Here is a 52105-nt window from a genome sequence, read left to right on the forward strand (position 1 = left end):
GAAACTGTGGGTCAACGGCGGACTGCGCGACGCGGAGGAAGCCCAGGTGTCCGTCCTGGACCACGGGCTGACGGTCGGCGACGGCGTCTTCGAAACGATCAAGGCCGTACGTGGCGAGACCTTCGCCCTCACCCTCCACCTGGAGCGCCTCACCCGCTCGGCGCGCGGCCTCGGCCTGCCTGACCCGGACCTCGACGAGGTCCGCCGCGCCTGCGCCGCGGTCCTGGAGGCCAACCCCATGGAGCTCGGCCGGCTCCGCATCACGTACACCGGAGGTCTCTCCCCGCTCGGCTCCGAGCGCGGCGACACCGGCGCCAGCCTCGTCGTGGGGCTCGGCGAGTCCGGCCGGCGCCCCGACTCCACCGCCGTGATCACGGTCCCCTGGACCCGTAACGAGCGCGGTGCGCTCACCGGCCTGAAGACCACCTCCTACGCCGAGAACGTCGTCGCCCTCGCCAGGGCGCGCGAACAGGGCGCCTCCGAGGCGCTGTTCGCCAACACGGTCGGGCAGCTGTGCGAGGGCACCGGCTCCAACGTCTTCGTCGTGCTCGACGGCCGCGTCCACACCCCTCCCGTCTCCTCCGGCTGCCTCGCCGGCATCACGCGCGCCCTCGCGGTCGAGTGGACCGGCGCGATCGAGACCGACCTGCCGCTGGACGTCCTGGAGAGCGCCCAGGAGATCTTCCTGACCTCGACCCTCCGCGACATCCAGGCCGTGCACCGGGTCGACGGCCGTGAACTGACCCCCGCCCCGGGGCCGGTCACGGCGAAGGCGATGCGGATCTTCGACGAGCACGCGGCGGCCGACAAGGACCCGCACGCGCGATAAAGGGATGACGGACGGCCGCCGGGGTGGGTAGAACACCGATGATGACCACCACCCTGCGGCCGGCCGAGCCGCTTCAGCAGACCCCCGACGGCGGACGCGCACGCGTCTACGACGTCTGTGTGAACAGCCGCCGCGTCGGCTCCGTGCGCCTATCCACCGCACCCGGCTTCGGAACCGGCGCCGGTGTGATCGAGGACCTCGGCATCGACGAGAAGGACCGCCGTCGCGGCCGGGGCACGGTCGCCGCGCTCGCCGCCGAGGAGGTGCTGCGCGGCTGGGGGTGCGGCGAGGTCCAGATCTCCGTGGCGGTGCGGGCGGAGGCCGCGCTGCGGATGGCGCAGGCCCTCGGCTACACCGAGCGCAGCCGGAACATGGTCAAGGAGCTCCCGGCGGAGCCGCCCGCGCTGCCGCCCGGCCTCGAGGTCCGCCCCATGACGGAGGCGGAGTTCGGGCCGTGGGAGGCGGACGCCCGGGAGGGCTTCGCGCAGAGCTGGATCGAGCGGGGCGTTCCCGAGGACCAGGCCCGCGCCAAGTCCGACTCCAGCCACCGCGAGCTGCTGCCGCAGGGCCTGCGCTCCCCGGGGGCGGCGATCAGCGTGGCGGTACGGGACGGAGAGACCGTCGGCCATGTCTGGACGGGCGCCCGCGAGCTGGAGCCGGGGATCCAGGGGCGGTACGTCTACGGCATCGAGGTCGCCGAGGGGCACCGGGGCCACGGCTACGGCCGCGCCCTGATGCTGCTCGCCGAGCGGGACACGCTCGGCGCCGGGGAGCGCCTGCTCGGACTCCATGTCTTCACGGGCAACACCCCGGCGATCCGGCTCTACGAGTCGCTCGGCTACCGGACGACCCACGTCAACAGCTACAAGGCGTTGCTCTAGCCGTCGCGGCGGAGGGCAGCTCAGCCGGCGAGCAGCCGGTCGGCGATCTCCTCGATGCGCGCGCGCAGACCGTCCTGGCTCTGGCCGCCGTCCAGTCGCTCGCCGCCGACGACATAGGTCGGCGTACCGGTGACCTTGATGGCCTTGCCCTCCGCCTGGTCGGCGTCGACGGTCAGCAGATGCCGTCCGTCGATCAGGGCGGTGTCGAACTCCTCGGCGTCCAGGCCCAGTTCGCGCGCCACGTCCAGGAGGACCGGCTCGCCGCGCTCGCCCAGCTCCCCGGTCCTGGCCAGCAGCGCCTCCACGTACGGCCAGCCCTTGCCCTGCTCGATCGCCTCCTCCGCGGCCTGCGCGGCGGCGTAGGCGTGCTTGTGCTTCTCCAGCGGGAAGTGCCGCAGCTGTACGTCGATCCGGTCGCCGTACCTCTCGCGCAGCGCGCGCACGTCGTCGAGCGCGCGGAAGCAGTCGGGGCACTGGAGGTCGAACCAGGCCTCCACGGTGACGGGGGAGGCGGACGGGGTGGTGGAGTCGCTCATGGGAGCAGTCTTCCAGCCCCCGCCGGCACGGCCCAACCGGGACCTGGGGAGGAGATCCGGCCGGGGCGACCCGGAGATCTCCCTGAGGTCCGCCCGGCGACATGGCCGTGGACCGCCTCGGCGGTGCAGGATGGAAGGGACGTATCGCCCTGGCCCAGGAGGATCGCATGCTCGCCGAGACCATCTTTTCCGCGGTGTCCGTGGCGGGCCTGGGCATCGCCGCGATCACGGCGTACCGCAAGCGGTTCCTCGCCGCGGCACGGATCGCCGCCTACTCCCTCGTGCCCGTCGGTCTGGTGATGACCGGGGCGGTGGAGTGGGCGTTCGACACGGCCTTCAGCCCGACCGCCTGGGCCGGTTTCGGTGTGCTCGGCGTGGCCTGGCTGCTCTTCATTTCCACCCGCGCCGTCGAGCGGCGCAGGTCGGGGCGTCAGGCGGCCCTGCAGGCAGAGAAGGGTGAGCGGCCCGGCGCCGTCGCCCCGGCCGCCTCCGCACCCTCGCTCGGCCAGGGCCGGCGCGGTGCGGCCCCGAAGCCGCAGGGCTCGACGGCGGGGGACGACTTCAGCGACATCGAGGCGATCCTGAAGAAGCACGGGCTCTGAGATCCGTCGCATCCACGGGATGTGATGAACTCCCCCTTCCGAGGGGCGTGTTGCGGGCCGTCCCACGGGGCGCTGCGCCATGATCGCCCCCGAGATGCTCGATACCTCGCGGGATCACGCCCCCGCCTCCACCGAAGAGCCGCGCGGTTGTCTGTTCGCGCTCTCCCAGCCGCCGCTGATGATCTTCCTCGCGGTGATCGGCTGTCTGCTCCTGATGGCCGCCGTGCACGACCTCTTCCTGCTGTGAGGCGGCACGTGGCCGCTCAGCCGGCCGCTTCCTTGCGGCGCGCCCGGTACGCGGCGACGTGGAGCCGGTTACCGCAGGTGCGGCTGTCGCAGTAGCGGCGTGACCGGTTGCGGGAGAGGTCGACGAAGGCCCGGCCGCAGTCGGGCGCCTCGCACCGCCGCAGCCGCTCCTGCTCGCCCGCGACGACGATGAACGCCAGCGCCATCCCGCAGTCCGCGCCGAGGTGGTCGGCGACCGAGGCGCCCGGCGCGAAGTAGTGCACATGCCAGTCGTAGCCGTCGTGGTCGGTGAGCTGCGGAGTCGTGCCCGCGGCGGCGACCAGCTGGTTGATCAGCGTGGCCGCTATCCGGGCGTCCGGCGCGGCGAAGACCGCCGCGAACCTGGCCCGTACCCCCTGGACGGCCTTCAGGTCGTCCTCGTCGAGCTCGCGCACGTCACTGATGTCGTGGGCCCGCACGAAGGTGCGCAGCGCTGGGACGTCCGCGAGTTCGTCCTCGCGGTCGCCCTGGGGGGCGGTGTTCATCAGATCGACGACGGTGTCGAGGGCGATCCGGGTGTCGTGGGGAATCAGCACGATTCGCTCCCTGGGCGGCTGCGGGCGGGCGCCCGCGGAATTGCGCTGACTCTAGCGGCTTCGCCGCGCCTCGCCGGGAGAGGTCCGAAAGCGGGCCGGTGCGGGGCCGAAACCCTGCCCCGACCGTGTGCGCCTGGCCACGGCCTGTGGCCGACGGCCCGGGAACGGGCAGCGGCGCCCTCCTCCGCGCCGGCTGCGCGGTGAGGACGCCGTTGTCTGCCGTATGCGATTGTCCGCGCGGCGCCGTCGCCCCGAGTCGGACGGCGCCGTGCGGCTCTCTGCCTGGCTCAGCTGTCGGCCAGGATGTGGGAGAGCTCCGTGTCGAGATCGAAGTGCCGGTGCTCGGTGCCGGGCGGCACCGCGGCGTCGGTCCGCTTCAGGAACGACTCCAGGGCCCTCGCCGGGGCCTCGAGCAGGGCTTCGCCCTCGGGGGAGCTCAACGCGATGCAGACGACGCCCTGACCGTGACTGCGGGACGGCCAGACTCTGACGTCGCCGGTGCCGGTGGGCCGGTGCAGCCCCTCGGCGAGAAGGTCGCGGGCGAAGACCCACTCGACCGTCTCCTCGGCTCCGGTGTGGAAGGTGGCGTGCACGGCATACGGATCGGCCGTGTCATACCGCAGGCCCGCGGGTACAGGCAGTGAGGACTCGCTCGACACAACGAGGCGCAGGTGCAGCTCGCAGCTGACCGTGGTGTTCATAAGCGCCAGGGCCTTTCGCTCAGTGTGCGCTCGGGGATTCGCACGTCGGCGAAATCGACATGCCACCTACGGTGCCGTTGTAAACCCCTCTGTCTGTTTTGTGATCGTTCAGGTAGCTCGTATGGGGGTGTGTGACTTTCGGTAATACCGCCATATGAGTGAGGCGGCTCTGTCCGGTGGTGAGGGTGCGCTGTCCGGTAAGTTGGGACCATGAATGCGGAGAGTGACGAGCGCACCGGGGAGTCCGCGGCCGACGGGGAGTCCGAGCTGGGATCCCGGGCCCCCGAGTTCATCAAGGCCCGGCGGACCCTGCACCTGAGCTGGCAGGTCGGAGTCTTCATCGTGGGACTGGCGGTGGTGGGCGCGGGCGTCGTCATGCTGCCCCTGCCCGGCCCCGGCTGGCTGGTGATCTTCGGCGGCATGGCGATCTGGGCCACCGAGTTCGTCTGGGCGCAGCTCGTGCTCCGCTGGACGAAGCGGAAGGTCACCGAGGCGGCGCAGCGCGCGCTCGACCCGAAGGTCCGGCGGCGCAACATCATCCTGACCACGATCGGTCTGGTGATCATCGGAGCACTGCTCGGTTTCTACCTCTGGAAGTACGGCTTCGTCATGCCGTGGAAGATCAACGAGTGACCCGGGGGACGGTCTGGGCACCGGCTGACATGCGGTAATGTTTGCGGTGCGCCCGGGCGATTAGCTCAGTGGGAGAGCGCTTCGTTCACACCGAAGAGGTCACTGGTTCGAACCCAGTATCGCCCACCACCCGGACCGAAGGCCCGGAGACTGGATCCAGTCTCCGGGCCTTCGGCGTTCCCCGTCCCTCGGCAGGGTCACCGCATACGGCCGAGCCGCTCCCGGAGGCGGCGGGCGTCCCGGAGCCGCTGCTCGTACGTCGCTCCGACGGCCAGGAGCAGCAGACCGGCGAGCGCCGGCGGCAGCCAGCGGGGGAGGGCTCCTACGGCCTGGACGACGTACGGTGCCAGCTCGTGCAGCCCGTCGAGGGCGAGGACCGTGCCGCCGAGCACCAGAAGCGCCTGGAGCCGGAACCGTGCGCCCAGCAGCGTCACCACGAGCGCTCCGACCCCGAGGAGCAGCGGACGCTGCCAGTCCGGGTCCGCCCAGGCGGCGAAGAGACTCGGCACGAGCGTGGCCGCGAGACCGGGGCCGTACGCGACCCAGGACGAGGCCTCCGGGTCGCGGCGCCGCCGGAGCACTCCGATCACCAGGGCGGGCAGGGTGACGGGCAGCGTGTACGCCTCCGGCGTCGTCACCTCCCAGACGGCCAGGCGCACCCAGGTCGCCAGGAGGAACAGCGCCCCCGCCGTCCATGAGGCGAACGGCCGGCGCTCGGGCCTGACGGCCGTGGCGGCGGCGATCACGCCGGCGAGCGCGAGGACGAGCGCGAGGAGGGCCGGCCGGGAGGCCGTCGCCGCCGTGCCGACCGCCGGCAGTGCGACGGCGGCGCCGGTGAGCTCCACCGGCAGCGCGACCGGATGGCGCCGGAGGCGCCCGCCGAGCAGGGCGGTGGCGGCGGGAACGAGGAGCAGGGCCAGGGCGGTGTGCCCGCCCTGGAGCTCCGCCGCGGCAGCCGCGGCGGACACCAGACCGGCCGCCACGACGACCGCCGCACAGGCGGCGACGGTCCGCCGGGCCCCCTCGGAGGAGGACGCACCCGCCACGAGAAGCCCCAGGAGCACCCCGAGCGCCGCGAAGGTCGCACCCCGTGTGTCCAGGGCCACCGCGACCGCGCCCACGGCGGACACGAGCCCGCACCCGAACGCGCTCCACCCGAGCACCTCCCGGGGCGGCACGGCCCCGGAGGCGCCGGCCGGCGCGGCGACGCCCCACCCGGCCCACCGCGGCGCGTGGCCGTCCCCGGCGTCCGCCTGCTCGGCGGCCGCGCCATCGGAGGCGCCAGGCGCCGGGAGGCCCCGCACGAGCCGTCCCGGGCGGGACGCCAGGGCGAGGGCCGTCGCGGCCGTCAGGAGGTGGAGGGTCAGGGTCGGTACGTAGGGGAGTTCCAGGGAGAGCGGGAGCGCCGTCAGGGCCGCCCACGCCAGGAGGAGCGCCGTGCAGCGGGACCACAGAAGGGGCAGGGCCGCGAAGGCCGCGGCCGCGACGAGCAGGACCACCGGGGCCGTCGACGGGTACCAGGCGAGGACCCGGTCCGCGTGCGTGCCCGACCAGACCGGAGTCGTCCGCGCGAGCGGGCCGAGCAGCGCCGCCGCGGCCGGCGGGAGGGCCCACAGCACACCCAGGGCCAGTACCCCCGCGCCCGCGCCCGCCAGACCCGTCCGCACCGCACGCGGGGCCGCCGTGCCCGTACGCGGAACCGCCGCCAGGAGCACCGCGCACAGCACGTACCCCGGGACCTCCCAGTCGCCCGGCAGCGCCGGGCGAAGGAGACCGCCCGCCGCCGCGACCAGCGCGAGCCCCGCCACCACCGACGCGGCCACCGCGGCCCGGGCCACCCTCGCCCAGCTGCCTCCGCGAGGCGCCCCCACCGCCACGGACAGCGCCACCGCGGCGCAGGCGAGCAGCAGCGCGCCCGCCGGCAGGGGAGAGGAGAGCGAGAGGCCGCCGCCCGCGAGCAGCGCCCAGCCGCCCAGGACACCGGCCCCCACGGCTGCCGTACCGCGCACCGCCGCCGGCTTCGCCCGGAGCACCACGGCCAGATCCACGACCGCCGTCGCCAGCGCCGCCCAGCCCAGCGCCAGCGGGCCGCCGTCCGCGGCCAGGACGGCCAGCGGCAGGGGGAGTTGGGCCGTCACCACAGCCACCGGCAGCGGAGTCCGCAGCCGCCCGAGCGCCGACCCGTACGCCGTCCACGCACCCGCGAGCACCGCCGAGGCCACGGCGGCGAAAGCCCGGCCGTCCGTCTCCGGGAGCGCCACCCGGTGCAGCGCGTACGCGTCCAGGACCATCAGGACCAGCCCCAGGGCCGCGACCGCCTCCGCCGTCGAGCCGAGCCCCCGGCGCAGCAGGACCACCGGCACCGCCAGCGCCGCGGACGTCACGACGGCGAGGACCGCCGCCCGGCCTCCGATCCCCATCGAGCCCCAGCTGACCAGCGTGAAGGCGAGCGCGGCGATCGTCAGCAGCACCCCGCCCAGCGTGAGCAGCACGTTCTGCGCGCTGCGCGGCGTCGAGTCCCCGACCGGCCCGGCCGCGGGCCGCGGCGGCGCCGGGAAGGCCGCCGGAGCGTTCAGCACGTGCAACAGCCAGGCCCGGCGGGTCAGCAACTGGGACCGGCGAGCGTCGAGTCGGGCCAGCTCGCGGTCGACGAGCACGAGTTCGTCGGCGGGCGGGAGAGCGTTGTCCATGCCCGGAGTGTGCTCCGGACCACAGTCCGGAACCATGCGCGCGGGTACTCATCTCCGGGCCTGAGTACGTACACACTGGGGTCATGGACTGGTGTCGCTACCGCTTCCGCAGCGTCTGGCAGCTCGCCGCCCCGCCCGACGCCGTCTACGCCGTGCTCGAACGCGCCGAGGAGTACCCCAGCTGGTGGCCCCAGGTCCGTGAGGTCGTCCCCGTCGACGACGTCACCGGTACCGCCCGGTTCCGTTCCTTCCTCCCGTACGACCTCGTCGTCACCGTCGAGGCCCGGCGGCGGGATCCCGCCGCCCACGTCCTGGAGATCGGGCTCCACGGCGACCTGAAGGGCTGGGCGCGCTGGACGCTCGCCGCCACCGAGGGCTCCCGTACCCGCGCGGTCTACGAGCAGGAGGTCGAGGTGACCAGCCCCCTGATGCGCCGGCTCGCCGTCCCCGGGCGGCCCGTCTTCCGCGCCAACCACGCCCTCATGATGCGCGCGGGACAGCGCGGACTGGCGGCCCACCTGCGCGCGGTTTGAACGAAGCCCGCGGAAACCTGTATGGTTCAACCCGTTCCCGGGCGATTAGCTCAGCGGGAGAGCACTTCGTTCACACCGAAGGGGTCACTGGTTCGATCCCAGTATCGCCCACCGGGAGAGGCCGGTCCGTCGAATGGCGGACCGGCCTTCCGCATTCCCGGCCCTGTTCCGGCCTCACGCCGCCGTCCGCAGCTCCGGGCGGAGCGGCCACGCCGGATCCACCGTCTCCGGCGTCCCGTTGCGAGTGAACCACGCCTGCAGCCCGCGCGCCTGCGCCGCGTGCCAGACCGCCTGCAGGGTGTGCAGCTCCGCCGGCGACAACCGCTCGAGCCGTGCCGCGAAACGCCGCGCCACCGCCCGTACGACATCCAGCGAGGCCGTCGCGTCGGCCGCGGCGTCGTGCGCGCCGTCCAGCTCCACGCCGTAGTGCGCGCAGAGGTCCGTCAGCGTCCGCCGGCCCTTGCGGTACCGGTCCAGATGCTTGTCGAGCACCCGCGGATCCAGTACGCACAGCGGGGTGTTCTCCAGATAGCGGCCCAGCGAGGAAGCGCGGTGGCGGCGCAGCTCGCGGTCCAGGATCGTCAGATCGAAGGGGGCGTTCATCACCACCAGCGGCCGGCCGGCGGCGCACTGCTCGGCCAGCGCCCGCCCCAACTCCTCCATGACCGGCGCGGGCCAGCGCCCGTTCCGCTGGAGATGATCGTCCGTCAGTCCATGGACCTCCGTGGCCGCAGGGGGCACCGGAATCCCGGGGTTGACCAGCCAGCGCGTGACCCGCGGACGCCCGCCGGCCGTGTCCTGGACGACGAGCGCGGCCGAGACGATCCGGTCCTGCTCGACGTCAACTCCCGTGGTTTCCGTGTCGAATGCGGCCAGGGGCCCCTCATACCAGTGCGTCATCCCCGAACTCCTCGCACATATGCGGCAGATGGCGATCCCCCTGCCCGAAACGGTGATACCCGGGCTGTTTGCCCCGTACGCGGACCGGTGACAACACAGATGACGGGGAAGGGAATTGACATGGCGCTCGCCCAGCCCGAATCGGGAGGGCTGCCGCCTCAGCGGGCAGCACCGTTGCGCGGCTCACTCGCCACCACCGCCTGCATGGAGACGCTTCAGGTGGGATATCTCCATGCGGTCGCGGCGGCGGCGGGCTGCTCGCTGTCGCAGCCGTTTCCGGACAACGGCATCGACTGGCACGTGAGCCACAGCGCTACGGGCCACACCGTCGACGACGAAGTGACCATCAAGGTGCAGCTCAAGTGCACCTACCAGCTGGCGCCGCGGCCGCCCGGCCCCGCGTTCTCCTTCACCCTGGACAACGACCATCTGGTGAAGCTGGCGCGGACCCCGGTCTCGGTGCACAAGATCCTGGTCGTGATGATCGTGCCGCGCGATCAGGAGGACTGGCTGCGGGCCGGGCACGACCGACTGGACCTGCGGCACTGCTGCTACTGGATCAACCTGGCCGGCCACCCGGTGACGGGGCGGCGGCGGACGACCGTGCGCATACCGACGGCGCGGATCTTCGACGACCGGGCTCTGTGCGAGATCATGACCCGGGTCGGCGTGGGAGGGAGACCTTGATGCACCGGCCGATCGGCGAACAGGAGAACGGGGCCGGTTACGGCCCCGTTCTGCCACCGTTCCGCCCCCATCCCCCGCACGGCGACATCCCCGGCGGCCCCTGGGTCGATGCCGGGGGCTCGCCCGACCCCGGGCGTGTCGACCCGCTGGTCCTCGGTGCGCTGCTCGCCCGCCACGGCTGGCGGCGGCGCGGCGGGGCCGCGGGCCGCTACAGCCGCTGGACACCGCCCGGCTCCGGCGGCATCTCGGGCACGAGCCTGCTCGTGCCCGAGAGCCGTGCCTTCCCCGACTGCGAGGACCTGCTCGGGGAGGCGCTCGCCGCGCTCCAGCACAGCGCGGCGCCGTCGGCCCGGGAGGTCCTGGTCGGGCTGACCGTGCCCAGCGACGAGATCCGCTGGTGGCGTGACGTGCCGCCGGGCCCCGCGGGCACGGTTCCCTGGACCGTCCAGGAACAGCTGAGGTCGGCCGCCCGTCAGCTGCTGCTGGCCGGCGCGCTGGCCGTCCGCGGGCGCGCCGGGTACTACGGCGCCCGGCACCGGCGGCAGGCTCAGGCGTCCCTGGAGGCGGTGGTCGTGGGCGCGGCGCCGGGCGGCCGGGGCCTGACCGCGTTCGTCCCCGTCGACTCGGGCCGGGCCATCGCCGTACGGCTGTACCACGCGCTGTACGCGGCACGTGAGGCCGCCGACTACCAGCGCGCCACGGGCGGGATGGAGGCGTTCGACGCGGCGGTCGAGGCGGGAGTGAGCCGGGAGCTGACCGAGGCGCTCGTCGCCCTGGTGCGCGGTACGGAGGGGGCCAGGATCGCGCTGGAGTGGGCCCCCGCCGCCGGAACGCCCGCGGGGTGCGCCGCCCGGCCCGAGCCGGTCGAGTTCTCGGCGGGCGACCTGCCGGCGCTGCGGGAGGCGAGTGCGCGCTACATGACGGACGAGCCGTCCGTGCCGGTACGGATCACGGGCGCCGTCGTCCGCATGCGCCGCTCGGGTCCGCGCGGCGAGGGAACCGTACGGCTGCGGGTCCTCGGCGGCGCGGAGGTGCCGCACGTCCGGGTGACCCTGGACGAGGAGTCGTACCGCACCGCCGGCCACGCGCATCTGGTCGGGCTGCCGATCCGGGTGGTGGGCCGCCTGGAGAGCCGGGGCGGCTTCCGCCGCCTGACGGACGCGTCGGGTGTCGTACCGGTCCAGGTGGACGAGGCGGAACGGGACCGCCTGATGAAGTCGCTCCACGAGAACCTCGACTTCTTCGAGGAGGCGTGCGGCCCGGGCGAGTGACGGGGGAGGGGCCCGCCGCCCCGGGCGAGCCATGACCGCCTGACCGCCACCGGCGACGGGCCCGCAAGGTTCGTGCGGCCGGCGGGTGACGGTTTCGCGGGGTGTGGCCTCTCCTCGGTACGATCGACGGCGACGCGGCACCTCGTCTCTGCCGCGCGCCGTCGACGCCGGCACATCGTGTCTGCCTGCGCCCTTATGGAAAGAGCATCCGTGTCTGATGTCCGTGTGACCGTCCAGTCCGCCTCAGGAGCCGAGGATCGGGCGGTGAGCGCGGGCACGACCGCCGGCGCGCTGTTCGCCGACGACCGGTCCGTGATCGCCGCCCGCGTCGGCGGTGAGCTGAAGGACCTCACCTACGTCGTCGCCGAAGGCGATGTCGTCGAGCCCGTCGAGATCTCCTCCCCGGACGGTCTCGACATCCTGCGCCACTCCACCGCTCACGTCATGGCCCAAGCCGTGCAGGAGCTCTTCCCCGAGGCCAAGCTCGGCATCGGCCCGCCGGTCCGGGACGGCTTCTACTACGACTTCGACGTCGAGAAGCCGTTCACGCCCGAGGATCTCAAGGCCATCGAGAAGAAGATGCAGGAGATCCAGAAGCGCGGCCAGCGCTTCTCCCGTCGCGTGGTGACCGACGAGGCCGCCCGTGAGGAGCTCGCGGACGAGCCGTACAAGCTGGAGCTCATCGGCATCAAGGGCTCCGCGTCGACCGACGACGGCGCCAACGTCGAGGTCGGCGGCGGCGAGCTGACGATCTACGACAACCTGGACGCCAAGACCGGCGACCTGTGCTGGAAGGACCTCTGCCGAGGCCCCCACCTGCCCACCACCCGGAACATCCCGGCGTTCAAGCTGATGCGCAACGCCGCCGCCTACTGGCGCGGCAGCGAGAAGAACCCGATGCTCCAGCGCATCTACGGCACCGCGTGGCCGTCGAAGGACGAGCTGAAGGCCCACCTCGACTTCCTCGCCGAGGCCGAGAAGCGCGACCACCGCAAGCTCGGCAACGAGCTGGACCTCTTCTCCGTCCCGGACGAGATCGGTTCCGGCCTGGCGGTCTTCCACCCCAAGGGCGGCATCATCCGCCGGGTCATGGAGGACTACTCGCGCAAGCGCCACGAGGAGGAGGGCTACGAGTTCGTCTACTCGCCGCACGCCACCAAGGGCAAGCTGTTCGAGAAGTCGGGTCACCTCGACTGGTACGCCGAGGGCATGTACCCCCCCATGCAGCTCGACGAGGGCGTGGACTACTACCTCAAGCCCATGAACTGCCCGATGCACAACCTGATCTTCGACGCGCGCGGGCGTTCCTACCGTGAACTGCCGCTGCGCCTCTTCGAGTTCGGCACCGTGTACCGGTACGAGAAGTCGGGCGTCGTGCACGGCCTGACCCGCGCCCGGGGCTTCACCCAGGACGACGCGCACATCTACTGCACCCGCGAGCAGATGGCGGAGGAGCTCGACAAGACGCTCACCTTCGTCCTCAACCTGCTGCGCGACTACGGTCTGACCGACTTCTACCTGGAGCTGTCCACCAAGGACCCGGAGAAGTTCGTCGGCTCGGACGAGGCGTGGGAGGAGGCCACCGCGGTCCTCCAGCAGGTCGCCGAGAAGCAGGGCCTCCCGCTCACCCCCGACCCGGGCGGCGCCGCGTTCTACGGCCCGAAGATCTCCGTGCAGGCGCGTGACGCCATCGGCCGTACCTGGCAGATGTCGACCGTGCAGCTGGACTTCAACCTGCCGGAGCGCTTCGACCTGGAGTACACCGGCCCCGACGGCACCAAGCAGCGTCCGGTCATGATCCACCGCGCGCTGTTCGGCTCCATCGAGCGCTTCTTCGCCGTGCTCCTGGAGCACTACGCGGGCGCCATGCCGCCGTGGCTGGCCCCCGTCCAGGCGACCGGCATCCCGATCGGCGACGCCCATATCCCGTACCTCCAGGAGTTCGCCGCCAAGGCGAAGAAGCAGGGTCTGCGGGTCGAAGTCGACGCCTCCTCGGACCGGATGCAGAAGAAGATCCGCAACGCGCAGAAGCAGAAGGTCCCGTTCATGATCATCGCGGGCGACGAGGACATGGCCAACGGCGCCGTCTCCTTCCGCTACCGCGACGGTTCGCAGGAGAACGGCATCCCCGTCGACGAGGCCATCGCCAAGATCGCCACGGTCGTCGAGGAGCGCGTCCAGGTCTGACCTGAGGCGAGCGTCCAGGTCTGACCTGAGGCGAGCGTCCAGGTCTGACCTGAGCCGCGCCGAGACTCAAGGGGCCCCCGGGAAATCCCCCGGGGGCCTCTTCTCGTCCTCCCGCGCGAACGTCTGGATCAGCCAGGACGAGAACGAACCCGTCACGGCGCCGATCAGCGCCACGCCGCACGCCATCATCCCCACCGCGATGGCCCGCCCGACCGGGGTCACCGGCGTCACGTCCCCGTACCCCACCGTCGTCAGCGTCTCGCAGGCCCACCAGACCGAGTCGCCGAAGGTACGGATCGTGGCGCCCGGCGCCCCGCGCTCGTGCTGGTAGACGGCGAGCGCGCCCGCGAAGCCGAGCAGGGTGACCGTGAGACTGGAGTACGCCATGACCCGGGCGTACAGGGTGAGGCGCGGCTTGGCGCGGCGGCGCTGGACCTGCTCGTAGATCTTCACCATCTGCAGCGGTCGCAACAGGGGCAGGATCAGCACCACCGTGGCGAGGAGATGCGCGCGGACGAAGCGCAGCGGGCCGAGGCCGCTGAGCCGGAACCGGACCGCGTAGTCGACGATGAAGACGGCCCAGGTCACGAGCGTGACCGCCAGGCAGACGTCCAGCCAGACCCGGGGGAGGTCGTGGGCCAGGACCCGTACCGCGTACGAGCCGAGGAAGAGCCCGGAGGCCACCGCGAGCGGTGTCTCCATGCGGTGGTCCCAGCGCTCCTGCTTCTCCGGTGTCGCGTCCATCGGATCAGCATCTCCGGGGCCGGGGGACGAGCGCCCCGGCGACACGTTCCGAACGGGCGAAGCAATATGCTGCACAGCATGACGATTGAGCCGGAGCAGCAGATCGGAGTCGGGACGCAGGACGCGTTCCAGCGCCTGTGGACGCCTCACCGGATGGCGTACATCCAGGGCGAGAACAAGCCGACCGGGCCGGGGGCCGAGGACGGCTGTCCGTTCTGCGTGATCCCGTCGAAGTCGGACGAGGACGGCCTCGTGCTGGCGCGGGGCGAGCACGTCTACGCCGTACTCAATCTCTACCCGTACAACGGCGGGCATCTGATGGTGGTCCCGTACCGCCATGTCGCCGACTACACGGATCTGGACGCGCCGGAGACCGCCGAGCTCGGCGAGTTCACCAAGCGGGCCATGATCGCCCTGCGGACCGCGTCTGGTGCGCACGGCTTCAACATCGGCATGAACCAGGGCACGGTCGCGGGCGCCGGCATCGCCGCCCATCTGCACCAGCACATCGTGCCCCGCTGGGGCGGCGACACCAACTTCATGCCGGTCGTCGGCCACACCAAGGTGCTGCCTCAGCTCCTCGCCGACACCCGCGCGATGCTCGCCGCCGCCTGGCCGGCCACCTCCGAACTGGCCTGACGCCCAGGCGTACGCCCGGCCCCTAGGCGTCGTAGACGTCCGCCTTCTTCGGGCCCGGGTCCTGGATGGCTCCGCTCAGGATCAGCGAGCGGTTGGTGAAGCGCTCCGTGTCCACGCCGTGATCATCGAGCACCTCGATGGTCGCCGCGTGGACCGCGCGCATCACCGGCGTCGCGGCGCGGATCGCGTCGTCGGCCATGAAGCGATGCCGCCACGGCTGTGCGGCCCACGCGTGGCGCAGCCCGAAGGGCTCCGGCAGGACGAGCTTGCCGCCGAGGAAGTCCAGGATCGGCGGGAACCAGGTCAGCGGGGCGCGGACCGCCTTGCGGACGATCTCGTCGGTCTCCAGGAGCGGCAGCTGGATCTCCCTGGTCTCCCAGAAGCGGACCGTCTTGGAGACCTCCTTCGTCTTCGCCTTGGGCTTGGTGGTGAAGAGCGAGTGGACCGGGCCGAGCGCGTGTCCGGTGACCTCCACGCGCAGCGTGTGATGGAGCGAGGTCACCGTGATCATCATCGTCAGGACGAGCTGCCCGTCCCACAGCGTGAACTGCACACCCAGGTAGTGCCGGTTGCCGCTGCCGAACTGCTGGTCGTTGCAGATGCGCTGTATCTCGTGCGGCTTGACCTGGAAGTGGACGATGTTGTCGCCGTCCGGCCTGGCGACCTCGTCGGCCCCTTCGCCGACCGGGGATACGATCCAGTGCTTGACGGTCGGCTTGGGGAAGCCGGTCTTCAGGGAGCCCCGCTCCAGCATCTTGAGCTGGTCGTGGATCTTCCGTACGACGTCCCAGGCGCGGAAGTCATGGATCTCCCGCCCGTCCTTGGGGATCAGCTCCTCGGCGAGGGTCCAGCTGCCCCACCGCGTGCCCATGCCCAGTATTCCCTTGGGGCCCGCGTAGAAGACGATGTTCGACTGCTGCTCGGCGGCGAGCTTCTCCAGGTTCTGGCGGAGCTCCTCGGCGGACTTCTCGGCGGGGTCTCCGGGGACCGCCTCGGGGATCTTGGCACCGATGCCGCCGCCGCTCAGCAGGGCGTTCCAGCGGTCCCGCAGGTCCCTGGCCGTGGACTCGCAGATCCGCCTGGCGAGGAACCAGCCGAGGACCGGGGCGACGATCATGGCCCGGAGATAGATCCCCAGGAAGCCGCCGAACGGCAGCTTGATCATGAAACCTACCGCGATCAGGGCCGCCACCAGCAGGATCGCCGTGCCCACCGCGCTGGTGCGCCTGTTCTCCGAGCCGGCGACCATGCGGCGAAGCTGGATCACGCCGAGCCAGAGCAGGAGTCCCGGCAGGAACAGGACGCCGAAGACGAAGGTGACCAGGGTCAGCCTGACGTCACGCTGCTTGCGGATGCCGGTGGCGGCCAGACAGTGCTCGACAACCGGCTGCGGGTCGGTGCCGAAGGACTGGATGAGCGCCTTGCGGGCACCACCGAGCATCCGCACCTGGACCGCGCGCGAGAAGGCCTCGCCCAGGTCGGGGCGGAAGAGCCGGGCCCATCTGCCGGCGGTGACCTTGGACTGATGCCAGTCGTTGTTGGCGTCCAGGATCGCTTCCACCGGGCTGTCCCGGTACGCGGCGGAGGCCAGTGCATGCGTCGCCGCCGTCTGTCCGTCCGAGCCCTGCAGCGGAACCTGCGCCCCGGGTCCGAAACTGCCGATCGTCACTGATGCCCCCATCGCCGCGTGCCCGCGTGGTTCACCGCGTATCCCTCTGCGGCCTGTTCCCGACTCCCGCGCCCCGCACACCTGCTGAGCTGGGCACCACAGCGTAACCGGGTACCGGCGGATGCGTCACGGGTCGGCCGAATGCCGTCCGCCGGAGGGGAGTTGGACGGACGGCATTCGGCCTGGGCGGGCGGCTAGGAACCCCTCTCCGCCTGCGCGCGGACCTTCTCCGCGAGTTGAGGCGGCATCGGCTCATGACGGGCGTACGAGCGGTCGAACCGGCCCGTGCCGTGCGAGATGGAGCGGAGTTCGACCGCGTACCGCCCGATCTCGATCTCGGGGACCTCGGCACGCACCAACGTCCGTCCGGATCCCGCCTGTTCGGTGCCGACGACCCGGCCCCGACGGCCGGAGAGATCGCTCATCACCGGACCGACGTACTCGTCGGGGACGAGTACCTGGACCTCGACGACCGGCTCCAGGAGCCGGATGCTCGCCTCGGCCGCCGCCTCGCGCAGGGCCAGGGCGCCGGCGGTCTGGAACGCGGCGTCGGAGGAGTCGACCGAGTGGGCCTTGCCGTCGCGCAGGGTGATCCGCACGTCGACCAGGGGATGTCCGGCGGCGACCCCCCGTGCTGCCTGGGCCCGTACGCCCTTCTCGACGGAGGGGATGAATTGGCGCGGAACCGCCCCGCCCACCACCTTGTCGACGAACTCGATCCCGCTCCCCGGCGGCAGGGGCTCGACGTCGATCTCGCAGATCGCGTACTGGCCGTGGCCACCGGACTGTTTGACGTGCCGGCCCCGCCCGGCCGACGGGCCGCCGAAGGTCTCGCGGAGCGCCACCTTGTGCGGGACGGCGTCGACCTGCACCCCGTACCGGTTGCGCAGACGCTCGAGCGCCACGTCCATGTGCGCCTCGCCCAGACACCACAACACGACCTGGTGGGTGTCCTGGTTCTGCTCCAGACGCATGGTCGGGTCCTCGGCGACCAGCCGGGCCAGTCCCTGCGAGAGCCGGTCCTCGTCGGCCTTGCTGTGGGCCTCGATCGCCAGCGGGAGCAGCGGGTCCGGCATCGTCCAGGGCTCCATCAGCAGCGGATCGTCCTTGCTGGAGAGGGTGTCGCCGGTCTCCGCCCGGGCGAGCTTGGCCACGCACGCCAGGTCGCCCGCCACGCACTGGCTCAGCTGGCGCTGCTGCTTGCCGAAGGGGGAGGTCAGCGCGCCGACCCGCTCGTCGACGTCGTGGTCCTCGTGCCCGCGGTCGGTCAGCCCGTGCCCGGAGACATGGACCGTCTCGTCGGGGCGCAGGGTGCCGGAGAATACCCGTACCAGCGAGATCCGGCCGACGTACGGGTCGGAGGCCGTCTTGACGACCTCGGCGACGAGCGGCCCCTCGGGGTCACAGGTGACCGGGGGCCGCGGCACGCCGTCGGGCGTCGTCACCGCGGGTGCCTCGCGCTCCAGCGGGGTCGGGAAGCCGCGGGTGATCAGCTCCAGCAGCTCGACGGTGCCGAGTCCCTGCCTGCCGCCGTCCGAAGCGGGCGCGGCGGCGAGCACCGGATGGAAGGTGCCCCGTGCGACGGCCTTCTCCAGGTCGTCGATCAGCGACTTGATGTCGATGTCCTCACCGCCGAGATAGCGGTCCATGAGGGTCTCGTCCTCGCTCTCGGCGATGATCCCCTCGATCAGCCGGTTGCGGGCCTCCGCGAGCAGTGGCCGCTGGTTCTCGTCCGGCGGGTTCTCCTGCCGCTCGCCCGTGGAGTAGTCGAAGATCCGCTCCGAGAGCAGCCCCACCAGACCCGTCGTCGGCGCGTGCCCGTCGGGTGCCTCCGCGCCGGACAGCGGCAGGTAGAGGGGGAGCACGGCGTCGGGGTCGTCGCCGCCGAAGATGGCCGAGCAGACGGAGGTCAGCTCGTCGAAGCCGGTACGGGCGGTGTCCAGATGGGTCACGACGATGGCGCGGGGCATGCCGACGGCCGCGCACTCCTCCCACACCATGCGGGTCGACCCGGCGATCGCGTCGGCCTCCTGGGCGGCCGAGACGACGAAGAGGGCCGCGTCCGCCGCGCGCAGACCGGCCCTGAGCTCCCCGACGAAGTCGGCGTATCCGGGGGTGTCGAGAAGATTGATCTTCACCCCGTCCCATTCGAGGGGGACGAGGGAGAGCTGTACGGAACGTTGCTGGCGGTGCTCGATCTCGTCGTGGTCCGAGAGCGTTCCGCCGTCCTCGACGCGCCCCGCCCGGTTGACCGCCCCCGCGGTCAGCGCCAGGGCCTCGACGAGCGTCGTCTTTCCCGATCCGCTGTGGCCGACCAGCACCACGTTCCGTACGGCCGAGGGCCGGTCGGCCGTTGGAGCCCTGCCGGCGGCTCCGGAGTGTGCGTTCGCCTTGTCGCCCATGATGGGTCCTCCCGATCGCTTGCACCGCTCGCTCGCACGGTGAGGCGGGACGCGGGCGCAGGGGGAGACGCTGGGCAGCTCCGGCGGTGCCCGCGGTTGTCCTTCGAGCTTTGCACCGACGTCATGGTGCGTCCATACGTCGTACCCGACGCGGCGGGCGGGTGCCCCGCGGTTCGGCGGCAGCCTCGCTGGCTACGATGGGCGGGCCGGTGGTCGTAGGGGCCGCGGCCCACCGAACCTCGGGAAGGCCATGCTGAACAAGTACGCGCGTGCATTTTTTACGCGTGTCCTCACACCGTTCGCCGCGTTTCTGCTTCGTCGGGGCGTCAGCCCCGACGCGGTGACGCTCATCGGCACGGCCGGTGTGATGGCGGGAGCCCTGGTCTTCTTCCCCAGGGGAGAGTTCTTCTGGGGCACGATCGTCATCACCCTCTTCGTCTTCTCCGACCTCGTCGACGGGAACATGGCCCGGCAGGCGGGGATCTCCAGCCGCTGGGGCGCGTTCCTCGACTCGACCCTCGACCGGGTCGCCGACGGCGCCATCTTCGGTGGCTTCGCGCTCTGGTACGCGGGTAGCGGCAACGACAACGTGCTGTGCGCCGTCTCGATCTTCTGCCTGGCCAGCGGCCAGGTCGTCTCGTACACCAAGGCGCGAGGAGAATCGATCGGCCTGCCGGTCGCGGTCAACGGTCTGGTGGAACGGGCCGAGCGGCTCGTGATCTCGCTGGTCGCCGCGGGCCTCGCCGGACTGCACGGCTTCGGCGTGCCGGGCGTCGACGTCCTGCTGCCGATCGCGCTGTGGATCGTGGCCGTGGGCAGTGCGGTGACCCTCGGTCAGCGCGTGGTCACGGTGCGACGGGAATCGGCGGAGGCCGACGCGGCCGCGGACGCGTCCGGTGCGCGGGGGAACGAGGCGACGTCATGAGCGGGATGAAGGACCGGCTGACCGACACCCTGTACGGGCTCGGCTGGGCGACCGTGAAAAGACTGCCGGAGCCGGTGGCGGCCGGGCTCGGGCGGCGGATCGCCGACACCGCCTGGAAGCGTCGCGGCAAGAGCGTGCTGCGCCTCGAAGCCAACCTCGCGCGCGTGGTGCCCGACGCCGGCCCGGACCGGCTCGCCGAGCTGTCGAAGGCCGGCATGCGCTCGTACATGCGGTACTGGATGGAGTCCTTCCGGCTGCCGACCTGGAGCCGGGAGCGCGTCGGGGCCGGCGTCGACATCAAGGACGTCCATTACCTGAAGGACGGGCTCGCCTCCGGCCGCGGAGTGATCCTCGCGCTGCCGCACCTGGCCAACTGGGACCTCGCGGGCGTGTGGGTGACCCGCTCGCTCGGCGTCCCGTTCACCACGGTCGCGGAGCGGCTCAAGCCGGAGACGCTGTACGACCGGTTCGTCGCCTACCGCGAGTCGCTGGGCATGGAGGTCCTGCCGCACTCCGGCGGCTCCGCCTTCGGCACGCTCGCCCGCCGGCTGCGCGACGGTGGCCTGGTCTGTCTGGTCGCCGACCGTGATCTCTCCGCCTCCGGCACCGAGGTCATCTTCTTCGGGGAGACGGCGCGGATGCCGGCCGGGCCCGCGCTGCTCGCCCAGCAGACGGGCGCGCTGCTGCTGCCGGTGACCCTCTGGTACGACGAGACACCTGTCATGAGGGGGCGCGTGCACGCGCCCGTCGACGTACCCGAGTCAGGTACACGGGTCGAGAAGACGTCCGTGATGACACAGGCGCTGGCCGATGCCTTCGCCGGCGGAATCGCGGACCACCCGGAGGACTGGCACATGCTCCAGCGACTGTGGCTGAAGGACCTGGAGGAGCGCGCGCCGCTCGGCGAGGAGCGACAGCCGTGAAGATCGGCATCGTCTGCCCCTACTCCTGGGACGTCCCCGGCGGCGTCCAGTTCCACATCCGCGACCTCGCCGACCACCTCATCAGGCTCGGGCACGAGGTCTCGGTGCTCGCCCCCGCCGACGACGAGACCCCGCTGCCCCCGTACGTCGTCTCGGCAGGCCGCGCCGTGCCGGTCCCGTACAACGGCTCGGTGGCCCGGCTGAACTTCGGCTTCCTGTCGGCGGCGCGCGTACGGCGCTGGCTGCACGACGGCACCTTCGACGTCATCCACATCCACGAGCCGGCCTCGCCCTCGCTGGGCCTGCTGAGCTGCTGGGCCGCGCAGGGGCCGATCGTCGCCACCTTCCACACGTCCAACCCGCGCTCGCGGGCGATGATCGCCGCGTACCCGATCCTGCAGCCCGCGCTGGAGAAGATCAGCGCGCGGATCGCGGTGAGCGAGTACGCCCGGCGGACCCTGGTCGAGCACCTCGGCGGCGACGCCGTCGTCATCCCCAACGGCGTCGATGTCGACTTCTTCGCGCGGGCGGAGCCCAAGAAGGAGTGGCAGGGGCAGACCCTCGGCTTCATCGGGCGCATCGACGAGCCGCGCAAGGGCCTGCCGGTCCTGATGAAGGCGCTGCCGAAGATCCTCGCGGAACGGCCCGGGACACGGCTCCTCGTGGCAGGGCGCGGCGACGAGGAGGAGGCGGTGGCCTCGCTGCCGCGCGAGATGCGGGAACGCGTCGAGTTCCTCGGGATGGTCAGCGACGAGGACAAGGCGCGGCTGCTGCGCAGCGTCGACGTCTACGTGGCACCGAACACGGGCGGCGAGAGCTTCGGCATCATCCTGGTCGAGGCTCTGTCGGCGGGCGCGCCGGTCCTCGCCTCCGATCTGGACGCCTTCGCCCAGGTCCTGGACCAGGGCGCGGCGGGCGAGCTCTTCGCCAACGAGGACGCGGACGCGCTGGCGGACACGGCGATCCGGCTCCTCGGGGACGAGGTGCGGCGCAAGGAGCTGAGCAGGCGCGGCAGCGCGCATGTGCGGCGCTTCGACTGGTCGACGGTGGGCGCGGACATCCTCGCGGTCTACGAGACGGTGACGGACGGCGCGGCATCGGTGGCGACGGACGAACGCGTGGGCCTGCGGGCGCGGTTCGGCCTGGCGTCGCGCGACTGAGCCCCTGCCCTGTGGGGTCTGTTCCGCCGGGGCTGGGGTCCCCCGGACGAAGGCTGGGGGAGGGTGGGCGCAGCCCACGGGGGCGGCGCCCTTTCGGGCAAGCTGGGCGCATGACCTCAACAACCGTTCAGATCCTGGACCTTGGTCACTTCGTCCGCCCCGCCGACGAGTGGGGCGGGCCCCACGACCGCGTGGAGCCCGCTCTCGCGTATCTCGTACGCCATGAGCACGGCGCCCTGCTCTTCGACACCGGCATGGGGGAGGGCTCCCCTGAGGCGGACGCGCACTACCGGCCCACCCGGCACCCTCTCCCCGCCGCCGCGCGGGACGTCGACCTCGTCGTGAACTGCCACCTCCACTTCGACCACATCGGCGGCAACCCGCTCTTCCCCGACACCCCGATCCTGGTCCAGCGCAAGGAACTGGCCACCGCACGGGCCGGCGACCACACCCTCGACCGGCTGCTCGACGGCGTCCGGTACCAGGAGATCGACGGCGAGTACGAGATCGCGCCCGGGATCACGGTCGTACCCACACCGGGGCACACCGAGGGCCACCAGTCCCTGGTGCTCGACCACGGTGACCACATCACCGTCCTCGCGGGGCAGGCGTACGACGTCGCCGCCGAGTTCGGCGTCCCGTACCGCCCCTGGCTCGACCGGCTCGCCGAACTGGGCGACGGGCGGACGGCGAAGGTCCGATTCGCCCACGACCGTGACCTGTGGGAAGGGGTCCTGCCGCCGCGACGGTAGCCTGTGCGCCCGTGACCCAAACCCTGATCTGGACCGTCGTCGCGCTGATCGCGATCGGCCTGTACCTCAGCTGGACCGCCGGCCGGCTCGACCGGCTGCACTCGCGGATCGACGCGGCGCGCGCCGCCCTCGACGCCCAGCTGTTGCGCCGCGCCTCGGTCGCCCAGGAACTGGCCACGTCCGGAGTGCTCGACCCGGCCGCCTCGATCGTGCTCTACGAGGCCGCGCACGCCGCCCGGCAGGCCGAGGAGGACCAGCGCGAGGTCGCCGAGAGCGAGCTGAGCCAGGCGCTGCGGGCCGTTTTCGGCGAGCCCGAGCAGGTCGAGGCGGTACGGGAGGCCCCCGGCGGCGAGGAGGCCGCGGGCGAACTCGCGGCGGCCGTCCGCCGCGTACCGATGGCCCGGAGGTTCCACAACGACGCCGTGCGCGCCGCACGGGCGCTGCGCCGCCACCGCACGGTGCGCTGGTTCCGGCTCGCAGGCCACGCTCCGTTTCCGCTGGCCTTCGAAATGGACGACGAACCGCCCGTCGCCCTTGCCGATCGCCCGGCCTGACCCTTCCAGCCTGCGAAATCAATCAAAACGATCCACCGGCTGTGTATTGGCCCTTGCTGTGGACTGGTGGTGGCCTGTTTCCTCACTCTTGTCTCAACACCGCTTTCACGAGTGAGGTCCCCGTGTCCACCACGCTTCCCAACAGCACCCAGTCTCCCGAGACCGGCACCGCGCGCGTCAAGCGCGGCATGGCCGAGCAGCTCAAGGGCGGCGTGATCATGGACGTGGTCAACGCCGAGCAGGCGAAGATCGCCGAGGACGCCGGCGCCGTGGCCGTCATGGCCCTGGAGCGGGTCCCCGCCGACATCCGCAAGGACGGCGGCGTCGCCCGTATGTCCGACCCGAACATGATCGAAGAGATCATCGGCGCGGTCTCCATCCCGGTCATGGCCAAGTCCCGGATCGGCCACTTCGTCGAGGCGCAGGTCCTGCAGTCCCTCGGCGTCGACTACATCGACGAGTCCGAGGTCCTGACCCCGGCCGACGAGATCAACCACTCCGACAAGTGGGCCTTCACCACCCCCTTCGTCTGTGGCGCCACCAACCTGGGCGAGGCCCTGCGCCGCATCGCCGAGGGCGCGGCCATGATCCGCTCCAAGGGCGAGGCCGGCACCGGCAACGTCGTCGAGGCCGTCCGCCACCTGCGCCAGATCAAGAACGAGATCGCCAAGCTGCGCGGCTACGACAACAACGAGCTGTTCGCCGCCGCCAAGGACCTGCGCGCCCCGTACGAGCTCGTCAAGGAGGTCGCCGAGCTCGGCAAGCTGCCGGTCGTGCTGTTCTCCGCCGGTGGTGTCGCCACCCCCGCCGACGCCGCGCTGATGCGCCAGCTCGGTGCCGAGGGCGTCTTCGTCGGCTCCGGCATCTTCAAGTCGGGCGACCCGGCCAAGCGTGCCGCCGCGATCGTGAAGGCCACCACCTTCTACGACGACCCGAAGATCATCGCGGACGCCTCCCGCAACCTGGGCGAGGCCATGGTCGGCATCAACTGCGACACCCTCCCCGAGTCCGAGCGCTACGCCAACCGCGGCTGGTAATCACCCATGAGCACACCCGTGATCGGTGTCCTGGCACTCCAGGGCGACGTACGGGAGCACCTGATCGCCCTGGCCGCGGCTGACGCCGTGGCCAGGCCGGTCCGGCGCCCCGAGGAGCTCGCCGAGGTCGACGGCCTCGTCATACCCGGCGGCGAGTCCACCACCATCTCCAAGCTGGCCGCCCTGTTCGGCCTGATGGAGCCGCTGCGCGAGCGCATCGCGTCCGGCCTGCCGGTCTACGGCACCTGCGCCGGCCTGATCATGCTGGCCGACAAGATCCTCGACCCGCGCTCGGGCCAGGAGACCTTCGGCGGCATCGACATGATCGTCCGCCGCAACGCGTTCGGACGCCAGAACGAGTCCTTCGAGGCGGGCGTCACCGTCACCGGCATCGAGGACGGGCCCGTCGAGGGCGTCTTCATCCGCGCCCCGTGGGTCGAGTCCGTCGGCGCGGAGGTCGAGGTCCTCGCCGAGCACGAGGGCCACATCGTGGCCGTACGACAGGGCCGGGCCCTGGCGACCTCGTTCCACCCCGAACTCACCGGTGATCACCGCGTCCACGCCCTGTTCGTCGACATGGTGCGCGACGCGCGGTGACGACGTCCCGGTAGGATCTCTGGGGTTCGTTCAGAAATGGGTTACGCGAAGGAGACAGGCAGATGTCCGGCCACTCTAAATGGGCTACGACGAAGCACAAGAAGGCCGTGATCGATGCCAAGCGCGGCAAGCTCTTCGCGAAGCTGATCAAGAACATCGAGGTCGCCGCCCGGACCGGCGGCGCCGACCTGGACGGTAACCCGACGCTGTTCGACGCCGTGCAGAAGGCGAAGAAGAGCTCGGTCCCGAACAAGAACATCGACTCGGCGATCAAGCGGGGCGGCGGCCTCGAGGCCGGCGGCGTCGACTACGAGACGATCATGTACGAGGGCTACGGTCCGAACGGTGTCGCGGTGCTCATCGAGTGCCTCACCGACAACCGCAACCGTGCCGCCTCCGACGTCCGCGTCGCCATGACCCGCAACGGCGGCTCGATGGCCGACCCCGGCTCGGTCTCGTACCTGTTCAACCGCAAGGGCGTCATCGTGCTGCCCAAGGGCGAGCTGACCGAGGACGACGTCCTCGGCGCCGTCCTCGACGCGGGTGCCGAAGAGGTCAACGACCTCGGTGAGAGCTTCGAGGTCATCAGCGAGGCCACCGACATGGTCGCCGTCCGTACCGCCCTCCAGGAGGCCGGTATCGACTACGACTCCGCCGACTCCAGCTTCGTCCCGACCATGCAGGTCGAGCTGGACGAGGAGGGCGCGCGCAAGATCTTCAAGCTGATCGACGCGCTGGAGGACAGCGACGACGTGCAGAACGTCTTCGCCAACTTCGACGTCAGCGACGAGGTCATGGAGAAGGTCGACGCCTGATCCCGGTCCTTTCACGGCGGGCCGACGGGGACACACCCCCGTCGGCCCGCCGCCGTTTGTGCGGCGTTGTCAGTGGCAGCGGATAGCCTGCACAAACAGATTTACGAAGACGGTCCAGGGAGGGGCTTGAGGTGCGCGTGCTCGGGGTGGACCCGGGGCTGACCCGGTGCGGCGTCGGCGTCGTCGAAGGCGTCGCCGGGCGACCCCTGACCATGCTCGGCGTGGGCGTCGTGCGGACCGCCGCCGACGACGACATCGGCATACGGCTGGTCGGCATCGAGCGCGGCATCGAGGAGTGGCTCGACCGCTTCTCACCCGAACTGGTCGCCGTGGAGCGGGTGTTCAGCCAGCACAACGTGCGTACGGTCATGGGCACCGCCCAGGCCAGCGCCGTCGCCATGCTCTGCGCCTCGCGCCGCGGCATCCCCGTCGCCCTGCACACCCCGAGCGAGGTCAAGGCCGCCGTCACCGGCAGCGGACGCGCCGACAAGGCCCAGGTCGGGGCCATGGTGACCCGGCTGCTGCGGCTCTCCGCGCCGCCCAAGCCGGCCGACGCGGCGGACGCCCTCGCCCTGGCCATCTGTCACATCTGGCGGGCCCCGGCCCAGAACCGCCTCCAGCAGGCCGTGGCCGCCCATCACGCAACTCACGCCTCGAAAGGCCGCCCCGCATGATCGCCTTCGTCAGCGGCCCGGTCGCCGCGCTCGCCCCCACCACCGCGGTCATCGAGGTCGGCGGCGTGGGCATGGCCGTCCAGTGCACGCCGAACACCATCGCCGAGCTGAGGATCGGTCAGGAAGCCCGGCTGGCAACGTCGTTGGTGGTCCGTGAGGACTCCTTGACGCTGTACGGCTTCGCCGACGACGACGAGCGCCAGGTCTTCGAGCTGCTCCAGACCGCGAGCGGTGTCGGGCCCCGCCTCGCCCAGGCCATGCTCGGCGTGCACAGCCCGGACGCGCTGCGCCTCGCGGTCTCCACGGGGGACGAGAAGGCGCTGACCGCGGTGCCCGGCATCGGCAAGAAGGGCGCACAGAAGCTACTCCTCGAACTGAAGGACAAACTGGGCGCTCCGCTGGGCAGCAGCGGCCTGGTGGGCGCCCAGCGCGCGGCGGCGTCCGGCCCGGCGCCGTGGACGGAGCAGCTCTCCGCCGCCCTCATCGGCCTCGGCTACGCGTCGCGCGAGGCGGAGGACGCGGTCGCGACGGTGACCCCGCAGGCCGAAGCCGCGATCGCCGCGGGCGGCACGGCCCCGGTCCCGCAGCTCCTCCGCGCGGCCCTCCAGTCCCTGAACCGAGCCCGCTGACGATGACCGCCACGCGAGGCCTTCTCCTCACCGCCCACCTTCCCGAACCGGGACTCCGCCCCAGACCCCGCGCCTCAATCGCCGGCGGGGCTGGATTTTCGCCCTGGCAGGCGAGAATCAGCCCGTCCGGCGTCTGAGGACACGGCCGAAGGCCGTACGGGGGCCTGGGGGCTTGCCCCCGGATCGGGAAGGGGCGAGGTGGGGAAAAGCCCGCCGCAGGCGCCCCGCACCGCGCACACCACCGCACCATCACCACGAAGGCAGACACCGTGAACTGGGACGACGACACCGCACCCGCAGCCGAGGAACGCCTCGTCGGCGCCTCCGCCGAAGGTGACGACCAGGCCGTCGAGGCGGCGCTGCGTCCCAAGGACCTCAGCGAGTTCGTCGGTCAGGAGAAGGTCCGCCAGCAGCTCGACCTGGTCCTCAAGGCCGCCCGCCAGCGCGGTGCCACCGCCGACCACGTCCTGCTCTCCGGCGCCCCCGGCCTCGGCAAGACCACCCTGTCGATGATCATCGCGGCCGAGATGAACGCCCCGATCCGGATCACCTCCGGCCCCGCCATCCAGCACGCCGGCGACCTGGCGGCGATCCTCTCCTCCCTCCAGGAGGGGGAGATCCTCTTCCTCGACGAGATCCACCGCATGTCCCGCCCCGCCGAGGAGATGCTCTACATGGCGATGGAGGACTTCCGCGTCGACGTGATCGTCGGCAAGGGTCCCGGCGCCACCGCCATCCCCCTGGAGCTGCCGCCCTTCACGCTCGTCGGCGCCACCACCCGGGCCGGGCTCCTGCCGCCCCCGCTCCGGGACCGCTTCGGCTTCACCGGTCACATGGAGTTCTACGACCCCGCCGAGCTGGAGCGCGTCATCCACCGCTCCGCCGGACTCCTCGACGTCGAGATCGACACCGCCGGAGCCGCCGAGATCGCCGGCCGCTCCCGCGGCACCCCCCGCATCGCCAACCGCCTGCTCCGCCGCGTCCGCGACTACGCCCAGGTCAGGGCCGACGGCGTGATCAACCGCGAGATCGCCGCCGCCGCGCTCGGTGTCTACGAGGTGGACAGCCGTGGACTCGACCGGCTCGACCGGGCCGTCCTGGAGGCCCTGCTCAAGCTCTTCGGCGGCGGACCGGTCGGTCTGTCGACCCTCGCGGTGGCCGTGGGGGAGGAGCGGGAGACCGTCGAGGAGGTCGCCGAACCCTTCCTCGTACGAGAAGGACTCCTGGCGCGCACACCCCGTGGTCGGGTCGCCACTCCGGCGGCATGGACCCACCTCGGACTCGTTCCGCCGCAGGCAGCGGCCCCGGGCACGCCAGGAAGCGGACAACAGGGGCTCTTCGGGGCGTGACGGTGCGGTGACGGCGCGGAGACTCGTCGGACGAGGAACCAGGGTGCGATGCTGGACGTTGTTCCAACGATGCGGACTCGCCTAGACTCCGCCGATGCCGACCTTTCTGGTCGGCACGCCCACCCCCGAAGATCAGGCCGCGGGTTCTCCGCGTCCGTGCGAAGGAAACCCGTCCCGTGAGTATCGTGACCCTCCTCCCCTTCATCGTCCTCATCGGGGCCATGTTCCTGATGACCCGCTCTGCGAAGAAGAAGCAGCAGGCGGCCGCGCAGATGCGCGACGAGATGCAGCCCGGCACCGGCGTACGCACGATCGGGGGGATGTACGCCACCGTCAAGGAAATCGGCGACGAGACCGTCCTCCTCGAGGTCGCTCCCGGCGTGCACGCCGTCTACGCGAAGAACGCCATCGGCGCGGTTCTCCCGGACGACGAGTACAACCGCATCGTCCACGGTGACGAGCCGGACGCCGAGACCGTCGTCCCGGACGACGCCTCCTCCCTGACCGAGACGGCCGACGCCGTCGCGGCGGACGAGGTCGTCGAGGACACCAAGCCCGACCTGACCAAGAAGGCCGAGGCCGTCGAGGCCGACGCCGAGGTCAAGAAGGACGGCAAGGGCGACAGCGGGGCCGAGGCGAAGTAGTCGCGACCGGGGACCGCGGGAACGCCCACAGGCGCCCGCGGTCCCCGGCACGGTTCCACGTCTGCGGGGGCAGGTCCCCACACACACTTCGTGGCCGCACCGCGCACACCCGGCGCGGGACGGTTGGACAGGGAGAAACGACAAGGTGGCAGCACCGAAGAAGGGCCGAAGGCCGGCGGGGGGCCCGGGGGGCCAGAGCAGGCCGGGGCGCGCCCTGGCTCTGATCCTGATCGCGATGGTCGCGCTCACGGGCGGAATGTTCTGGTCGGGTCACACCACGCCGCGGCTGGGCATCGACCTCGCCGGTGGTACGTCGATCACGCTGAAGGCGAAGGCCGAGCCCGGCCAGGAAGACGCCGTCAACGAGACCAACATGAACACCGCGGTCGGCATCATCGAGCGTCGTGTCAACGGTCTGGGTGTTTCCGAGGCCGAGGTCCAGACGCAGGGCCGCGAGAACATCATCGTCAACATCCCCCGGGGTGTGAACGAGAAGCAGGCCCGTGAGCAGGTCGGCACCACCGCCCAGCTCTACTTCCGGCCCGTCCTGACCTACGCGCCCTCCGAGCAGCCGGCGCCCAGCGCCAGCTCCTCCACGTCGCCGAAGCCCTCGGCGTCCGGCTCGAGCGCGGACAAGGGCAAGGACAAGCCGACCGCCACCCCGTCCTCGAGCGCCTCCACGCAGGGCCGCGCGGTCTCGGAGGCCCTCAAGGCCCCGACGCCGACGCCCACCGGTTCGGCCACGCCGAAGGGCTCCGAGAGCCCGAAGCCCTCCGGCACCCCGAGCGCGGACCCCGCGGCCTCGGCGCTCGAGCAGAAGTTCGCCACCCTGAACTGCCTCGACCCCAAGCAGCGCGCTGCCGCCGGTCAGGGCGTCAAGGCGTCCGACTCCACCGTCGCCTGCGGCAAGAACGCCGTCGGTCAGTGGGAGAAGTACCTCCTCGGCCCGGCCGAGGTGGACGGCCAGGACGTCGACGACGCCAAGGGCGAGTTCGACCAGACGCGTGGCATGTGGATCGTGAACATGGAGTTCACGAGCGCCGGTGCCAAGAAGTTCTCGCAGATCACCAGCAAGCTCTCGCAGCAGCAGGCGCCGCAGAACCAGTTCGCGATCGTCCTGGACGGCGAGGTCGTCTCGGCCCCGTCCGTGCGGACGACGCTGAGCGCCAACGCGGAGATCTCCGGCAGCTTCAACCAGCAGTCCGCCCAGGACCTCGGCAACATCCTGTCCTACGGCGCCCTGCCCCTCACCTTCGACACCCAGAGCGTCGACACCGTCACCGCCGCCCTCGGCGGCGAGCAGCTGGAGGCCGGTCTGATCGCCGGCGCCATCGGCCTCGGTCTCGTCGTGCTCTACCTGGTGATCTACTACCGCGGCCTGTCGCTGATCGCGCTGCTCAGCCTCGGGGTCTCGGCCCTCCTGACGTACGTGATCATGGCCCTGCTCGGCCCGGCCATCGGCTTCGCGCTGAACCTGCCGGCCGTGTGCGGTGCCATCGTCGCCATCGGTATCACCGCGGACTCGTTCATCGTCTACTTCGAACGCATCCGCGACGAGGTCCGCGAGGGCCGGACGCTGCGCCCGGCCGTCGAGCGCGCCTGGCCGCGTGCCCGGCGCACGATCCTCGTCTCCGACTTCGTGTCCTTCCTCGCCGCCGCGGTGCTCTTCGTCGTCACCGTCGGCAAGGTCCAGGGCTTCGCGTTCACCCTCGGTCTGACCACCCTGCTCGACGTGGTCGTGGTGTTCCTCTTCACCAAGCCGCTGATGACGCTGCTCGCGCGGAGCAAGTTCTTCGGCGAGGGTCACGCCTGGTCCGGCCTCGACCCCAAGCGCCTGGGCGCCAAGCCGCCGCTGCGCCGCTCCCGTCGTGTCTCCGCCCCCGTCGATCACCCGAAGGAGGCGTGAGATGGCGAAGAAGCGCGACAGTCTCGGCGCCCGGCTCAACCGCGGTGAGGTCGCCTACGACTTCATCGGGAACCGCAAGATCTGGTACGGCCTGTCCATCCTGATCACCATCACGGCGATCGTGGCCCTGGCCGTCCGTGGCCTGAACATGGGCATCGAGTTCCAGGGCGGTGCCGTCTTCACCACCCCCAAGTCCGAGGTCTCGGTCTCCCAGGCGCAGGAGTACGCCGAAGAGGCCTCCGGCCACGACGCGGTCGTCCAGAAGCTCGGCAGCGGCGCGCTGCGCATCCAGGTCGGCGGCCTCGACACCGAGAAGTCCGACCAGGTCCGCGCCGAGCTGGCCAAGGACCTCGGCATCGCCGAGAACAAGATCGCGGCGGAGCTGGTCGGTCCGAGCTGGGGTGAGCAGATCGCCACCAAGGCATGGACCGGTCTCGCGGTCTTCATGATCCTCGTGGTGATCTATCTGGCCATCGCCTTCGAATGGAGAATGGCGGTAGCGGCGCTCATCGCCCTGATCCACGACCTGACCATCACCGTCGGCATCTACTCGCTCGTCGGCTTCGAAGTCACGGTCGGTACGGTCATCGGTCTGCTGACGATCCTCGGCTATTCGCTGTACGACACCGTGGTCGTCTTCGACTCCCTCAAGGAGGGAACGAAGGACATCACCAAACAGACCCGGTTCACGTACAGCGACATGGCCAACCGGTCGATCAACGGCACCCTGGTCCGTTCGATCAACACCACCGTCGTGGCCCTGCTGCCGGTGGCCGGTCTGCTCTTCATCGGTGGCGGTGTCCTCGGCGCAGGCATGCTGAACGACATCTCGCTGTCGCTGTTCGTCGGCCTCGCCGCCGGTGCGTACTCGTCGATCTTCATCGCCACCCCGCTCGTCGCCGACCTCAAGGAGCGCGAGCCGGCGATCAAGGCGCTCAAGAAGCGGGTGCTCGCCAAGCGCGCGTCCGCGGCCGCCAAGGGCGAGTCCCTGGACGGTCAGGACGAGGACGCGGACGACTTCCACGACGAGGCGGAGACCACCGTCGTCGGCCAGCGCGGCCGTCGCGGCCGCCCGTCGGAGAACCGCGGATGACCGCCGAGGCACAGGACACCACGGCCCTGCTCCTCAGCCGGATCCGTGACGTCCCCGACTACCCGAAGCCGGGCGTGCTGTTCAAGGACATCACCCCGCTGCTCGCGGACCCGGAGGCGTTCACGGCGCTGACCGGCAGCCTCGCCGCGCTGTGCGTCACGCACGGCGCGACGAAGATCGTCGGCCTCGAGGCGCGCGGCTTCATCCTCGCCGCCCCGGTCGCCGTCCGAGCCGGCCTGGGCTTCGTCCCGGTCCGCAAGGCCGGCAAGCTGCCCGGAGCGACGCTGAAGCAGGCGTACGAGCTGGAGTACGGCACCGCCGAGATCGAGGTGCACGCCGAGGACCTGGCCGCGGGCGACCGTGTCATGGTCATCGACGACGTCCTCGCCACCGGCGGCACCGCCGAGGCCTCCATCGAGCTCATCCGGCGGGCCGGTGCCGAGGTCGCGGGCGTCGCGGTCCTCATGGAGCTCGGCTTCCTGCCCGGGCGTGTCCGCCTGGAGTCCGCCCTGCGCGGCGCTCCGCTGGAGGCGCTGATCACGGTCTGACACCGCACGCGCGCGTGAGGTGTGGGGCGCCCCGGGGAATCCCCGGGGCGCCCCGTCCGTTCACCCCATGTATGCCCCGGAACGGGGTCTTCGCGCGCGTGGTGCCCGTCTCACCCTCCGCACGCGTGAGCACGGCGGCCCCCGGATCGATACGATGGCCTTTCCGGGCCTGACCGGGGGACCCGGTACCTCCCCCAGAGTCCGTCCGGGGGGACCCCAGAGGAGCGCTCTTGCCAGACGAGGCCCAGCCACTCTCCGCCGCGCAGCCCGACCCGCAGGCCGAGAAGGCCGCGGCGGGGCGACCCGCGACGCCCCAGAACAAGCCCGCGGAGAGCAAGCCCACGCCCGTGGCCCCCTCCCCGGCCCCGGCGGCCTCCACGCCCAAGCCCGCGCCCGCACCCGTGACCCGCTCCGGCGGCTCGTCCAACCGTGTGCGCGCCCGGCTCGCCCGCCTCGGCGTCCAGCGCTCCTCCCCGTACAACCCGGTCCTCGAACCGCTGCTGCGGATCGTCCGCTCCAACGACCCGAAGATCGAGACGGCGACGCTCCGTCAGGTCGAGCGCGCCTACCAGGTCGCCGAGCGCTGGCACCGCGGCCAGAAGCGCAAGAGCGGCGACCCGTACATCACGCACCCGCTCGCCGTGACCACCATCCTCGCCGAGCTCGGCATGGACCCGGCCACGCTCATGGCCGGTCTGCTGCACGACACCGTCGAGGACACCGAGTACGGCCTCGACACCCTGCGCCGCGACTTCGGCGACCAGGTCGCCCTCCTCGTCGACGGCGTCACCAAGCTCGACAAGGTCAAGTTCGGCGAGGCCGCGCAGGCCGAGACCGTCCGCAAGATGGTCGTCGCCATGGCCAAGGACCCGCGAGTCCTGGTCATCAAGCTCGCCGACCGCCTGCACAACATGCGCACCATGCGCTATCTCAAGCGGGAGAAGCAGGAGAAGAAGGCCCGCGAGACCCTGGAGATCTACGCACCGCTCGCCCACCGCCTGGGCATGAACACCATCAAGTGGGAGCTGGAGGACCTCGCCTTCGCGATCCTCTACCCCAAGATGTACGACGAGATCGTCCGGCTCGTCGCCGAGCGCGCCCCCAAGCGCGACGAGTACCTCGCCATAGTGACCGACGAGGTCCAGTCCGACCTGCGCGCCGCCCGCATCAAGGCCACCGTAACCGGCCGGCCGAAGCACTACTACAGCGTCTACCAGAAGATGATCGTCCGCGGCCGTGACTTCGCGGAGATCTACGACCTGGTCGGCATCCGCGTCCTCGTGGACACCGTCCGCGACTGCTACGCGGCCCTCGGCACCGTCCACGCGCGATGGAACCCGGTCCCCGGCCGGTTCAAGGACTACATCGCGATGCCGAAGTTCAACATGTACCAGTCGCTGCACACCACGGTCATCGGCCCCAACGGCAAGCCCGTCGAGCTCCAGATCCGTACGTTCGACATGCACCGCCGCGCCGAGTACGGCATCGCCGCGCACTGGAAGTACAAGCAGGAGGCCGTCGCCGGAGCCTCCAAGGTGCGCACCGACGTACCGAAGAGCGTCGGCAAGGACGACCACCTCAACGACATGGCGTGGCTGCGCCAGCTGCTCGACTGGCAGAAGGAGACCGAGGACCCCGGAGAGTTCCTGGAGTCCCTGCGCTTCGACCTGTCGCGCAACGAGGTCTTCGTCTTCACCCCCAAGGGCGACGTCATAGCGCTGCCCGCCGGGGCCACCCCCGTCGACTTCTCGTACGCCGTGCACACCGAGGTCGGTCACCGCACCATAGGGGCGCGGGTCAACGGGCGGCTCGTGCCGCTGGAGTCGACCCTCGACAACGGCGACCTGGTCGAGGTCTTCACCTCCAAGGCCGCAGGCGCCGGCCCGTCCCGCGACTGGCTGGGCTTCGTCAAGTCCCCGCGCGCCCGCAACAAGATCCGTGCCTGGTTCTCCAAGGAGCGCCGCGACGAGGCGATCGAGCAGGGCAAGGACGCCATCGCGCGGGCCATGCGCAAGCAGAACCTGCCGATCCAGCGGATCCTGACCGGCGACTCGCTCGTGACGCTCGCGCACGAGATGCGCTACAGCGACATCTCCTCGCTGTACGCGGCGATCGGCGAGGGCCATGTCACGGCCCAGTCCATCGTGCAGAAGCTCGTCCAGGCGCTCGGCGGCGAGGAGGCCGCCAACGAGGACATCGCCGAGACGGCCCCGCCCACGCGCGGCCGCTCCAAGCGCCGCTCCAGCGCCGACCCCGGTGTCGTCGTCAAGGGCGTCGAGGACGTCTGGGTCAAGCTGGCCCGCTGCTGCACCCCCGTGCCCGGCGACCCGATCATCGGCTTCGTCACCCGCGGCAGCGGCGTCTCGGTGCACCGCAGCGACTGCGTCAACGTCGACTCGCTCTCGCGCGAGCCGGAGCGCATCCTCGAGGTCGAGTGGGCGCCCACGCAGTCCTCGGTCTTCCTGGTCGCCATCCAGGTCGAAGCCCTCGACCGCTCCCGGCTGCTCTCGGACGTCACCCGCGTCCTGTCGGACCAGCACGTCAACATCCTTTCGGCGGCCGTCCAGACCTCCCGCGACCGGGTGGCCACCTCGCGCTTCACCTTCGAGATGGGCGACCCGAAGCACCTCGGCCACGTCCTGAAGGCCGTCCGCGGTGTGGAGGGCGTCTACGACGTCTACCGCGTCACCTCGGCACGGCGGCCGTAGAGGTCCGGCGGGGAGCCGAGACACCTCGGAGGACGTACGAGAAGGGCCCCGGTACCTGTGCGAGGTACCGGGGCCCTTCTCGTACGTACGCGGGATCAGCCGCCGAACTCCTGCAGACCCTTCAGCGCCTGGTCGAGGAGAGCCTGGCGGCCCTCCAGCTCACGCGCCAGCTTGTCGGCCTTGGCGTCGTTGCCCGCCGCGCGGGCCGCGTCGATCTGCTTCTGGAGCTTGTCGACGGCGTCCTGCAGCTGGCCCGTCAGACCCGCGGCACGCGCGCGTGCCTCCGGGTTCGTCCGGCGCCACTCCGACTCCTCGGACTCCTGGAGCGCCCGCTCGACCGCGTGCATCCGGCCCTCGACCTTCGGCCGGGCGTCGCGCGGCACATGGCCGATGGCCTCCCAGCGCTCGTTGATGGAGCGGAAGGCCGCGCGTGCCGCCTTCAGATCCGTCACCGGCACCAGCTTCTCGGCCTCGGCCGCGAGCTCCTCCTTCAGCTTGAGGTTCTCGGTCTGCTCCGCGTCCCGCTCGGCGAAGACCTCACCGCGCGCCGCGAAGAAGACGTCCTGGGCGCCGCGGAAGCGGTTCCACAGGTCGTCCTCGTGCTCGCGCTGCGCCCGGCCCACGGCCTTCCACTCCGCCATCAGATCGCGGTAGCGGGCGGCCGTGCCACCCCAGTCCGTGGAGTTCGACAGCGACTCGGCCTCGGCGACCAGCTTCTCCTTGGCCTTGCGGGCCTCCTCGCGCTGCGCGTCCAGCGAGGCGAAGTGCGCCTTGCGGCGCTTGGAGAACGCCGAGCGGGCGTGCGAGAAGCGGTGCCACAGCTCGTCGTCGGACTTCCGGTCGAGCCGCGGCAGGCCCTTCCAGGTGTCCACGAGCGCGCGCAGCCGCTCGCCGGCCACCCGCCACTGCTCGCTCTGCGCCAGCTCCTCGGCCTCCTTGACCAGCGCCTCCTTGGCGCCGCGCGCCTCGTCGGCCTGCTTGGCCTTCTGGACCTTGCGCTCCTCGCGGCGCGACTCGACCGTCCCGACCAGCTTGTCGAGACGAGCGGTCAGCGCGGCGAGGTCACCCACGGCGTGATGCTCGTCGACCTGGTGCCGGATGTGGTCGATCGCGGCCGTGGCGTCCTTCGCCGAGAGGTCGGTGGTCTTCACCCTCTTCTCGAGGAGGCCGATCTCGACAACCAGGCCCTCGTACTTGCGCTCGAAGTAGGCCAGTGCCTCCTCGGGAGTGCCGGCCTGCCACGATCCGACGACCTTCTCGCCCTCGGCTGTACGCACGTACACGGTGCCCGTCTCGTCGACGCGGCCCCACGGGTCGCTGCTCACAGCGCCTCCTCCACATGATGCCGACGAGGGGGTTGTGCCCCCTGGGCATCGTCCACAGGTTCCCGGCGGGCCTCGCCCGCCCTCAACAACGCGGATACAGGACCGCGCTGCACAACGCCAATCTAGGCGACCGGCCGCCCGGCTGTCCGCTCTCCGCGCGACCGAAATTCAACGGTCACGCGGTGTGTCACTTCTTGGCGACCGTGGCCTTCTCGATCGTCACGGCCGTCTTGGGCGCACCGTCCTTGGCACCGCCCTCGACCCCGCCCTTCGCGACCTCCTCGACGACCTTCAGGCCGGCCGCGTCGATCTTCCCGAAGGGGGTGAACTGCGGAGGCAGCTTGGTGTCCTCGTAGACGAGGAAGAACTGGCTGCCGCCCGTGTTCGGCTGCATCGTGTTGGCCATCGCGACCGTCCCGGCGGGGAAGGTCACCGAACCGTCAGCGCCGGCCTTGCCCAGCGCGTCCAGGTTCTCGTCCGGGATCGTGTACCCGGGACCGCCGGTACCGTCGCCCTTCGGGTCACCGCACTGGAGGACGAAGATGCCCTCGGTGGTGAGCCGGTGGCACTTCGTTCCGTCGAAGTACTTCTTGTCCGCGAGGTGCTTGAAGGAGTTCACCGTGCGCGGGGTCTTCGCCGCGTCCATGGTGATCCCGATGTCGCCCTCGTTCGTCTTCAGGGACATCGTGTACGTGGCCTTCTTGTCGATGGCCATCGCCGGCTCCGGGGCCTTCGACTCGCTCGCCGAGGGAGTGGGCGTCGGGGCGTCGCTCGGCGTCGCGTCGTCGGCCGCCTTCGTGCTGCCGTCGTCGGTCAGCGCGACCGACGCGTACACCGCTCCGCCCGCGGCCAGCACGACGGCGAGCGAGGCCGCGATCACGGTGTTCCGGCGCTTGGCCTTCTGCCGCGCCTCCTGCCGGCGCTGCTGCTGACGCTCGTACTTCTCCCTGGCGAGCTGCCGCCGCCGCTGATCGCTGCTGACCACCGGGTCTGCTCCTTGTCGCTCGACTGTTCCTGTCCTGGCCTGGTGTGCCCGTACCGTATACGGGTTGGCTGTGGAATACGCAGCGCCGGTAGGCTCTGATCTGCCGCTTCCGCTCCGCCGCACCTCGTGCCGGACGACATTTAAGGACGATCGTGCTGATTGCCGGGTTCCCCGCCGGGGCCTGGGGGACCAACTGCTATCTGGTCGCCCCCGCCGCAGGCGAGGAGTGCGTGATCATCGACCCGGGCCACCAGGCCGCCCAGGGAGTCGAGGAGACGCTGAAGAAGCATCGGCTCAAGCCCGTCGCCGTGGTCCTCACCCATGGACACATCGACCACGTCGCCTCCGTCGTCCCGGTCTGCGGCGCCCATGACGTACCCGCGTGGATCCACCCCGCCGACCGGTACATGATGAGCGACCCGGAGAAGGCCCTCGGCCGCTCCATCGGGATGCCGCTCATGGGCGAACTGACCGTGGGCGAGCCGGACGACGTGCACGAGCTCACCGACGGCGCGAAGCTGGACCTCGCAGGGCTGGAGTTCTCGGTCGCGCATGCGCCCGGTCATACCAAGGGGTCGGTGACCTTCCAGATGCCGCAGACCACGGACATTCCCTCCGTGTTCTTCTCGGGCGATCTGCTCTTCGCCGGCTCCATCGGACGCACCGACCTGCCCGGCGGTGACATGGACGAGATGCTCGAATCGCTGGCCCGCGTGTGCCTGCCGCTCGACAACTCGACCGTGGTGCTGTCGGGACACGGTCCCCAGACGACCATCGGCCAGGAGCGCGCCACGAACCCGTATCTCCGGGATGTGGCCGCCGGCCTCGGGAGCGCGAAGGCTCCCCGACGAGGAATGTGACGAGACTACGTTGAGCACCTTCAAGGCCCCCAAGGGCACGTACGACCTGATTCCGCCGTACTCCGCGAAGTACCTGGCGGTGCGCGACGCCATCTCCGGACCGCTGCGCAAGTCCGGCTACGGCTACATCGAGACGCCCGGCTTCGAGGACGTCAACCTCTTCGCTCGCGGTGTCGGCGAGTCCACCGACATCGTCACCAAGGAGATGTACACCCTCACGACCAAGGGCGGCTCCGAGCTGGCGCTGCGCCCCGAAGGCACCGCCTCCGTGCTGCGCGCGGCCCTCGAGGCCAGCCTGCACAAGCAGGGCAACCTGCCGGTGAAGCTCTGGTACTCCGGCTCGTACTACCGCTACGAGCGCCCGCAGAAGGGCCGCTACCGGCACTTCTCCCAGGTCGGTGCCGAGGCGATCGGCGCCGAGGACCCGGCGCTCGACGCCGAGCTGATCATCCTGGCCGACGACGCGTACCGCTCGCTCGGCCTGCGGAACTTCCGCATCCTGCTGAACTCGCTCGGCGACAAGGAGTGCCGTCCCGTCTACCGCGAGGCGCTGCAGACGTTCCTGCGCGGGCTCGACCTCGACGAGGAGACGCTCCGCCGGGCCGAGATCAATCCGCTCCGGGTCCTCGACGACAAGCGCGAGTCCGTGCAGAAGCAGCTCGGCGGCGCACCGCTGCTGCGCGACTACCTGTGCGACGCGTGCAAGGCGTACCACGAGGAGGTACGCGCGCTGATCACCGCGGCGGGTGTGGCCTTCGAGGACGATGCCAAGCTGGTGCGCGGTCTGGACTACTACACGCGGACGACCTTCGAGTTCGTCCACGACGGTCTGGGCTCGCAGTCCGCGGTCGGCGGCGGCGGCCGCTACGACGGCCTCTCGGAAATGATCGGCGGCCCCGTGCTTCCGTCGGTCGGCTGGGCGCTGGGCGTGGACCGTACGGTGCTGGCCCTGGAGGCCGAGGGCGTCGAGCTGGACATCCCGGCGGCGACCAGCGTCTTCGCCGTCGCGCTCGGCGACGAGGCGCGTCGTCTGCTGTTCGCGAAGGTCACCGAGCTCCGCAAGGCGGGCGTCGCGGCCGACTTCGCGTTCGGCGGCAAGGGACTCAAGGGCGCGATGAAGGACGCCAACCGCTCGGGCGCCCGGTTCGCCGTCGTCGCGGGCGAGCGCGACCTGGCCGAGGGCGTGGTCCAGCTCAAGGACATGGAGTCCGGTGAGCAGGAGCCGGTGGCCCTGGACGCGCTGGTCGACACCGTCCGGGCGAAGCTGGCCTGACCGGCACGAGGACGACCACGGGCCCGGACCGCTTTGCGCGGTCCGGGCCCGTCTCGTCCCTGGTCGTCCTTATGTCCACCGAACGGTGGAACGGGGCCCCCGTGCGGCAGAATGACCGTGCCCAGAAGCCCGCGAGTGATGGATCGGGGATATGACAGACGCAGCGGTTGACGAGTCGGCGCGCGGCACGATCGGCGCGAGCCGTGCCTTGGCCTGGCTGCTGGTGATCACCGGTGCCGCCGGTCTGCTCGCCGCGTGGGTCATCACGATCGACAAGTTCAAGCTCCTCGAGGACCCGAACTTCACCCCGGGCTGCAGCCTCAACCCGATCGTCTCCTGCGGCAACATCATGAAGAGCGACCAGGCCTCGGTCTTCGGCTTCCCGAACCCGATGCTCGGCCTCGTCACGTACGCGATGGTCGTCGCGATCGGTGTGGGCCTCCTCGCGGGCGCCCGCTACCGCCGCTGGTACTGGCTCGGCCTGAACGCGGGCACGCTGTTCGGCGTCGGGTTCTGCACCTGGCTCATGCAGCAGTCGCTGTACGAGATCAACGCGCTCTGCCTGTGGTGCTGCCTGGCCTGGGTCGCCACGATCATCATGTTCTGGTACGTGACCTCGCACAACGTCCGCAACGGCGTCATCCCCGCCCCCCGGGGCCTGCGGACCTTCTTCGACGAGTTCACCTGGGTCCTGCCCGTCCTGCACATCGGGATCATCGGCATGCTGATCCTCACGCGCTGGTGGGACTTCTGGACCAGCTGACGGGCCGACGGGCTCACGAGCCGCGGAGCCGCCGGCCGACCGGCGCGCGGACCGGGCTGTCAGTGCTCTGACTTAGGCTTCATGGCGTGGAGCCCGACCTCTTTACCGCAGCCGCCGAAGAACGCCAGGAGAAGGACCCGTCCAGCAGCCCCCTGGCTGTACGGATGCGTCCGCGCACCCTGGACGAGGTCCTCGGCCAGCAGCACCTGCTCAAGCCGGGCTCACCGCTGCGGCGGCTCGTCGGCGAGGGGGACGGAGGGCCCGCGGGCGCCTCGTCCGTGATTCTCTGGGGCCCGCCGGGCATCGGAAAGACGACCCTCGCGTACGTGGTCTCCAAGGCGACGAACAAGCGCTTCGTGGAGCTCTCCGCCATCACCGCGGGCGTCAAGGAGGTCCGGGCTGTCATCGAGGGCGCCCGGCGGGCGGCCGGCGGCTTCGGCAAGGAGACCGTCCTCTTCCTGGACGAGATCCACCGCTTCTCCAAGGCCCAGCAGGACTCGCTGCTCCCGGCGGTGGAGAACCGCTGGGTGACGCTCATCGCGGCGACGACCGAGAACCCGTACTTCTCGATCATCTCGCCCCTGCTCTCCCGCTCCCTGCTGCTCACGCTCGAACCGCTCACCGACGACGATCTGCGCGATCTGCTGAAGCGGGCCCTCACCGAGGACCGCGGACTCGGCGGCGCGGTCACCCTGCCCGAGGACGCCGAGGCGCACCTGCTGCGGATCGCCGGAGGTGACGCGCGGCGCGCTCTGACCGCCCTGGAGGCCGCCGCGGGCTCGGCCATCGCCAAGGGCGAGCCGGAGATCACGCTCCAGACGGTCGAGGAGACCGTCGACCGGGCGGCGGTGACGTACGACCGGGACGGCGACCAGCACTACGACGTGGCCAGCGCGCTCATCAAGTCGATCCGCGGCTCGGACGTGGACGCGGCGCTGCACTATCTGGCGCGGATGATCGAGGCGGGGGAGGACCCCCGGTTCATCGCCCGCCGGCTGATGATCTCGGCCAGCGAGGACATCGGTCTGGCCGACCCGGCCGCCCTGCCGTTGGCCGTCGCGGCCGCACAGGCCGTCGCCATGATCGGTTTCCCCGAGGCGGCGCTGACCCTGAGCCACGCGACGATCGCACTGGCCCTGGCCCCCAAGTCGAACGCGGCGACCACCGCGATCTTCGCGGCCCAGGCCGACGTGCGGAACGGCCTCGCGGGCCCGGTCCCGCCGCATCTGCGCGACGGCCACTACAAGGGCGCGGCCAAGCTGGGCCACGCCCAGGGGTACGTGTACCCGCACGACGTCCCGGGCGGCATCGCGGCCCAGCAGTACGCGCCGGACGAGGTCCGGGGAAAGCGCTACTACGAGCCGACGCGCTACGGCGCGGAGGCGCGGTACGCGGACGTGGTGGAGAAGGTGCGGGAACGGCTGCGCGGCGACGGCTGACGGCAGGACCCGGGTGTGTGCACGGGCCCTCCGGTCACCCGGTACACTCGTGCGGAGTGCTGCGTCCCGTGTCCGGCTTCGGCCGGCGCCACCAGAACGGGACAGGCAGCGGGAGCCCCGCCTCAGGCGGGATCTCCAGGAGTGTCGCGCACCTTCGAAGGTGTCGCGGGCAACCCATCACCTCCCCCGGTCCCGGGGAACAGGCGATGGGCCGTTCGCGTGCTGCACGTATGTGCCCAGACCAGGGAGCGGCTGCCCGAAAGGTCCTGACGGACCGGACGGGTTTCCCCGGCTGCGGATGCGACCTCCTCTAACCCTGGTGAAGCCGTATTCGTACAGATAGAGAGGTTGGTTCATGCCGAACCAGTCCCGTCCCAAGGTCAAGAAGTCGCGTGCCCTCGGCATCGCGCTGACCCCGAAGGCCGTCAAGTACTTCGAGGCCCGCCCCTACCCGCCGGGCGAGCACGGCCGTGGCCGCAAGCAGAACTCGGACTACAAGGTCCGTCTGCTCGAGAAGCAGCGCCTGCGCGCCCAGTACGACATCTCCGAGCGCCAGATGGCCCGCGCGTACGACCGCGCCAAGAAGGCCGAGGGCAAGACGGGCGAGGCGCTGGTCGTCGAGCTCGAGCGTCGCCTCGACGCCCTGGTCCTGCGTTCGGGCATCGCCCGCACCATCTACCAGGCCCGCCAGATGGTCGTGCACGGTCACATCCAGGTCAACGGTGGCAAGGTCGACAAGCCGTCGTTCCGTGTCCGTCCCGACGACGTCGTGATGGTCCGCGAGCGCTCCCGCGAGAAGCCCCTGTTCCAGGTGGCCCGCGAGGGTGGCTTCGCCGCCGACGGTGAGACCCCGCGCTACCTGCAGGTCAACCTGAAGGCCCTGGCCTTCCGCCTCGACCGCGACCCGAACCGCAAGGAAATCCCGGTCATCTGCGACGAGCAGCTGGTCGTCGAGTACTACGCCCGCTGATCAAGCCGTCGTAGTACCACCCCCGCGGTGTTCAGCCCGCCGCTTCCCCACTCTCACCAGTGGGGGAGCCGGCGGGCTTCCGCGTTCTCCGGGAACGCCGCACGGAACGGGCGCGGCGCCCGTGGGCCGGAGCCGCGCCCGGCCGGATTCCGGCGCACGCTCAGCGCCCGGTCCACCGCCGCGTCCAGCGAGAGCCCCTGACCCTCCCGCACCGACGCCCCGTAACGCTCCGCGCCCAGGACCTCGCCCGCCTGACGCGCGCAGAGCGCCCGCGCCCCGTTGAAATGGCCCGAGCCGAAGAGCTGGAGACCCACCGAGTCCCACACCGGCAGCGCGGCACCCTGCAGCACCGCCGCCTCCGTGGGATCGCCCTCGCTCGCCGTCACCAGCGCGAGCAGCTCGATCGCGAGGACCAGCCCCACCAGATCGTGGAACATGTGGTTGATGCCGACGCACTCCGTCAGCAGCGTCCGCGCCTCGCGGTGATCGCCCCCGGTCCACGCCGCGTACGCCAGCACATAGAGCGCGTACGCCTTGGTCCAGCGCTCGCCGCGCTCCTCGCAGATCTCCCGCACCTCCGCGCAGAGCGCGACCGCCCCCTCCAGATCACCCTGGAACACCCGGGCCAGCGCCAGCTCGACCTGGCCCATCAGTACGTTGCTGTTCAGCTCGCCCAGCTCCCGGTACGCCGCCAGGGCCCGGCCGAGCAGCTCCTCCGCCCGCGGCATGTCGTCCGAGAGCAGCGCCAGACAGCCCATCCGATGCGTCGCGTACGCCTCCGCCAGGGGATTGCCGACCGAGCGGGCCCGCTCCCCGCACTCGTGCAGCGCCGCCACCGCCGCCGTGGCGTCGCCCTGCAGGATCGCCACGTAGCCGAGCACCCACAGCCCCTTCAGCCGCGCGTCCTCGTGCTCCGAGTCCAGCGCCAGCGCCCGGTCCAGCCAGTGCCGGCCCTCGGCCAGACGCCCGCACCCCACCCACGCGAACCAGAGCGTCCCCGCCAGATGCTGCGCCAGATGCGCCTCGTCCGGCTGCTCCAGGCAGAGTTCGAGGGCCGCCCGCAGATTGGGGAGCGCCGCGTCCAGGCAGGCCGCGATCTCGGCCTGACGCGGGCTGAACCACTCCAGCTCGCACCAGGTGGCCAGACCCATGTACCAGTCGCGGTGCCGACGGCGCATGCGCTCGGTGTCGCCGAGCGCCATCAGCCACTCCGCGCCGTAATCGGAGACCGTGTCCAATATCCGATACCTCGGACCGGCGGCCGTGTCCTCCCGTACGACCAGCGACTGCGCGAGCAGACCGCCGAGCACATCCATCACCCGCTCCGGCGGAAGCTCCCGGCCTGCGCAGACGTACTCCACCGCCTCCAGGTCGAACGGCCCGGCGAAGACCGAGAGGCGTGCCCACAGCAGCCGCTCCTCCGGAGTGCACAGCTCGTGGCTCCAGCCGATCGCCGTGCGCAGCGTCTGATGCCGGGGGAGTGCGCCGCGCGCCCCGTCCGTGAGCAGCCGGAACCGGTCGCCGAGCCGGCGCAGCATCTGGTCCACGGTGAGGAGCGGCATCCGGGCGGCCGCCAGCTCCAGGGCGAGCGGAATCCCGTCGAGCCGCCGGCACAGCTCGCGTACCGCGCTCTCGTCGGACGCCGCGCTCGCGTCGACGGCGGTACGGGCCCTCCCGGCCGTCCGGGCGGAGCCGGTCGGGCCGGGCCCGACCGAGGCCGCCGCCCGCTCCAGGAAGAGTGCCTCCGCGTCGTACTCGTCCATCGGCGCGAGCGTGAACACGGCCTCCCCGTCGACGCGCAGCGGACGGCGGCCCACCGCGAGGACGGTGAGACCCGGGGCGTGCTCGAGCATCTGCCGTACCAACGGGGCGCATTCCTCGACGAGGTGCTCGAAACCGTCCATCACCAGCAGCAGCCGGCGCTCCGCGAGATGGTCGGTCAGCGTCTCGACGGGGGTGCGCAGCGTGTGATCGGTCAGCCCCAGCGCCTCGGTCAGAGCGAAAGCCACCAGCTCCGGGTCGGGCAGCACCGAGAGGTCGGCGAGCCACACGCCGTCGGCGTAGCGTTTCTCCACCGCCCTGGCGGCCCTCAGGGCGAGCCGGGTCTTGCCCACGCCCCCCACCCCGACGACGGTGACCAGGCGCGATTCCCCCAGGAGCCGGGTCAGTCGGTCCTGTTCTGCGGCCCGTCCGACGAAGACGTTCAGCTCCGCCGGGAGGTTGGTCCTTCGCATGGGACACGGAGCGTACTCATCCACACGCACTCCGTACAATCGGGTCAGGTGATTCCCCTCCTGGGAGCGCGCGTACCGCCCGTAATGAGGTACGGGGAAAGACCCCGGGCGCGATAGGGTCAGAGGACGACTTTTCGCAAGGGCCCAACGACAGCAGAGAGCGGTGCGGAGTGACCGGTGGAGAGGTTGCCGGGATTCTGGTGGCCGTGTTCTGGGCGATTCTCGTCTCCTTCCTCGCCGTGGTTCTGGTGAGGCTGGCGCAGACGCTCAAGGCGACCACCAAGCTGGTGGCGGACGTGACCGAACAGGCCGTCCCGCTGCTCAGCGACGCCTCCGCGACCGTGCGGTCGGCGCAGACCCAGCTCGACCGCGTGGACGCGATCGCCTCGGACGTCCAGGAGGTCACCTCCAACGCCTCGGCGCTCTCCACCACCGTCGCCTCCACCTTCGGCGGCCCGCTCGTCAAGGTCGCGGCCTTCGGCTACGGAGTGCGCAGGGCCCTCGGCCGCGGCCGGGACCAGGCACCGCCCGCGCCCGCCCCCCGTACCGTCGTCGGTCGCACCGTGCCGTCCGCGCGGCGCAGGAAGCAGAAGGGCTGAGCCGCGATGTTCCGCCGTACGTTCTGGTTCACCGCAGGCGCAGCAGCCGGCGTGTGGGCCACCACCAAGGTCAACCGCAAGCTCAAGCAGCTGACTCCCGAGAGCCTCGCCGCGCAGGCGGCGAACAAGGCGATCGAGACCGGCCACCGGCTCAAGGACTTCGCCCTCGACGTCAGGTCGGGCATGGTCCAGCGCGAGGCCGAACTGGGCGAGGCACTCGGCCTGGAGGCCTCCCCGGACGCACCGGTCGAGCGCGAGCTGCCCGGGCCGCGCCGCAGGGCATCGCTCGATGCCACCCCGAACACCACCACCACGCATTCGTACCGAACGATTTCGTACAACCGGAATGAGGACCACTGATGGAGTCGGCTGAAATCCGCCGCCGCTGGCTGAGCTTCTTCGAGGAGCGCGGGCACACCGTCGTCCCTTCGGCGTCGCTCATCGCGGACGACCCGACTCTGCTTCTGGTCCCCGCCGGCATGGTTCCCTTCAAGCCGTACTTCCTCGGCGAGGTCAAGCCGCCGTTCTCGCGCGCCTCCAGCGTGCAGAAGTGCGTGCGTACGCCCGACATCGAAGAGGTCGGCAAGACCACCCGCCACGGCACGTTCTTCCAGATGTGCGGCAACTTCTCCTTCGGCGACTACTTCAAGGAAGGCGCCATCAAGCTCGCCTGGGAGCTGCTGACCACCTCGGTGGAGCACGGCGGCTACGGGCTGGAGCCGGAGAAGCTCTGGATCACCGTCTATCAGGAGGACGACGAGGCCGAGCAGATCTGGCGCGACGTCGTCGGCGTCCCCGCCGAGCGCATCCAGCGCCTCGGCAAGAAGGACAACTACTGGTCGATGGGCGTTCCCGGCCCCTGCGGCCCGTGCTCCGAGATCAACTACGACCGTGGCCCCGAGTTCGGCGTCGAGGGCGGCCCGGCCGTCAACGACGAGCGGTACGTGGAGATCTGGAACCTGGTCTTCATGCAGTACGAGCGCGGCGAGGGCTCCGGCAAGGAGGACTTCCCGATCCTCGGCGAGCTGCCGTCCAAGAACATCGACACCGGTCTCGGCCTCGAGCGCCTCGCGATGATCCTGCAGGGCGTACAGAACATGTACGAGACCGACACCCTCCAGGTCGTCATCGACAAGGCCACCGAACTCACCGGCGTCGCCTACGGCAAGGCCCACGACAGCGACGTCTCGCTGCGCGTGGTCGCCGACCACATGCGTACGTCCGTGATGCTCATCGGCGACGGTGTCACCCCGGGCAACGAAGGCCGCGGTTACGTGCTGCGCCGCATCATGCGCCGCGCCATCCGCAACATGCGCCTGCTCGGCGCCACGGGCGTGGTCGTCCAGGATCTCGTCGACGTGGTCATCGACACGATGGGCGAGCAGTACCCGGAGCTGATCACCGACCGCAAGCGGATCGAGACCGTCGCCCTCGCCGAGGAGGCCCGCTTCCTCAAGACGCTCAACGCCGGCTCGAACGTCCTCGACGGCGCCGTCACCGAGACCAAGGCCTCCGGCGGTACCGTCCTCTCCGGCGACAAGGCCTTCCTGCTCCACGACACCTGGGGCTTCCCGATCGACCTCACCCTGGAGATCGCCGCCGAGCAGGGGCTCTCCGTGGACGAGGCCGGCTTCCGCCGCCTCATGCAGGAGCAGCGGGACAAGGCCAAGGCCGACGCCAAGGCCAAGAAGACCGGCCACGCCGACGTCGCCGCCTACCGCGAGATCGCCGACGGCAGCGGCGCCACCGAGTTCACCGGCTACACCAACACCGAGGGCGAGTCCACGGTCGTCGGTCTGCTGGTCAACGGCGTCCCGTCGCCGGCCGCCTCCGAGGGCGACGAGGTCGAGGTCGTCCTCGACCGCACCCCGTTCTACGCCGAGGGCGGCGGCCAGCTCGCCGACCAGGGCCGGATCAAGCTGCACAGCGGCGCCGTCATCGAGATCCGTGACGTCCAGCAGCCGGTCCCCGGTGTCTCCGTGCACAAGGGCTCCGTCCAGGTCGGCGAGGTGACGGTCGGCTCCACCGCCTACGCCGCCATCGACGTCCGCCGCCGCCGGGCCATCGCCCGCGCCCACTCCGCCACGCACCTGACGCACCAGGCCCTGCGTGACGCCCTCGGCCCGACGGCCGCCCAGGCCGGTTCCGAGAACTCGCCCGGCCGCTTCCGCTTCGACTTCGGCTCGCCGAACGCCGTTCCCGGCACGGTCCTCATGGACGTCGAGCAGAAGATCAACGAGGTCCTCGCCCGCGAGCTCGACGTGCACGCCGAGGTCATGCCGATCGACGAGGCCAAGCGTCAGGGCGCCATCGCCGAGTTCGGCGAGAAGTACGGCGAGAAGGTCCGCGTCGTCACCATCGGCGACTTCTCCAAGGAGCTGTGCGGCGGTACGCACGTCAAGAACACCGCCGCCCTCGGCCTGGTCAAGCTGCTCGGCGAGTCGTCGATCGGCAGTGGCGTGCGCCGTGTCGAGGCCCTCGTCGGTGTCGACGCGTACAACTTCCTGGCCCGTGAGCACACGGTCGTCGCCCAGCTCCAGGAGCTGGTCAAGGGCCGCCCCGAGGAGCTGCCGGAGAAGATCTCCTCCATGCTCGGCAAGCTGAAGGACGCCGAGAAGGAGATCGAGAAGTTCCGCGCCGAGAAGGTGCTCCAGGCCGCCGCCGGTCTGGTCGAGAGCGCCAAGGACGTCCGCGGTGTCGCGCTCGTCACCGGCCAGGTCCAGGACGGCACCTCCGCCGACGACCTGCGCAAGCTGGTCCTCGACGTCCGTGGCCGCATCCCGTCGGACCGCCCGGCCGTCGTGGCCCTGTTCACCAAGGCCAACGGCCGCCCGCTGACCGTCATCGCCACCAACGAGGCCGCTCGCGAGCGCGGTCTCAAGGCCGGTGAGCTGGTCCGTACCGCCGCCAAGACCCTCGGCGGCGGCGGTGGCGGCAAGCCGGACGTCGCCCAGGGCGGCGGCCAGAACCCGGAGGCCGTCGGCGAGGCCATCGACGCCGTCGAGCGTCTCGTGGTGGAGACGGCGTGACGATGCGCCGCGGTCGTCGTCTCGCGATCGACGTCGGGGACGCCCGGATCGGGGTCGCCTCGTGCGACCCAGACGGGGTCCTCGCCACGCCGGTGGAGACCGTGCCGGGACGTGACGTCCCGGCGGCCCACCGGCGGCTGAGGCAGATCGTCGAGGAGTACGAACCGATCGAGGTCGTGGTCGGCCTCCCTCGCTCCCTCTCCGGGGGCGAGGGCCCGGCCGCGGCCAAGGTCCGGCGCTTCGCCGGCGAGCTGGCCAAGGGCATCGCTCCGCTGCCCGTCCGCCTGGTCGACGAGCGGATGACGACCGTGACGGCGACCCAGGGGCTGCGGGCGTCGGGCGTGAAGTCGAAGAAGGGGCGGTCCGTCATCGATCAGGCCGCCGCTGTGATCATCCTTCAGAACGCTCTTGAGTCCGAACGGGTATCGGGTAATCCGCCCGGCGAGGGCGTCGAAGTGGTCATCTGATCGCGATACGGTAACGTTCCGCGCGATGCGGCGTGTTCGAACAGCTGCCGCACTACGTAGAGGCGGACCGTCCGGAAGCCTCGCGGCTGTTTGGGGATCGATGACTGAGTATGGCCGGGGCCCTGGCTCCGAACCGTGGCATCCCGAGGACCCGTTGTTCGGGGACCAGGGATGGGGAGGTCAGCCGCAGTACCCGCAGCAGGCGCAGTACGGCCAGGACCAGTACGGCCAGGGGCAGCTCGGCCAGGACCAGTACGCCCGGGACCAGTACGGTCAGGGTTCCTACGCCCAGGACCAGTACGCCCAGGGCGGGCAGCAGGGGTACGACCCGCAGTACCAGCAGCCCCACCAGCAGCCGCATCCGCAGCAGGGGCAGCAGCCCCAGCAGTACAGCGACCCCCAGTACGGAAATCAGTCGTACGGCGGCCAGCAGGGCTACCCCGGGCAGGGCTACGACACGCCCGGGTACCCCGCACAGCAGTACGACACGGGCTGGGAGACGGGCCAGGCGGCCATGCCGTACGGCGTGACTCCCGCCGACCCGTACGGCGGCCAGAACCCGGACCTCTACGGCACACCCGAGGCATATCCGCCGCCGCAGCCCCCGGGCCGGCGGCAGGCACCGCCGGAGCCGGTCACCGCCTGGGAGGCGGAGGCCGAGGCCGAGGGAGAGGAGCGGCACCCCTTCTTCACCGGTGAGGACGGCACCGACGACGACGGGTACGAGGACGAGCCGGCCGAGAACCGGTCTCCGCGTGGCGGACGCGACCGGCGGGGTGGCAAGGGTCAGAAGAGCAGGAAGGGCAAGAACGGCGTCGCGTGCCTGGTCGTCGCCCTCGTCCTCGTGGGCGGTGTGGGCGGCATCGGCTACTTCGGCTACCAGTTCTGGCAGGGCCAGTTCGGCGCCGCACCCGACTTCGCGGGTGAGGGCAGCGGCGAGGTCCAGGTCGAGATCCCCAAGTCCGCCGGCGGATACGAGATCGGCAACATCCTCAAGAAGGCCGGGGTCGTCAAGAGCGTCGACGCCTTCGTGTCGGCGCAGGGCAAGAACCCCAAGGGTCTTTCGATCCAGGCCGGCGTCTACACGCTGAGGAAGGAGATGTCGGCGGAGAGCGCCGTCACCCTGATGCTCAGCCCGACGAGCCAGGCGAACTTCGTCATCCCCGAGGGCAAGCGGAACGTCTGGGTCTACGAGCAGATCGACAAGAAGCTCGACCTCAAGGCGGGCACCACCCAGGGCGTCGCCAAGGCGAAGGCCAACGACCTCGGCCTTCCCGAGTGGGCGACCAACCACAAGGAGCTCAAGGACCCGCTCGAAGGCTTCCTGTTCCCCGCGAGCTACCCCGTGGCCAAGGGCAACAAGCCCGAGGACGTGCTGCGCAAGATGGTCGCCCGCTCCAACGAGGAGTACGCGAAGTACGACCTGGAGGCCAAGGCGGAGCAGCTCGGCGTCGACAGCCCGTGGCAGCTCATCACCATCGCGAGCCTCGTCCAGGCCGAGGGCACGTCGCACGACGACTTCCGCAAGATGGCCGAGGTCGTCTACAACCGGCTCAAGCCCAGCAACCCGCAGACCTACGGCAAGCTCGAGTTCGACTCGACGTACAACTACATCAAGAACCAGAGCAAGATCGACCTCACCCTTGAAGAGCTGCGAAAGTACGACAACGTCTACAACACGTACTTCTACAAGGGTCTGCCGCCCGGTCCGATCGGAAACCCGGGCAACGAGGCGCTGAAGGGCGTGGTGAACCCGACGAGCGAGGGCTGGTACTACTTCATCTCGCTCGACGGCAAGACGTCCCAGTTCACGAAGACGAACGCCGACCACCAGAAGCTCGTCGAAGAATTCAACAAGTCAAGGAAGAACTGATGCCGTCAACGCGGCGTGCGGCCGTCCTGGGCTCGCCGATCGCGCACTCGCTCTCCCCGGTCCTGCACCGGGCGGCCTACGCCGCGCTCGGCCTCGACACCTGGTCGTACGACCGGTTCGAGGTCGACGAGGCCGGGCTCCCCGGCTTCGTCGAGGGGCTGGACGAGTCCTGGGCCGGGCTCTCCCTGACCATGCCGCTGAAGCGGGCGATCATCCCGCTGCTCGACGCGATCAGCGACACCGCCGCCTCGGTCGAGGCCGTGAACACGGTCGTCCTCACCGAGGACGGCCGCCGTGTCGGCGACAACACCGACATCCCCGGCCTGCTCGCGGCCCTGCGCGAGCGGGGCGTCGAGAAGGTCGACTCCGCGGCGATCCTCGGGGCCGGTGCCACCGCCTCCTCCGCCCTCGCCGCCCTGTCGCGGATCTGTACGGGTCCGGTCACCGCGTACGTACGGAGCGAGGCACGGGCCGAGGAGATGCGCGGCTGGGGCGAGCGGCTCGGCGTGGACGTGCGGACCGCCGAGTGGTCGAGCGCGAACCGGGCGTTCGCCGCCCCCCTCGTCATCGCCACCACCCCGGCCGGCACCACCGACGCGCTCGCGGCCGAGGTCCCGGACGCCCCCGGCACCCTCTTCGACGTGCTGTACCACCCCTGGCCGACACCGCTCGCCGCCGCCTGGTCGGAGCGCGGGGGTGCGGTCCTCGGCGGTCTCGACCTCCTCGTCCACCAGGCCGTTCTCCAGGTCGAGCAGATGACGGGCGTCGCCGAGGCACCGCTGGCCGCGATGCGCGCCGCCGGTGAGAGAGCGCTGTCAGCCGCGTGAACGGTACGGAGACGCTTGCCGCGGACTGGGCGAGCTCGCTGTTCAAGCTGCTCGTGAACCTGCTGCCCGAGTGGGCGGAGGACACCGTCGTCACCCTCGGGCTGACCTTCCTCGTGGTGGAGGGCGGGCGCCGGCTGTGGCGCGCCGTCCGCACCTCTCGCCCCTCGACCTGACGCCGTGACCCCCGCGATCTGACGTTCTTCGCGTCCGATAGCTGGACCGACGGCCAGGTTCGACCCCCGGACGTGGGAGGATCGGGGTGGCGGGCCAGGGCCGCGCACCCGGTCGCGCCACAGCAGTTCCAGGCGCGAGCATGAGGAGCATCGTTGAGCAGGTTGCGCTGGCTGACAGCCGGAGAGTCGCACGGTCCCGCGCTGGTCGCGACGCTGGAGGGTCTTCCCGCCGGTGTCCCGGTCACGACG

General features: G+C 71.0%; 51 protein-coding genes and 2 tRNA genes (2 of these 53 cut by a window edge). 42 read left to right on the forward strand and 11 right to left on the reverse strand.

Annotated features, from left to right (window positions below; genetic code table 11):
* Positions 1–2: a 2-nt sliver of a chorismate-binding protein gene (locus tag ACZ3OF_RS24050; protein WP_467306672.1), read on the forward strand. The gene continues 1051 nt to the left of window position 1, outside the view; only 2 of the gene's 1053 nt are visible here; its start codon lies off the left edge, out of view; its stop codon straddles the left edge of the window (only 2 of its three bases are visible, at positions 1–2).
* Positions 1–829: the 3' portion of an aminotransferase class IV gene (locus ACZ3OF_RS24055; protein WP_361670825.1), read on the forward strand. The gene continues 2 nt to the left of window position 1, outside the view; only the last 829 of its 831 coding nucleotides appear in the window; the start codon is cut by the window's left edge — 1 of its three bases falls inside, at position 1; the stop codon is at positions 827–829. The genes ACZ3OF_RS24050 and ACZ3OF_RS24055 overlap by 4 nt, the downstream gene beginning before the upstream one ends.
* Before the next feature lie 41 nt (positions 830–870).
* Positions 871–1710 (forward strand): GNAT family N-acetyltransferase, encoded by an 840-nt coding sequence (locus tag ACZ3OF_RS24060; RefSeq protein ID WP_361670823.1) that lies wholly within the window; start codon positions 871–873, stop codon positions 1708–1710.
* 20 nt (positions 1711–1730) lie between these two features.
* Here ACZ3OF_RS24060 and ACZ3OF_RS24065 read toward each other — a convergent pair whose 3' ends face one another.
* Positions 1731–2246, reverse strand: a complete 516-nt coding sequence (locus tag ACZ3OF_RS24065; RefSeq protein ID WP_361670821.1) for a DsbA family protein — start codon at positions 2244–2246, stop codon at positions 1731–1733.
* Positions 2247–2413: 167 nt separating this feature from the next.
* Here ACZ3OF_RS24065 and ACZ3OF_RS24070 point away from each other — a divergent pair, with 167 nt between their 5' ends.
* On the forward strand, positions 2414–2848 hold the full coding sequence (locus ACZ3OF_RS24070) for a hypothetical protein (RefSeq protein WP_361670819.1): 435 nt from the start codon (positions 2414–2416) through the stop codon (positions 2846–2848).
* 79 nt (positions 2849–2927) lie between these two features.
* Positions 2928–3095, forward strand: a complete 168-nt coding sequence (locus tag ACZ3OF_RS24075; RefSeq protein ID WP_361671445.1) for a hypothetical protein — start codon at positions 2928–2930, stop codon at positions 3093–3095.
* A 16-nt stretch (positions 3096–3111) separates the two neighbouring features.
* On the opposite strand, the gene ACZ3OF_RS24080 is transcribed toward ACZ3OF_RS24075, so the two are convergent.
* Both ACZ3OF_RS24080 and ACZ3OF_RS24085 read right to left on the reverse strand, forming a co-directional pair.
* Positions 3112–3669, reverse strand: a complete 558-nt coding sequence (locus ACZ3OF_RS24080) for a CGNR zinc finger domain-containing protein (protein WP_361438813.1) — start codon at positions 3667–3669, stop codon at positions 3112–3114.
* Positions 3670–3956: 287 nt separating this feature from the next.
* Positions 3957–4370, reverse strand: a complete 414-nt coding sequence (locus ACZ3OF_RS24085) for an SsgA family sporulation/cell division regulator (RefSeq protein ID WP_015032345.1) — start codon at positions 4368–4370, stop codon at positions 3957–3959.
* Between the two features lie 210 nt (positions 4371–4580).
* Between ACZ3OF_RS24085 and ACZ3OF_RS24090 the strand changes: the two genes are divergently transcribed.
* Together ACZ3OF_RS24090 and ACZ3OF_RS24095 are read left to right on the forward strand one after the other, a co-directional pair.
* Complete coding sequence (locus tag ACZ3OF_RS24090) at positions 4581–5003, forward strand: TIGR02611 family protein (protein ID WP_361670816.1); 423 nt, start codon at positions 4581–4583, stop codon at positions 5001–5003.
* Between the two features lie 54 nt (positions 5004–5057).
* Positions 5058–5132, forward strand: a tRNA-Val gene (locus tag ACZ3OF_RS24095).
* 68 nt (positions 5133–5200) lie between these two features.
* Here ACZ3OF_RS24095 and ACZ3OF_RS24100 read toward each other — a convergent pair.
* On the reverse strand, positions 5201–7693 hold the full coding sequence (locus tag ACZ3OF_RS24100) for an SCO7613 C-terminal domain-containing membrane protein (protein WP_467306677.1): 2493 nt from the start codon (positions 7691–7693) through the stop codon (positions 5201–5203).
* An 83-nt stretch (positions 7694–7776) separates the two neighbouring features.
* Between ACZ3OF_RS24100 and ACZ3OF_RS24105 the strand changes: the two genes are divergently transcribed.
* Positions 7777–8226, forward strand: a complete 450-nt coding sequence (locus ACZ3OF_RS24105; RefSeq protein ID WP_361670812.1) for an SRPBCC family protein — start codon at positions 7777–7779, stop codon at positions 8224–8226.
* Positions 8227–8265: 39 nt separating this feature from the next.
* Positions 8266–8337, forward strand: a tRNA-Val gene (locus tag ACZ3OF_RS24110).
* A 63-nt stretch (positions 8338–8400) separates the two neighbouring features.
* Here ACZ3OF_RS24110 and ACZ3OF_RS24115 read toward each other — a convergent pair.
* Positions 8401–9126: a 3'-5' exonuclease gene (locus tag ACZ3OF_RS24115; RefSeq protein ID WP_361438805.1), complete on the reverse strand. Its 726-nt coding sequence runs from the start codon at positions 9124–9126 to the stop codon at positions 8401–8403.
* Between the two features lie 120 nt (positions 9127–9246).
* Here ACZ3OF_RS24115 and ACZ3OF_RS24120 point away from each other — a divergent pair, with 120 nt between their 5' ends.
* The 3 genes from ACZ3OF_RS24120 (at position 9247) to thrS (ending at position 13271) form a co-directional block, all read left to right on the forward strand.
* Entirely contained in the window at positions 9247–9813 is a 567-nt protein-coding gene (locus ACZ3OF_RS24120) for a DUF4365 domain-containing protein (protein ID WP_467306679.1), read from the forward strand.
* The gene (locus ACZ3OF_RS24125; RefSeq protein ID WP_467306680.1) at positions 9813–11084 is read left to right on the forward strand and encodes a hypothetical protein; all 1272 of its coding nucleotides are present in this window, start codon (positions 9813–9815) and stop codon (positions 11082–11084) included. The genes ACZ3OF_RS24120 and ACZ3OF_RS24125 overlap by 1 nt, the downstream gene beginning before the upstream one ends.
* 210 nt (positions 11085–11294) lie before the next feature.
* The gene (thrS, locus tag ACZ3OF_RS24130) at positions 11295–13271 is read left to right on the forward strand and encodes a threonine--tRNA ligase (RefSeq protein WP_361438801.1); all 1977 of its coding nucleotides are present in this window, start codon (positions 11295–11297) and stop codon (positions 13269–13271) included.
* 66 nt (positions 13272–13337) lie between these two features.
* Here thrS and ACZ3OF_RS24135 read toward each other — a convergent pair whose 3' ends face one another.
* On the reverse strand, positions 13338–14015 hold the full coding sequence (locus tag ACZ3OF_RS24135; protein ID WP_361670805.1) for a potassium channel family protein: 678 nt from the start codon (positions 14013–14015) through the stop codon (positions 13338–13340).
* A 66-nt stretch (positions 14016–14081) separates the two neighbouring features.
* Here ACZ3OF_RS24135 and ACZ3OF_RS24140 point away from each other — a divergent pair, with 66 nt between their 5' ends.
* The gene (locus ACZ3OF_RS24140; RefSeq protein WP_361670802.1) at positions 14082–14654 is read left to right on the forward strand and encodes an HIT family protein; all 573 of its coding nucleotides are present in this window, start codon (positions 14082–14084) and stop codon (positions 14652–14654) included.
* 22 nt (positions 14655–14676) lie between these two features.
* Here the strand turns inward: ACZ3OF_RS24140 and ACZ3OF_RS24145 are convergent, their stop codons facing one another.
* Positions 14677–16335: a hypothetical protein gene (locus ACZ3OF_RS24145; protein ID WP_467306683.1), complete on the reverse strand. Its 1659-nt coding sequence runs from the start codon at positions 16333–16335 to the stop codon at positions 14677–14679.
* Between the two features lie 182 nt (positions 16336–16517).
* Positions 16518–18725 carry an elongation factor G-like protein EF-G2 gene (locus tag ACZ3OF_RS24150; RefSeq protein WP_361670797.1) on the reverse strand — a complete coding sequence of 736 codons (2208 nt, stop codon included), beginning with the start codon at positions 18723–18725 and terminating at the stop codon, positions 16518–16520.
* A gap of 250 nt (positions 18726–18975) precedes the next feature.
* On the opposite strand from ACZ3OF_RS24150, the gene pgsA reads away from it, so the two are divergent.
* The 16 genes from pgsA (at position 18976) to ACZ3OF_RS24230 (ending at position 35039) form a co-directional block, all read left to right on the forward strand.
* Positions 18976–19650, forward strand: a complete 675-nt coding sequence (gene pgsA, locus ACZ3OF_RS24155; RefSeq protein ID WP_361670795.1) for a phosphatidylinositol phosphate synthase — start codon at positions 18976–18978, stop codon at positions 19648–19650.
* Entirely contained in the window at positions 19647–20573 is a 927-nt protein-coding gene (locus ACZ3OF_RS24160) for a phosphatidylinositol mannoside acyltransferase (RefSeq protein WP_361670793.1), read from the forward strand. Before pgsA ends, ACZ3OF_RS24160 begins: the two co-directional genes overlap by 4 nt.
* On the forward strand, positions 20570–21733 hold the full coding sequence (locus ACZ3OF_RS24165) for a glycosyltransferase family 4 protein (RefSeq protein WP_361670791.1): 1164 nt from the start codon (positions 20570–20572) through the stop codon (positions 21731–21733). The genes ACZ3OF_RS24160 and ACZ3OF_RS24165 overlap by 4 nt, the downstream gene beginning before the upstream one ends.
* A gap of 110 nt (positions 21734–21843) precedes the next feature.
* A complete protein-coding gene (locus tag ACZ3OF_RS24170; protein ID WP_467306686.1) occupies positions 21844–22485 on the forward strand; it encodes an MBL fold metallo-hydrolase in 642 nt (213 codons plus the stop codon).
* 11 nt (positions 22486–22496) lie between these two features.
* Complete coding sequence (locus ACZ3OF_RS24175; RefSeq protein WP_361438783.1) at positions 22497–23039, forward strand: LemA family protein; 543 nt, start codon at positions 22497–22499, stop codon at positions 23037–23039.
* 188 nt (positions 23040–23227) lie between these two features.
* The gene (gene pdxS, locus ACZ3OF_RS24180) at positions 23228–24076 is read left to right on the forward strand and encodes a pyridoxal 5'-phosphate synthase lyase subunit PdxS (RefSeq protein ID WP_389575419.1); all 849 of its coding nucleotides are present in this window, start codon (positions 23228–23230) and stop codon (positions 24074–24076) included.
* 6 nt (positions 24077–24082) lie between these two features.
* Entirely contained in the window at positions 24083–24673 is a 591-nt protein-coding gene (pdxT, locus tag ACZ3OF_RS24185) for a pyridoxal 5'-phosphate synthase glutaminase subunit PdxT (RefSeq protein WP_361670783.1), read from the forward strand.
* A gap of 62 nt (positions 24674–24735) precedes the next feature.
* Positions 24736–25488: a YebC/PmpR family DNA-binding transcriptional regulator gene (locus tag ACZ3OF_RS24190; protein WP_356895748.1), complete on the forward strand. Its 753-nt coding sequence runs from the start codon at positions 24736–24738 to the stop codon at positions 25486–25488.
* 131 nt (positions 25489–25619) lie between these two features.
* Positions 25620–26162 carry a crossover junction endodeoxyribonuclease RuvC gene (ruvC, locus tag ACZ3OF_RS24195; RefSeq protein ID WP_389575326.1) on the forward strand — a complete coding sequence of 181 codons (543 nt, stop codon included), beginning with the start codon at positions 25620–25622 and terminating at the stop codon, positions 26160–26162.
* Entirely contained in the window at positions 26159–26791 is a 633-nt protein-coding gene (gene ruvA / locus ACZ3OF_RS24200; RefSeq protein WP_361670778.1) for a Holliday junction branch migration protein RuvA, read from the forward strand. Before ruvC ends, ruvA begins: the two co-directional genes overlap by 4 nt.
* 269 nt (positions 26792–27060) lie before the next feature.
* Complete coding sequence (gene ruvB, locus ACZ3OF_RS24205; RefSeq protein WP_361438773.1) at positions 27061–28140, forward strand: Holliday junction branch migration DNA helicase RuvB; 1080 nt, start codon at positions 27061–27063, stop codon at positions 28138–28140.
* 176 nt (positions 28141–28316) lie between these two features.
* On the forward strand, positions 28317–28784 hold the full coding sequence (gene yajC, locus ACZ3OF_RS24210) for a preprotein translocase subunit YajC (protein ID WP_361670776.1): 468 nt from the start codon (positions 28317–28319) through the stop codon (positions 28782–28784).
* 145 nt (positions 28785–28929) lie between these two features.
* A complete protein-coding gene (gene secD / locus ACZ3OF_RS24215; protein WP_361670773.1) occupies positions 28930–30690 on the forward strand; it encodes a protein translocase subunit SecD in 1761 nt (586 codons plus the stop codon).
* 1 nt (position 30691) lies between these two features.
* On the forward strand, positions 30692–31783 hold the full coding sequence (gene secF / locus ACZ3OF_RS24220; RefSeq protein ID WP_361609294.1) for a protein translocase subunit SecF: 1092 nt from the start codon (positions 30692–30694) through the stop codon (positions 31781–31783).
* Positions 31780–32331, forward strand: coding sequence for an adenine phosphoribosyltransferase (locus tag ACZ3OF_RS24225; protein ID WP_467306693.1), 552 nt, complete (start codon positions 31780–31782; stop codon positions 32329–32331). The genes secF and ACZ3OF_RS24225 overlap by 4 nt, the downstream gene beginning before the upstream one ends.
* A gap of 230 nt (positions 32332–32561) precedes the next feature.
* Positions 32562–35039: a RelA/SpoT family protein gene (locus ACZ3OF_RS24230; protein WP_467306695.1), complete on the forward strand. Its 2478-nt coding sequence runs from the start codon at positions 32562–32564 to the stop codon at positions 35037–35039.
* Between the two features lie 95 nt (positions 35040–35134).
* Here the strand turns inward: ACZ3OF_RS24230 and ACZ3OF_RS24235 are convergent, their stop codons facing one another.
* Positions 35135–36364, reverse strand: coding sequence for a DUF349 domain-containing protein (locus tag ACZ3OF_RS24235; protein WP_361670767.1), 1230 nt, complete (start codon positions 36362–36364; stop codon positions 35135–35137).
* 187 nt (positions 36365–36551) lie between these two features.
* The gene (locus tag ACZ3OF_RS24240; protein WP_361670765.1) at positions 36552–37349 is read right to left on the reverse strand and encodes a peptidylprolyl isomerase; all 798 of its coding nucleotides are present in this window, start codon (positions 37347–37349) and stop codon (positions 36552–36554) included.
* Between the two features lie 152 nt (positions 37350–37501).
* On the opposite strand from ACZ3OF_RS24240, the gene ACZ3OF_RS24245 reads away from it, so the two are divergent.
* The 5 genes from ACZ3OF_RS24245 (at position 37502) to rpsD (ending at position 42654) form a co-directional block, all read left to right on the forward strand.
* Positions 37502–38209: an MBL fold metallo-hydrolase gene (locus ACZ3OF_RS24245; RefSeq protein ID WP_361670763.1), complete on the forward strand. Its 708-nt coding sequence runs from the start codon at positions 37502–37504 to the stop codon at positions 38207–38209.
* A gap of 10 nt (positions 38210–38219) precedes the next feature.
* Positions 38220–39482 (forward strand): histidine--tRNA ligase, encoded by a 1263-nt coding sequence (gene hisS, locus ACZ3OF_RS24250; RefSeq protein WP_467306699.1) that lies wholly within the window; start codon positions 38220–38222, stop codon positions 39480–39482.
* Between the two features lie 151 nt (positions 39483–39633).
* On the forward strand, positions 39634–40245 hold the full coding sequence (locus ACZ3OF_RS24255) for a vitamin K epoxide reductase family protein (protein WP_361438753.1): 612 nt from the start codon (positions 39634–39636) through the stop codon (positions 40243–40245).
* A gap of 86 nt (positions 40246–40331) precedes the next feature.
* Complete coding sequence (locus ACZ3OF_RS24260) at positions 40332–41684, forward strand: replication-associated recombination protein A (RefSeq protein WP_361670761.1); 1353 nt, start codon at positions 40332–40334, stop codon at positions 41682–41684.
* 355 nt (positions 41685–42039) lie between these two features.
* A complete protein-coding gene (gene rpsD / locus ACZ3OF_RS24265; protein WP_158985446.1) occupies positions 42040–42654 on the forward strand; it encodes a 30S ribosomal protein S4 in 615 nt (204 codons plus the stop codon).
* A 53-nt stretch (positions 42655–42707) separates the two neighbouring features.
* On the opposite strand, the gene ACZ3OF_RS24270 is transcribed toward rpsD, so the two are convergent.
* Positions 42708–44888 carry an ATP-binding protein gene (locus ACZ3OF_RS24270; protein ID WP_467306702.1) on the reverse strand — a complete coding sequence of 727 codons (2181 nt, stop codon included), beginning with the start codon at positions 44886–44888 and terminating at the stop codon, positions 42708–42710.
* 170 nt (positions 44889–45058) lie between these two features.
* Between ACZ3OF_RS24270 and ACZ3OF_RS24275 the strand changes: the two genes are divergently transcribed.
* The 8 genes from ACZ3OF_RS24275 to ACZ3OF_RS24310 form a co-directional block, all read left to right on the forward strand.
* Positions 45059–45487: a DUF948 domain-containing protein gene (locus ACZ3OF_RS24275; RefSeq protein ID WP_352186545.1), complete on the forward strand. Its 429-nt coding sequence runs from the start codon at positions 45059–45061 to the stop codon at positions 45485–45487.
* Positions 45488–45493: 6 nt separating this feature from the next.
* On the forward strand, positions 45494–45847 hold the full coding sequence (locus tag ACZ3OF_RS24280) for a DUF6167 family protein (RefSeq protein ID WP_361670756.1): 354 nt from the start codon (positions 45494–45496) through the stop codon (positions 45845–45847).
* Positions 45847–48516: an alanine--tRNA ligase gene (gene alaS, locus ACZ3OF_RS24285; RefSeq protein ID WP_467306705.1), complete on the forward strand. Its 2670-nt coding sequence runs from the start codon at positions 45847–45849 to the stop codon at positions 48514–48516. Before ACZ3OF_RS24280 ends, alaS begins: the two co-directional genes overlap by 1 nt.
* A 2-nt stretch (positions 48517–48518) precedes the next feature.
* Positions 48519–48983, forward strand: coding sequence for a Holliday junction resolvase RuvX (gene ruvX / locus ACZ3OF_RS24290; protein WP_361439319.1), 465 nt, complete (start codon positions 48519–48521; stop codon positions 48981–48983).
* A gap of 100 nt (positions 48984–49083) precedes the next feature.
* Positions 49084–50856, forward strand: a complete 1773-nt coding sequence (gene mltG, locus ACZ3OF_RS24295; protein WP_361670751.1) for an endolytic transglycosylase MltG — start codon at positions 49084–49086, stop codon at positions 50854–50856.
* Positions 50856–51683 (forward strand): shikimate dehydrogenase, encoded by an 828-nt coding sequence (locus tag ACZ3OF_RS24300; RefSeq protein WP_361670748.1) that lies wholly within the window; start codon positions 50856–50858, stop codon positions 51681–51683. The genes mltG and ACZ3OF_RS24300 overlap by 1 nt, the downstream gene beginning before the upstream one ends.
* A complete protein-coding gene (locus ACZ3OF_RS24305; RefSeq protein ID WP_361670745.1) occupies positions 51680–51856 on the forward strand; it encodes a hypothetical protein in 177 nt (58 codons plus the stop codon). The genes ACZ3OF_RS24300 and ACZ3OF_RS24305 overlap by 4 nt, the downstream gene beginning before the upstream one ends.
* 153 nt (positions 51857–52009) lie before the next feature.
* Positions 52010–52105 (forward strand): chorismate synthase (locus tag ACZ3OF_RS24310; protein ID WP_346073301.1); only part of this gene is annotated, 96 nt, incomplete at its 3' end.

Source organism: Streptomyces sp. NPDC022552, assembly GCF_055561875.1.

Excerpts from the sequence above, each read along its gene's own strand:
- ACZ3OF_RS24270 (WP_467306702.1), bottom strand. The coding sequence starts at position 44,888 with ATGCGAAGGACCAACCTCCCGGCGGAGCTGAACGTCTTCGTCGGACGG.
- pdxS (WP_389575419.1), top strand. The coding sequence starts at position 23,228 with ATGGCCGAGCAGCTCAAGGGCGGCGTGATCATGGACGTGGTCAACGCC.
- ACZ3OF_RS24070 (WP_361670819.1), top strand. The coding sequence starts at position 2,414 with ATGCTCGCCGAGACCATCTTTTCCGCGGTGTCCGTGGCGGGCCTGGGC.
- ACZ3OF_RS24085 (WP_015032345.1), bottom strand. The coding sequence starts at position 4,370 with ATGAACACCACGGTCAGCTGCGAGCTGCACCTGCGCCTCGTTGTGTCG.
- ACZ3OF_RS24190 (WP_356895748.1), top strand. The coding sequence starts at position 24,736 with ATGTCCGGCCACTCTAAATGGGCTACGACGAAGCACAAGAAGGCCGTG.
- pgsA (WP_361670795.1), top strand. The coding sequence starts at position 18,976 with ATGCTGAACAAGTACGCGCGTGCATTTTTTACGCGTGTCCTCACACCG.
- ACZ3OF_RS24125 (WP_467306680.1), top strand. The coding sequence starts at position 9,813 with ATGCACCGGCCGATCGGCGAACAGGAGAACGGGGCCGGTTACGGCCCC.
- ACZ3OF_RS24075 (WP_361671445.1), top strand. The coding sequence starts at position 2,928 with ATGATCGCCCCCGAGATGCTCGATACCTCGCGGGATCACGCCCCCGCC.
- ACZ3OF_RS24120 (WP_467306679.1), top strand. The coding sequence starts at position 9,247 with ATGGCGCTCGCCCAGCCCGAATCGGGAGGGCTGCCGCCTCAGCGGGCA.
- pdxT (WP_361670783.1), top strand. The coding sequence starts at position 24,083 with ATGAGCACACCCGTGATCGGTGTCCTGGCACTCCAGGGCGACGTACGG.
- mltG (WP_361670751.1), top strand. The coding sequence starts at position 49,084 with ATGACTGAGTATGGCCGGGGCCCTGGCTCCGAACCGTGGCATCCCGAG.
- ACZ3OF_RS24100 (WP_467306677.1), bottom strand. The coding sequence starts at position 7,693 with ATGGACAACGCTCTCCCGCCCGCCGACGAACTCGTGCTCGTCGACCGC.
- ACZ3OF_RS24170 (WP_467306686.1), top strand. The coding sequence starts at position 21,844 with ATGACCTCAACAACCGTTCAGATCCTGGACCTTGGTCACTTCGTCCGC.
- ACZ3OF_RS24135 (WP_361670805.1), bottom strand. The coding sequence starts at position 14,015 with ATGGACGCGACACCGGAGAAGCAGGAGCGCTGGGACCACCGCATGGAG.
- ACZ3OF_RS24280 (WP_361670756.1), top strand. The coding sequence starts at position 45,494 with ATGTTCCGCCGTACGTTCTGGTTCACCGCAGGCGCAGCAGCCGGCGTG.
- ACZ3OF_RS24145 (WP_467306683.1), bottom strand. The coding sequence starts at position 16,335 with ATGGGGGCATCAGTGACGATCGGCAGTTTCGGACCCGGGGCGCAGGTT.
- ACZ3OF_RS24140 (WP_361670802.1), top strand. The coding sequence starts at position 14,082 with ATGCTGCACAGCATGACGATTGAGCCGGAGCAGCAGATCGGAGTCGGG.
- ACZ3OF_RS24115 (WP_361438805.1), bottom strand. The coding sequence starts at position 9,126 with ATGACGCACTGGTATGAGGGGCCCCTGGCCGCATTCGACACGGAAACC.
- ACZ3OF_RS24225 (WP_467306693.1), top strand. The coding sequence starts at position 31,780 with ATGACCGCCGAGGCACAGGACACCACGGCCCTGCTCCTCAGCCGGATC.
- ACZ3OF_RS24300 (WP_361670748.1), top strand. The coding sequence starts at position 50,856 with ATGCCGTCAACGCGGCGTGCGGCCGTCCTGGGCTCGCCGATCGCGCAC.
- ruvA (WP_361670778.1), top strand. The coding sequence starts at position 26,159 with ATGATCGCCTTCGTCAGCGGCCCGGTCGCCGCGCTCGCCCCCACCACC.
- ACZ3OF_RS24060 (WP_361670823.1), top strand. The coding sequence starts at position 871 with ATGACCACCACCCTGCGGCCGGCCGAGCCGCTTCAGCAGACCCCCGAC.
- ruvX (WP_361439319.1), top strand. The coding sequence starts at position 48,519 with ATGCGCCGCGGTCGTCGTCTCGCGATCGACGTCGGGGACGCCCGGATC.
- ACZ3OF_RS24255 (WP_361438753.1), top strand. The coding sequence starts at position 39,634 with ATGACAGACGCAGCGGTTGACGAGTCGGCGCGCGGCACGATCGGCGCG.
- ACZ3OF_RS24160 (WP_361670793.1), top strand. The coding sequence starts at position 19,647 with ATGAGCGGGATGAAGGACCGGCTGACCGACACCCTGTACGGGCTCGGC.
- ACZ3OF_RS24090 (WP_361670816.1), top strand. The coding sequence starts at position 4,581 with ATGAATGCGGAGAGTGACGAGCGCACCGGGGAGTCCGCGGCCGACGGG.
- alaS (WP_467306705.1), top strand. The coding sequence starts at position 45,847 with ATGGAGTCGGCTGAAATCCGCCGCCGCTGGCTGAGCTTCTTCGAGGAG.
- secF (WP_361609294.1), top strand. The coding sequence starts at position 30,692 with ATGGCGAAGAAGCGCGACAGTCTCGGCGCCCGGCTCAACCGCGGTGAG.
- ACZ3OF_RS24105 (WP_361670812.1), top strand. The coding sequence starts at position 7,777 with ATGGACTGGTGTCGCTACCGCTTCCGCAGCGTCTGGCAGCTCGCCGCC.
- ACZ3OF_RS24150 (WP_361670797.1), bottom strand. The coding sequence starts at position 18,725 with ATGGGCGACAAGGCGAACGCACACTCCGGAGCCGCCGGCAGGGCTCCA.
- ACZ3OF_RS24065 (WP_361670821.1), bottom strand. The coding sequence starts at position 2,246 with ATGAGCGACTCCACCACCCCGTCCGCCTCCCCCGTCACCGTGGAGGCC.
- rpsD (WP_158985446.1), top strand. The coding sequence starts at position 42,040 with ATGCCGAACCAGTCCCGTCCCAAGGTCAAGAAGTCGCGTGCCCTCGGC.